General features: G+C 45.4%; 45 protein-coding genes. 8 read left to right on the top strand and 37 right to left on the bottom strand.

Translation table 11 applies throughout. The features are described 5' to 3' along the window. Positions 1–78 precede the first annotated feature (78 nt). From DXD06_RS15155 to DXD06_RS17610, 4 genes are read right to left on the bottom strand one after another with little or no spacing between them, the layout of a single operon-like run. A complete protein-coding gene (locus DXD06_RS15155) occupies positions 79–570 on the bottom strand; it encodes a DNA-deoxyinosine glycosylase (RefSeq protein WP_117832888.1) in 492 nt (163 codons plus the stop codon). Positions 571–611: 41 nt separating this feature from the next. After that, entirely contained in the window at positions 612–1505 is an 894-nt protein-coding gene (locus DXD06_RS15160) for a TlpA disulfide reductase family protein (RefSeq protein ID WP_055263270.1), read from the bottom strand. Between the two features lies 1 nt (position 1506). Continuing rightward, entirely contained in the window at positions 1507–2400 is an 894-nt protein-coding gene (locus DXD06_RS15165) for a 4Fe-4S binding protein (protein ID WP_243001134.1), read from the bottom strand. After that, positions 2393–2539: a CD1871A family CXXC motif-containing protein gene (locus tag DXD06_RS17610; RefSeq protein ID WP_022045913.1), complete on the bottom strand. Its 147-nt coding sequence runs from the start codon at positions 2537–2539 to the stop codon at positions 2393–2395. The genes DXD06_RS15165 and DXD06_RS17610 overlap by 8 nt, the downstream gene beginning before the upstream one ends. A gap of 115 nt (positions 2540–2654) precedes the next feature. On the opposite strand from DXD06_RS17610, the gene DXD06_RS15170 reads away from it, so the two are divergent. Continuing rightward, the gene (locus tag DXD06_RS15170; protein ID WP_158569554.1) at positions 2655–3092 is read left to right on the top strand and encodes a sensor histidine kinase; all 438 of its coding nucleotides are present in this window, start codon (positions 2655–2657) and stop codon (positions 3090–3092) included. Between the two features lies 1 nt (position 3093). On the opposite strand, the gene DXD06_RS15175 is transcribed toward DXD06_RS15170, so the two are convergent. Together DXD06_RS15175 and DXD06_RS15180 are read right to left on the bottom strand one after the other, a co-directional pair. Further along, positions 3094–3477, bottom strand: a complete 384-nt coding sequence (locus tag DXD06_RS15175; protein WP_117832896.1) for a hypothetical protein — start codon at positions 3475–3477, stop codon at positions 3094–3096. A 232-nt stretch (positions 3478–3709) separates the two neighbouring features. Then, positions 3710–4132 (bottom strand): SseB family protein, encoded by a 423-nt coding sequence (locus DXD06_RS15180; RefSeq protein ID WP_117832898.1) that lies wholly within the window; start codon positions 4130–4132, stop codon positions 3710–3712. 238 nt (positions 4133–4370) lie between these two features. Between DXD06_RS15180 and DXD06_RS15185 the strand changes: the two genes are divergently transcribed. Beyond that, positions 4371–5030, top strand: coding sequence for a helix-turn-helix domain-containing protein (locus DXD06_RS15185; RefSeq protein WP_117832900.1), 660 nt, complete (start codon positions 4371–4373; stop codon positions 5028–5030). 95 nt (positions 5031–5125) lie between these two features. Here DXD06_RS15185 and carB read toward each other — a convergent pair whose 3' ends face one another. The 10 genes from carB to uvrB all read right to left on the bottom strand — a co-directional run bounded on the left by carB (position 5126) and on the right by uvrB (position 20676). Then, entirely contained in the window at positions 5126–8332 is a 3207-nt protein-coding gene (gene carB / locus DXD06_RS15190; protein ID WP_117832902.1) for a carbamoyl-phosphate synthase large subunit, read from the bottom strand. Then, complete coding sequence (locus tag DXD06_RS15195; protein ID WP_022045907.1) at positions 8332–9402, bottom strand: carbamoyl phosphate synthase small subunit; 1071 nt, start codon at positions 9400–9402, stop codon at positions 8332–8334. Before DXD06_RS15195 ends, carB begins: the two co-directional genes overlap by 1 nt. Positions 9403–9569: 167 nt before the next feature. After that, entirely contained in the window at positions 9570–10154 is a 585-nt protein-coding gene (locus DXD06_RS15200; RefSeq protein ID WP_055067239.1) for a GNAT family N-acetyltransferase, read from the bottom strand. Beyond that, positions 10155–12380, bottom strand: coding sequence for an SF1B family DNA helicase RecD2 (gene recD2 / locus DXD06_RS15205; RefSeq protein WP_055067238.1), 2226 nt, complete (start codon positions 12378–12380; stop codon positions 10155–10157). 71 nt (positions 12381–12451) lie between these two features. After that, positions 12452–12799 carry a hypothetical protein gene (locus DXD06_RS15210; protein WP_117832904.1) on the bottom strand — a complete coding sequence of 116 codons (348 nt, stop codon included), beginning with the start codon at positions 12797–12799 and terminating at the stop codon, positions 12452–12454. 38 nt (positions 12800–12837) lie between these two features. After that, a complete protein-coding gene (locus DXD06_RS15215) occupies positions 12838–13656 on the bottom strand; it encodes a flagellar hook-basal body protein (RefSeq protein WP_055067236.1) in 819 nt (272 codons plus the stop codon). Between the two features lie 37 nt (positions 13657–13693). Further along, a complete protein-coding gene (locus DXD06_RS15220) occupies positions 13694–14494 on the bottom strand; it encodes a flagellar hook-basal body protein (RefSeq protein WP_055067235.1) in 801 nt (266 codons plus the stop codon). A 103-nt stretch (positions 14495–14597) separates the two neighbouring features. Next, positions 14598–15593, bottom strand: coding sequence for a rod shape-determining protein (locus DXD06_RS15225; protein ID WP_022045901.1), 996 nt, complete (start codon positions 15591–15593; stop codon positions 14598–14600). 218 nt (positions 15594–15811) lie between these two features. Continuing rightward, positions 15812–18658 (bottom strand): excinuclease ABC subunit UvrA, encoded by a 2847-nt coding sequence (gene uvrA / locus DXD06_RS15230; RefSeq protein ID WP_055067234.1) that lies wholly within the window; start codon positions 18656–18658, stop codon positions 15812–15814. Between the two features lie 32 nt (positions 18659–18690). Beyond that, a complete protein-coding gene (gene uvrB, locus DXD06_RS15235; protein WP_117832906.1) occupies positions 18691–20676 on the bottom strand; it encodes an excinuclease ABC subunit UvrB in 1986 nt (661 codons plus the stop codon). Positions 20677–20895: 219 nt separating this feature from the next. On the opposite strand from uvrB, the gene DXD06_RS15240 reads away from it, so the two are divergent. Next, positions 20896–21906 carry a polysaccharide deacetylase family protein gene (locus DXD06_RS15240; RefSeq protein ID WP_022045898.1) on the top strand — a complete coding sequence of 337 codons (1011 nt, stop codon included), beginning with the start codon at positions 20896–20898 and terminating at the stop codon, positions 21904–21906. Positions 21907–21982: 76 nt separating this feature from the next. On the opposite strand, the gene secA is transcribed toward DXD06_RS15240, so the two are convergent. Then, positions 21983–24556: a preprotein translocase subunit SecA gene (gene secA / locus DXD06_RS15245; RefSeq protein WP_117832910.1), complete on the bottom strand. Its 2574-nt coding sequence runs from the start codon at positions 24554–24556 to the stop codon at positions 21983–21985. A 207-nt stretch (positions 24557–24763) separates the two neighbouring features. Here secA and DXD06_RS15250 point away from each other — a divergent pair, with 207 nt between their 5' ends. After that, positions 24764–25024: a TIGR03905 family TSCPD domain-containing protein gene (locus tag DXD06_RS15250; protein WP_117832912.1), complete on the top strand. Its 261-nt coding sequence runs from the start codon at positions 24764–24766 to the stop codon at positions 25022–25024. A gap of 55 nt (positions 25025–25079) precedes the next feature. Here DXD06_RS15250 and DXD06_RS15255 read toward each other — a convergent pair whose 3' ends face one another. The 9 genes from DXD06_RS15255 to DXD06_RS15290 all read right to left on the bottom strand — a co-directional run bounded on the left by DXD06_RS15255 (position 25080) and on the right by DXD06_RS15290 (position 31422). Beyond that, the gene (locus tag DXD06_RS15255; RefSeq protein ID WP_022045895.1) at positions 25080–25661 is read right to left on the bottom strand and encodes a dipicolinate synthase subunit B; all 582 of its coding nucleotides are present in this window, start codon (positions 25659–25661) and stop codon (positions 25080–25082) included. After that, positions 25637–26506, bottom strand: a complete 870-nt coding sequence (locus tag DXD06_RS15260) for an NAD(P)-dependent oxidoreductase (RefSeq protein ID WP_158569555.1) — start codon at positions 26504–26506, stop codon at positions 25637–25639. Before DXD06_RS15260 ends, DXD06_RS15255 begins: the two co-directional genes overlap by 25 nt. 62 nt (positions 26507–26568) lie before the next feature. After that, complete coding sequence (locus DXD06_RS15265; RefSeq protein WP_117832916.1) at positions 26569–27888, bottom strand: aspartate kinase; 1320 nt, start codon at positions 27886–27888, stop codon at positions 26569–26571. A 63-nt stretch (positions 27889–27951) separates the two neighbouring features. Continuing rightward, positions 27952–28443, bottom strand: a complete 492-nt coding sequence (locus DXD06_RS15270; protein ID WP_117832918.1) for a metallophosphoesterase family protein — start codon at positions 28441–28443, stop codon at positions 27952–27954. A gap of 97 nt (positions 28444–28540) precedes the next feature. Next, positions 28541–28717 (bottom strand): hypothetical protein, encoded by a 177-nt coding sequence (locus DXD06_RS17315; RefSeq protein WP_022045891.1) that lies wholly within the window; start codon positions 28715–28717, stop codon positions 28541–28543. A gap of 148 nt (positions 28718–28865) precedes the next feature. After that, positions 28866–29636 (bottom strand): histidinol-phosphatase, encoded by a 771-nt coding sequence (locus DXD06_RS15275; RefSeq protein ID WP_117832948.1) that lies wholly within the window; start codon positions 29634–29636, stop codon positions 28866–28868. A gap of 156 nt (positions 29637–29792) precedes the next feature. Next, the gene (locus tag DXD06_RS15280) at positions 29793–30053 is read right to left on the bottom strand and encodes a hypothetical protein (RefSeq protein WP_022045889.1); all 261 of its coding nucleotides are present in this window, start codon (positions 30051–30053) and stop codon (positions 29793–29795) included. 20 nt (positions 30054–30073) lie between these two features. Beyond that, the gene (locus tag DXD06_RS17320) at positions 30074–30280 is read right to left on the bottom strand and encodes a hypothetical protein (protein ID WP_117832920.1); all 207 of its coding nucleotides are present in this window, start codon (positions 30278–30280) and stop codon (positions 30074–30076) included. 182 nt (positions 30281–30462) lie between these two features. Beyond that, positions 30463–31422 (bottom strand): MFS transporter, encoded by a 960-nt coding sequence (locus DXD06_RS15290; RefSeq protein WP_117832922.1) that lies wholly within the window; start codon positions 31420–31422, stop codon positions 30463–30465. Here DXD06_RS15290 and DXD06_RS15295 point away from each other — a divergent pair. Continuing rightward, positions 31421–32584: a cation diffusion facilitator family transporter gene (locus DXD06_RS15295; RefSeq protein ID WP_117832924.1), complete on the top strand. Its 1164-nt coding sequence runs from the start codon at positions 31421–31423 to the stop codon at positions 32582–32584. The two genes, DXD06_RS15290 and DXD06_RS15295, sit on opposite strands and share 2 nt — an antisense overlap. A 61-nt stretch (positions 32585–32645) precedes the next feature. Here the strand turns inward: DXD06_RS15295 and DXD06_RS15300 are convergent, their stop codons facing one another. Further along, entirely contained in the window at positions 32646–34340 is a 1695-nt protein-coding gene (locus tag DXD06_RS15300; RefSeq protein ID WP_117832927.1) for a Na/Pi cotransporter family protein, read from the bottom strand. Positions 34341–34627: 287 nt separating this feature from the next. Between DXD06_RS15300 and DXD06_RS15305 the strand changes: the two genes are divergently transcribed. Beyond that, the gene (locus tag DXD06_RS15305) at positions 34628–36049 is read left to right on the top strand and encodes a hypothetical protein (RefSeq protein WP_117832929.1); all 1422 of its coding nucleotides are present in this window, start codon (positions 34628–34630) and stop codon (positions 36047–36049) included. Then, positions 36042–36824, top strand: coding sequence for a TPM domain-containing protein (locus DXD06_RS15310; protein ID WP_158569556.1), 783 nt, complete (start codon positions 36042–36044; stop codon positions 36822–36824). The genes DXD06_RS15305 and DXD06_RS15310 overlap by 8 nt, the downstream gene beginning before the upstream one ends. Positions 36825–36993: 169 nt before the next feature. Here DXD06_RS15310 and DXD06_RS15315 read toward each other — a convergent pair whose 3' ends face one another. Together DXD06_RS15315 and DXD06_RS15320 are read right to left on the bottom strand one after the other, a co-directional pair. Continuing rightward, complete coding sequence (locus DXD06_RS15315) at positions 36994–37320, bottom strand: hypothetical protein (RefSeq protein ID WP_147343645.1); 327 nt, start codon at positions 37318–37320, stop codon at positions 36994–36996. A 343-nt stretch (positions 37321–37663) separates the two neighbouring features. Further along, positions 37664–39043, bottom strand: coding sequence for an RsmF rRNA methyltransferase first C-terminal domain-containing protein (locus tag DXD06_RS15320; protein ID WP_117832935.1), 1380 nt, complete (start codon positions 39041–39043; stop codon positions 37664–37666). Positions 39044–39137: 94 nt separating this feature from the next. On the opposite strand from DXD06_RS15320, the gene DXD06_RS15325 reads away from it, so the two are divergent. Further along, on the top strand, positions 39138–40217 hold the full coding sequence (locus DXD06_RS15325) for an HD-GYP domain-containing protein (RefSeq protein ID WP_243001137.1): 1080 nt from the start codon (positions 39138–39140) through the stop codon (positions 40215–40217). 31 nt (positions 40218–40248) lie between these two features. Here DXD06_RS15325 and DXD06_RS15330 read toward each other — a convergent pair whose 3' ends face one another. From DXD06_RS15330 to DXD06_RS15370, 8 genes are all read right to left on the bottom strand, one after another. After that, positions 40249–41280: a D-alanyl-D-alanine carboxypeptidase family protein gene (locus DXD06_RS15330; RefSeq protein ID WP_158569557.1), complete on the bottom strand. Its 1032-nt coding sequence runs from the start codon at positions 41278–41280 to the stop codon at positions 40249–40251. A gap of 54 nt (positions 41281–41334) precedes the next feature. Continuing rightward, the gene (locus DXD06_RS15335) at positions 41335–43689 is read right to left on the bottom strand and encodes an alpha-galactosidase (protein WP_117832942.1); all 2355 of its coding nucleotides are present in this window, start codon (positions 43687–43689) and stop codon (positions 41335–41337) included. Positions 43690–43706: 17 nt separating this feature from the next. Then, on the bottom strand, positions 43707–45083 hold the full coding sequence (locus tag DXD06_RS15340) for a glycoside-pentoside-hexuronide (GPH):cation symporter (protein ID WP_117832944.1): 1377 nt from the start codon (positions 45081–45083) through the stop codon (positions 43707–43709). A 12-nt stretch (positions 45084–45095) separates the two neighbouring features. Beyond that, entirely contained in the window at positions 45096–47483 is a 2388-nt protein-coding gene (locus DXD06_RS15345) for a glycoside hydrolase family 2 protein (RefSeq protein WP_117832946.1), read from the bottom strand. Between the two features lie 24 nt (positions 47484–47507). Then, positions 47508–48077 (bottom strand): TetR/AcrR family transcriptional regulator, encoded by a 570-nt coding sequence (locus DXD06_RS15350; RefSeq protein WP_055067697.1) that lies wholly within the window; start codon positions 48075–48077, stop codon positions 47508–47510. Positions 48078–48217: 140 nt separating this feature from the next. Then, the gene (locus DXD06_RS15355; RefSeq protein WP_117832950.1) at positions 48218–49549 is read right to left on the bottom strand and encodes an MATE family efflux transporter; all 1332 of its coding nucleotides are present in this window, start codon (positions 49547–49549) and stop codon (positions 48218–48220) included. An 82-nt stretch (positions 49550–49631) separates the two neighbouring features. Then, positions 49632–50762 carry a GGDEF domain-containing protein gene (locus tag DXD06_RS17615; RefSeq protein ID WP_243001139.1) on the bottom strand — a complete coding sequence of 377 codons (1131 nt, stop codon included), beginning with the start codon at positions 50760–50762 and terminating at the stop codon, positions 49632–49634. 108 nt (positions 50763–50870) lie between these two features. Beyond that, the coding region (locus DXD06_RS15370) for a helix-turn-helix domain-containing protein (RefSeq protein WP_070103629.1) at positions 50871–51104 on the bottom strand (234 nt) is incomplete at its 5' end.

Genomic DNA, 51104 nt, shown 5'->3' on the forward strand with positions numbered 1-51104 from the left:
CTCACGGTCTGGGCGATTTTTCTGTCAGGGGAGTTTTTTTACAGCCCCTTTTTAAATCTTTTATAAAAGGCTCTGTTATCATTGTTCCAGAATCACATGCCACGCCTCACACAGCCGTTCCAGCGACCACGCGGCATTTGCCGGACTTGTGGATGGAAGCACCATCGCTTCGATCCCCGTGACCGGAAACTGGTATCTTTTATAAAGCTGTCCTGCCTTGTTTCCGTTTGCATAAATACGTGTTATGTTCGTTTTTTCCAGAATCATGCCAATATCCGTCGGCTGTACATTTTTAATACTGCTGTCACTTGAGCCTTTGATGTCACAGCTTTGGATCACATCCCACAGGGCAATCCGGTGGGCAAGAAGCATTGCTTTTTTCTCCTCAATTGTATCCGGAACCGGCTCCTTTAAAAGTGTTGCAAGCACTTTCCAGAAACGGTTCTGTTTGTGCCCGTAATAAAAATTGTTTTCCCTTGATTTGACGGACGGCAGGGTTCCTAATATGAGAATTTCGGAAGCTTTGTCGTACACCGGCTCAAACGAATGGACAATGTGTTCATATTCCATGGGATTCTCCTTTTAAAGTTACCACACTATCCGTATCCATCTTACTGCTTATCCTTCTCTAAGATCTGGTCAATCGCAGCTGTCACCTTTTTGTAAACTTCATCACTCGTGATTCCTCCCATGATCGGATCTCCGACAATGTTGCCATTACGGTCAACGAGAACTGTCGTTGGAAATGCCATAATATTTGTTGCGTATTTACCGGCCTCACTGTCCGAATCAAGGGAAAGGTTGGTATAGTCTGCCCCCTGTTTTTTCAGGATGCTTTTTGCTTCCGCAATTCCCTCTTTGTTACCATCAAGTGAATCCGTGTTTACGCCAATGACCTGACCGCCCTTTGCCTTCAGTTCTTCATTTAATTTGTTGAGTGCCGGAAGTTCCTCCACACATGGCGTGCATCCATTAAACCAGAAATTAACAACCGTTACCGCATTCTGTGAAAAAATGCTGCTGTCCACCTTATTTCCATCCAGATCCTTCGCCTGAAAAGACGGAAAGACGGATGTTTCTGCATTCGCGCTTTGGGCGCCGGAATTTTCTGTTCCCATCTGCGCGGTAAGTTCCGTTACCTGATCCTCGATTTTCTTAATCTCTTCGATATCCTTATCCAGCTTTTTCAGGTCTGCCTCCGAAAACTGATCCTTCACATGATCCAGCTGTGTCTCCAGAAACGTTCCATAATTTTGTTCTCCTGCGTCTGCAGCTTTGTCTTTGTCAATGTTATTAAAAACCGTATTCCACAATTCCTGATGTTTCGCAATAATGGCATTTTCCTTTTCGTACAGTTTGTTGAGTTCTGCATTACCAGCCCCTGTATCTTCCGCAGACTGTGCCTGCGTTTCCGTCACATTACTGCCTTTTTCCGAGGCATTGCCACAGGCGGCAAGTCCAAATACCAGAGTCATAACCAGTAACATTACTGTAAGTTTTTTCATTTTAATTAGTCTCCTTCTTCTTTTTTGATTTTTCCGCAAATCCATACTTATAACTGATTGCTTCTACCGGACATTCCTTCACACATGCTCCGCAGCGTATACATTCCGTATGATTTGGATGCCGGACCACATCCACATCCATTTTACAGACCCCGGCACATTTGCCGCAAGATACACATTTACCGGTATCTATATGCATCTGTAAAAGAGATACTTTATTAAAAAGCGCATAGACTGCGCCAAGCGGACAGATCCATTTGCAGAATGGGCGATAAAACATAAGGCTTAACAACACGACCGCAACCAGTATTCCGGCCTTCCATGTAAACAGCTTTCCCAATGCCGCACGGATGCCTGCATTTGCAATCGAAAGTGGAAGTGCCCCCTCTAATACTCCCTGTGGACAGAGGTATTTACAAAAAAATGGATTCCCCATTCCCAGCTGGTTCGTCACCAATATAGGAAGCAGAATAACGAAAACCAAAAGAATTCCATATTTGATAAACCGAAGCGGCTTTAATTTCCGGGTAGATATTTTTTTAAATGGAATCTTATGCAAAAGTTCCTGGAACCATCCAAACGGACACAAAAAACCACACACAAACCGTCCCAGCAGAACCCCTGCCAGAATCAGGAAGCCGGTTATATAATATGAAAACTTAAATTTTGATGAACCAACCACTGCCTGAAAGGCCCCAATCGGACACGCTCCCGCTGCTGCCGGACAGGAATAGCAGTTTAGTCCCGGCACACAGACTGTCTTTGCATTACCACGGTAGATCTCTCCCTTAAAAAAATTCGGCAGATGAATATTCGTAAGAATCGTTGCCACAGCCTGAATCCACCCACGGACATGTGCAAGAACATGTGATGCCTTATGCTTTTTTTTATCCAATGCCAACACACTCCAGACATAATTTAATTGCTTTGGAGAGTACCGTGGCTGCCTCCCCACGCATCGCGCCATAACAAACCATAAGCATTGCTGCTGCAAGGAGCAGCAGCTGTACGGCTGCTTTCTTTTGTAGTTTCATTCCCTTTCATTCCTTTCTTTTTGCTTGTTACAGGTTATCAGCCAACTGTGACCGTCCTGTGTATGAAATTCTAAGATATCCTTAAGAAAATCTGAAGTATCCACGCATCTCCCTTTTGCCAGACAGCTGCGTACCTCTTCTATATCCGAAAGTCACCAGCATTTCCCACGATCTGCGCACGCCGCTGACTGCCATCTACGGCTACCTGGAACTTTTGGAAAAGGAACCGTTATCTGCTGTCTCCCGCCAGTATGTTGCCATCATCCGGGAACGCACAAAGGTGATGACACAACTGACGGAAGAACTGTTCCGGTATTCGGTTGTCCTGTCTGTGCCTTTGGCACAGCCCCTGCAGGAAGTGTCGGTAAATCGCATTTTACAGGGAAGCATTGCCGCAATGTATGCGGTGCTCAAAAGACACCGGATCACGCCAGACATTACCATGACCGACCGGACTTGGGCTTTCATTGCACGGACACTGGTGGAGCAGATGCACGGGCAGATGGATGCCGCTTATGAAGCGGGGAGGCTTGTCATCCGGATGCAGATTTAGTTTATTTTTTTATAAAACAGACCAAAAATAAAGCAACTACAACAACTCCTGTGCCTATGATGATACACCTCTTTGCTGTGGTGACTTCTTTTTGATATAAGCGAAATAATTCTCCGGAATGATTCTTTCTATTATGGAGACCAATCATTGCATAGATCAAAAAGAATGCAACACCGAATATTAAAATTACACTCAGTCGTCCCCAAGCAGAAGGAATGGTGTATTGACCGATTATGATACATAGCAGGATCATAAAATACACGATTTTATTTTGCCCATATCCTAAAGGAAGTTCTTTTTTATAATTTCTATACATCATTTTTCCATAATAAACGATCATGCATATTAAAAATAATAGATAGATTATCATAACCATCATCCTCATTGTATACCTCCTTAATTTTGTCTCATACGAGAAAATGTCACATCCGCCTCCGGATCGGTAAGCTCTATATTGATCCGACTGTTGCGCCGCTCATGAAGCAATAATTGTTATGCTGTCTCTGTGCTGATTCCCTTTTTCTTTCTTCTCATTGGTCTGAACATACTGTTTCCCCGATAGTATCACTGTTCTTTTCGAATCGTATCTCATATAGTTGCAAAAAATATAAAAATTTTCAGTCCGGCATAATAATCCGGATCAGATGTTTATCCAGCATGATTGTCCGGTTCCAGGGATTGATAATAATCCCTGCGATCTCCGGCACAGTAAGTGCTGCTTCAAACATCCTGCTGATCTCTGACAAAAATGTCGACTTCACCTGATCTGCACCTTTTAATTCTTCCTCAAAACTGGTAAACGCCGACCACCAGATTTTACCGTCCGGAGTTCTCACTGTCTGTAACTTCATTTGTGCCTGTGCCGGATCCGGTTCCACAGCAACGATCAGTTGTCCTCCCTCTTTCATCCGCCGCCGGATCACCGTCAACGTATGTGCAAGCTGCTCCTGTGTGGCTTCTTTCTGAAGCGCAAAAATTGCATCTTCTATTCTTTCATTGCCCTTTAATCCCTCATCCTGATATTCATTTTTCTTATTCATATTTCATATCCTCTCTTGTCTGTTCATTCTATTATAAAATGAGTGATTCCTTTTTGAAAGCCATTTCTTTCAGATTCTCCTTTTGGGAGAATTCTTTCGACAGAACCGTCCTTCTCTTTCTCTGAGACAACGAACCTCCAACTCTCCAACTCATAGATTGTATTCTCTGCACGTTTCTTCTATACTGAAAACAGACAGATGCTGCAGCAACTGTCTCTTACGAAATGGAGGTTCCACTATGTCACAAAATAAGATTGGCGAATTTATACAACAATCCAGAAAAGCCAAAGGATTTACACAGAAAGATCTCGGTGACCGGATCGGCGTCAGTGATAAAACCATATCCAAATGGGAAAACGGAAACAGCATTCCTGACACTTCGATTCTGAACGAACTTTGTGCTACTCTCGATATCAATGTCAATGAACTTCTCTCCGGTGAAAAATTAACACCGGAAATTTATTCTATGAAAGCGGAGGAAAATATGATGAACCTTTTAGAAGACAATCAAAAACAACAGCGCTTTACACTCCTTCCCTGTGCAGTGGGTATCGTTTTATTGATCCTTACCGGACTGTTTGCAATATTTACGCATGTGCTTTTACCGGATATGCTGGATCTTTGGGATTTTCCAACACTCCTCATTTACATCGGAATCTGTTGTTCCCTTGTTTTATTGAGCGGAAAGCGCCATAAACAGGAAATCATTCACTTTCTCCGGAAAATTGTGGTACCTGTCGGATGTATCTGTCCTCTGTTGGGGATAAACCAGTTTATTCATCAGTTCCGTGATCCGGCTGATATTGGTTCTTTTGTAGACCAATGTGTCTTATTTGTTCTCTATTCCCTAATTTCCTATGTGATTCTGGTTCTTATCGAACAGCATCTGGACAAATAATCTTTCACATGCAAAAATCCCGCCGTTTCCGGCGGGATAAAACTCCTGTAAAAACAGTCCCTCACCAATAGGCACAGGGGCTGCTTTTATTTATCTTACATATTCTTAACCGTTGCAATATCCACTGGAGTAAGCTCCCCATGAGCGGTCTCTAAAGAACGTGCCAGCGCATTTGCGGTATCCATAGCGGTAATACAGTACACACCGGTCTCAATCGCATTACGGCGGATTAAGAATCCGTCTCTTGTCTTATCACCGTTACCCTGTGTCGGTGTATCGATGACCAGATCAATCTTGTGACCAAGAATCAGATCCATGACATTTGGCGATTCCTGCGAAATCTTATTGACACGCAATGCATTCACACCATGCTCCTGCAAATACTTTGCGGTGCTTCTTGTCGCATAGATCTTGTAACCAAGTGCCTCAAAACGCTTTGCCACACCAACGGCTTCCGGCTTATCCGCATCCTTAACCGTCATGATCATCTGCTTATATTTCGGAAGCTGTACTCCTGCTCCGAGGAATGCCTTGTACAGTGCCTCATTGAATGTCTTTGCGATACCCAGACACTCACCGGTAGACTTCATCTCCGGTCCAAGGCTGATCTCTGCCCCACGCAGTTTCTCAAAGGAGAATACCGGCATCTTGATTGCGATATAATCGGCAACTGGTGCAAGTCCCGGCTCATAGCCCAGACCGCGGATCGTGTTACCGATGATCACTTTGGTTGCCAGATCTACGATCGGAATACCGGTAACCTTACTGATGTACGGCACGGTTCTTGAGGAACGCGGATTTACCTCGATGACATATACTTCCTCGTTCATGGCGATAAACTGGATATTAATCAGACCGACCACATGCAGTGCCTGTGCCAGACGCTTTGTATACTCTACGATGGTATCCTTTACCTTATCACTGATCGTTGGAGCCGGATATACGGAAATACTGTCTCCGGAATGGACTCCGGTACGCTCGATATGTTCCATAATACCAGGAATGAGAATGTCGGTTCCGTCACATACGGCATCGACCTCGATCTCCTTACCCTGTAAATACTTGTCTACGAGAATTGGATGATCCTGTGCAATACGGTTGATGATTCCGATGAACTCCTCGATTTCCTCATCGTTAAACGCAATCTTCATTCCCTGTCCGCCAAGTACATAGGAAGGACGGACAAGAACCGGATAACCAAGACGGTTTGCAACTTCTTTGGCTTCCTCTGCGGTGAATACGGTTCCACCGGCTGCTCTCGGAATATGAGTCTTCTCCAGAATCTCATCAAAAAGCTCACGATCCTCTGCGGCATCGACATCCTCTGCCTTGGTTCCAAGAATCGGAACGCCCATCTTCATAAGCGCCTCTGTCAGTTTGATCGCTGTCTGTCCACCGAACTGTACCACAGCTCCGTCCGGTTTCTCAATATTTACGATGGACTCGACATCCTCTGCGGTCAACGGCTCAAAATACAGCTTGTCTGCAATATCAAAGTCGGTGGAAACGGTCTCCGGGTTGTTGTTGATAATGACGGTCTCCCAGCCTTCCTTTGCAAATGCCCAGGTACAGTGTACGGAACAGAAATCAAACTCGATACCCTGACCGATACGGATCGGACCAGAACCAAGAACCAGAACCTTTTTCTGCGGTGTGGTCTCTGCAGCCTCGTTCTCACTTCCGTAAACACTGTAGTAATACGGTGTCTCTGCGGCGAACTCTGCGGCACAGGTATCCACCATCTTATATGCTGCAACGATACCGTTTGCATAACGCATCTGTTTAATCTCTTCCTCGGTCTTTCCGGTAAGCTCTGCGATAACGTTGTCCGGGAACTCGATTCTCTTTGCTTCTTTTAACAGATCTACCGTCAGTTCTTCGCTCTTTAAGCGCTGCTCCATCTCTACCAGGATTGCCAGCTTGTCGATAAACCAGCGGTCGATCTTGGTAATTTCATAAATATGATCATAGGAAACGCCGCGGCGCAGTGCCTCTGCGATCACCCAGATTCTGCGGTCATCGACCACATGAAGCTGTGCCTCCAACGCTTCATCGGACAGTCCGGTAAAATCATAGGACATAAGGCTGTCCACATGCTGCTCCAGGGAACGGATGGCTTTCATCAGTGCGCCCTCGAAGTTATCACAGATACTCATAACCTCTCCGGTTGCTTTCATCTGTGTACTTAACGTTCTCTTTGCAGTAAGGAATTTATCAAACGGAAGTCTCGGGATCTTCACTACACAGTAGTCAAGCATCGGCTCGAAACTTGCATAGGTCTTCTGTGTGATGGCGTTCTTGATCTCATCAAGTGTGTAGCCTAATGCAATCTTTGCGGTAACCTTTGCAATCGGGTATCCGGTTGCCTTAGAGGCAAGAGCGGAAGAACGGGATACACGAGGGTTTACCTCGATGACACAGTACTCAAAAGAATCCGGATTCAATGCATACTGCACGTTACATCCACCGGTGATCTTTAACTCATTGATAATATTTAATGCAGAACTACGAAGCATCTGGTACTCTTTATCCCCGAGTGTCTGGGAAGGTGCCACTACGATGGAATCTCCGGTATGCACACCAACCGGATCGATGTTTTCCATGTTACATACGGTGATGCAGTTTCCGTTCGCATCACGCATTACTTCGTACTCGACTTCCTTCCATCCTGCGATACAGCGCTCAACCAGTACCTCACCGACACGGCTTAAACGGAGTCCGTTGCTTAAGATATCGACCAGTTCCTGCTCGTTATGGGCGATACCGCCACCGCTTCCGCCGAGGGTAAATGCCGGGCGGAGCACAACCGGATATCCGATCGTATTAGTAAACTTGATACCGTCTTCTACGGTATTTACAACCTGAGAAGCTGCACAAGGCTCACCAATCTTTTCCATGGTATCCTTAAATGCCTGACGGTCCTCTGCCTTAAAGATGGTTTCTGCGGTCGTACCGATCAGTTTTACTCCGTGCTCTTCTAAGAATCCGGACTCTGCCAGTTCCATACCCAGATTTAATCCAGCCTGTCCACCGAGTGTCGGAAGGATGCTGTCCGGTTTTTCCTTTAAAATAATTTTTTCAAGAACCGGAAGTGTCAGAGGCTCAATGTATACCTGATCCGCAATCTGCTTGTCGGTCATGATGGTGGCAGGGTTGGAGTTTACCAGACACACCTCCACGCCTTCTTCCTTTAAGGAACGGCATGCCTGTGTTCCTGCGTAGTCAAACTCGGCTGCCTGTCCGATGACGATTGGTCCCGAACCGATTACTAATACTTTTTTGATATCTTTATTTCTTGGCATTACTGATTCCCTCCCATCATCTGAATAAAGCGGTCAAACAGGTACGAAGAGTCCTGTGGTCCCGGGCATGCTTCCGGATGGAACTGCACGGTGAAAATATTCTTTCCGACATACTCTAAGCCCTCGTTGGTTCCGTCATTGACATTGACGAATGCAGGCTTTGCAACCTTCGGATCAAGGGTATCGGTATCTACCACATAGCCATGGTTCTGGGAAGAAATGTAAACACGACCGGTTGACAAATCTTTCACTGGATGGTTTCCACCACGGTGTCCGTATTTCATCTTGTGTGTATCCGCTCCGTTGGCCAGTGCCATGAGCTGATGACCGAGACAGATGGCAAAGATCGGTACGTCACTTGCATACAGTTTCTTTAATTCCTCGATGATCGCTGTGCACTCTTTCGGATCTCCAGGTCCGTTGCTGAGCATAATGCCATCCGGATTGGCTCCAAGGATTTCTTCCGCCGATGTGTGTGCCGGGTAAACCGTCACCTCACAGCCACGAGCATTTAACGATTTTGCGATATTGTTCTTCGCACCGAAATCCATCAGTGCAACTTTCTTTCCGCTTCCCTTTAATACATTCTTCTCGCTGCAGGTAACTTTATCCACAACGTTTCCAGTTGTATATTCTTTCAATTTCGGAAGAATTTCATCCAGATTATAATTTTCATTTGTCGTGATCATTCCGTTCATGGTTCCCTTTTCGCGGAGAATCTTGGTAAGCGCACGGGTATCAATTCCTGCAATTCCCGGAATATCATGCTTTGTCAGGAAATCCTGAATGCTTCCCTGACAGCGGAAATTGCTCGGCATACGTGAAAGCTCTCTTACAATATATCCGTCCGGCCACGGTCTGGCGGATTCCATATCCGGTGTAATTCCGTAGTTTCCGATCAGCGGATACGTCATCACAACCGCCTGTCCTGCATAGGACGGATCTGTAAGTACCTCTAAATATCCGGTCATTGAGGTATTAAATACGATCTCACTGATGATTTCGCGTGTAGAACCAATGCTTGTACCTGTAAACACGGTTCCGTCTTCCAGTATCAAAAAAGCTTTCATTCTTTGCCCTGCCTTTCTTGCATCTTGGCAAAAAAAAAGAGAGAATCTCTTTTTTTTACCTTGAGTTAGCTTTACCTAAATTGTAAAAATTTTATCACAAATCGTCACTTTTTTCAACCTTTTTTGCAAGAGAAAAAAGTGACATATTTTATGAATAAATATACATATTATACAATTCCATGCATCCACAATACCATGAACCCGACAGCAACTGCCGCACAGACTGCCAGACCGCCAATGCTGGTTCCAAGGATCACGCCGGATGGAATTTCTTTCTTTTCATATATCGCGCGTGCCACGGTTTTTGCCTGCATCGGAACAAACGAACACGGCTGTGTTACCTCCATTGGATGAAACCGGCGTTTTGTGAAATAATCCGCTGTCCATGCCGGCATTGCCGATAACGTCACCCTCTGTAACTGATATTGATTTGCCGCATACGCCTTCATTTCTTCCAACAGACATCTGCCACATCCTCTGCGCTGGAATACCGGAAGCACATACAGCATGGTAATATGTCCCTCTTTCTGCATTCCTGACATGGCGATCATATGCCCCTGTTCAAAAATTCCCCACATGGTGAGAGTTCCTTCTGCAATCATGTTCCGGATGTTTGTGTTTTCCGTATATTGCAGAAATATATGAATCATTTCCAGATCCGTGATCCGCGCACGCAGACAGTAATCAAAGACACCCCTTGCAATACTGAGCGCTTCCGGAATCTGATCTTCCGTTAAAATCTGTGCTTTCATTTACGCTTCCTCCTTATTTTCCAACAGCCGGTCCTTCAGACCGCTGTAACGTCTCTGTTGGGAATTATTCTCAATCATTTGTTCAAATGTTGTATCATCTCCCACTATCGTAACACATTTCTTTGCTCTTGTAACCGCTGTGTACAATAAATTCCGGTTCATAAGCATGCGGGGGCCGGAAAGAAGCGGAATGACAACGGCCGGATACTCCGATCCCTGTGATTTATGGATCGTCACAGCATACGCAAGTTCCAGCTCATCCAGCAGTTTGTACGAATATTCCACCATACGCCCTTCATCGAAATTTACCGTGATGGTCTCTGCAAAATCATTGATCTCTTCAATAATTCCGGTATCTCCGTTAAACACCCCGGTTCCTTTGTCTATGCAGAGTCCATATTTGCTGCGGATCTCCCATTCCAGCTGATAATTATTTTTGATCTGCATGACTTTATCGCCTTCCCGGAAAACGATCGCCCCATGCTCTTTCTCCTTTTTTCTGTCCGATGGCGGGTTCAGATACATCTGCAGAATCGTATTGAGACGTTCTACTCCGAGCAGCCCTTTCCGCATAGGCGTAAGCACCTGAATATCGTATTCGCTTGCCCCCACAAATTTCGGAAGTTTCTGCTTGATCAGCTGCAGCGTAACGTTGATAATTTTATCTGCCTCATAACGCTTCAGGAAAAAGAAATCCATGCTCTTGTTATCCAGGCTGACTTTTTCTCCCCGGTTAATCTTATGCGCATTGACAATAATATCACTGGTGCTTGCCTGTCGGAAAATTTTTGTCAGCATTACCGTAGGAAACATCTTCGAATCAATAATGTCCTTCAGCACACTTCCCGCCCCTACACTCGGCAGCTGATTCACATCTCCCACCAGGATTAGACGCGTGCCCGGTAGAATTGCTTTCAGAAGGGAATTCATCAGGGAAATATCCACCATCGACATCTCATCAATAATGATGAGATTGGTCTCCAGCGGATTTTGTTCATTGCGCTCAAATCCGGCATTTCCTTCCATTCCGCCATTCAGTTCGAGCATCCGGTGAATCGTCCGTGCCTCATACCCGGTGGTTTCGCTCATGCGCTTTGCTGCCCGTCCGGTCGGTGCCGCCAGCATAATATCTTCTCCGGATAATTCAAAATACCGGATGATCGTATTGATCGTCGTTGTTTTTCCCGTTCCGGGACCTCCGGTAATCACGAGAACACCGTTTCTTACGGCTTCCTTTACCGCTTCTACCTGATGCTCATCAAGATCCATTCCCGTCTTCTTTTCAATCTTTCGGATTCTGTCCTCAATTTCGATATCCGGAACATCAAACACAGCATTCAGCTGTGTCAGACGGGTAGCGGTATTTGCCTCCATATAAAAATAGGTTGCCGCATAGATCTGCGTACTGTCTTCCACCTGGCGCATAATGATCTTGCGATCCATCGCCAGATTCATGTAATGCTGCTCGATGTGCTCCGGGTCTACCTCAAGAAGCCGGCTTGCCCGCTGCGTCAGTTCCTGCATCGGCAGATAGGTATGCCCCTCTCCAGCAGCCTGCAGCAGCACATACTGGATACCGCTTCGAATCCGGAAATCGGAATCGGTGCGGATTCCCACACGGGATGCGATCTCATCTGCCGTGCGGAATCCGACCCCTTCCACATCATCTGCCATACGATATGGATTTTCTTTCAGTATTCCGTATATTTCCTGCCCGTATGTTTTATATATTTTCACTGCAAGTGTGGTATTGATCCCGTATTGCTGCAAAAAAATCATTGCCTGCCGGAGATCTTTTTTCTGATTCACCTGATCCGCGATTTCCATAGCCTTTCTCTGGCTGATGCCTTTGATCTCCGCCAGCCGCTCCGGTTCTTCTTCAATGATACGGAAGGTATCTGCCTTGAATCTTCGAACAATCCTTGCCGCTAAGGCAATTCCGATCCCTTTGATCGCCCCTGATCCCAGATACCGCTCAATTGCTACCTCATCCTGTGGTGCCTTTTCTTCGAAACTCTTTACCTGAAACTGTCTGCCGTAAGTCGGATGTTCTGTATAACTTCCCTTTGCCTTAATGTTTTCTCCCTCGGCAATATCCGAAAATACCCCCACACAAGTCTCTTCTTCTTCGTTACACACCAGAACAAGTACGGTATATCCGTTGTCTGCATTTCGATAGATGATGTGATCTACATATCCTTCAATGCTCTCAAGATTCTCTTCCAAAATATGTTCCCCATTCTCTAAAAAAGAGACTGTTGTAAACAGTCTCTCCTCTTTTCTTTGTGCTGATGTTACTACTGGCCAATATTACGTTTCATCTGCTCATACAGTGTCTGTGTATAGCTTTCTCCGATCTGATCCACCATTTCATCTGCCACCGTCTCGATTGCCTGATCCATATACAGATCTTTGTACTGTGACATCGTAGAATCCTCGTCATCATCCGAGGTAAATGTATCTTTCATCTGTTTGATGACCTGCTCCACAAAATAAGATTCAAAATCTTTGATGACACCTTTTAATTGTTCCTCTGAAGAGTCCGATGAAATATTCTTTAATGAACTCTGAAGAGAATTGCTCTGCTCTGCACTTTTGTTTGCATTTGCAACCGTATAATTTGTACTGATTGATGAAATATCCATAGTATATCCCTCTTATGTAAGTAATTCCGAATCGCTGCCTATCGTTTCAGGTTATTTGCCGTCTCCAGCATGGAATCCGAGGTCGTGATTGCCTTGGAATTTAATTCATATGCGCGCTGTGCAATGATCATATTTACCATCTCATCAGCAACCTGTACATTTGAAGCTTCGATGTAGCCCTGATATACACCGGTCTTCGTCAATCCTGCATTTTGTCCCTCCAGCATCGGATTTCCCGAAGCTGCAGTCGCTGCAAGTTTGCTTCCTGACATTTTCTCCAGTCCTGCCGGATTGTTAAACTGATAGATTCCAAAAGACTGGTTTAATGACACTACATTACCGGTTGCATCTTTATAGCCAATCGTTCCATTGCTCGAAAATACCATGCTTTCCGAAGATACGCCTCTTGGCACACGAATGGTATTTCCTCTGGAATCCAATACCGGAAGCCCCTCTGAGGTTGCCAGAATTGTGTTTCCATTCGAATCCTGACTCCAGGAGAAGTTACCGTTTCTGGTGTAATATGTCTGTCCATCCACACCCCGCACGGCAAAGAATCCCTTTCCTTCCAGTGCAAAATCGGTCGGAATCTCTGTCTCTTCACGCGCCCCCTGCGTATAGTTGGACATGGTCGCTGCCACTCTGGTTCCGAGTCCTACCTGTGCACCTACCGGTTTATTGGCACCATTTGCCGTCGTTGTCTTTGTCTGCAGTGTCTGGTACAGTAAAGATTTAAACTCGGTACGTTCCGTCTTATAACCTGTCGTATTCACATTGGACAGGTTATTTGAAATTGTATCCAGATTTGTCTGCTGCGCAATCATTCCGGTTGCCGCAGTATAAAGTGATCTCATCATACGCTTCTATTTCCTCCTTGCGGTCTTTCAGCGGCTATTATACTTTACCGACATTGTTAACTGCCCGGTCAAGTGTTCCATCTATGGAAGTGATTACCTTCTGTCCTGCCTCATAGGCTCTCTGAATTGTAATCATATTTACCATCTCATTTACAACATTTACATTGGAAGTCTCCAGTGTGCCCTGCTCTATATTGGCATCTGTTGCAATCCGGTTCCCTCCCGGAAGAAGGTTATACAGATTCTCACCGTATTTTTCAAGATAGTCATAATTATCCACGTCCACCATGCCAATCGTTCCGACAATCTGGTTATTCTGCATGACATATCCCAGTTTATTCACGGTAATCGCAGCATTTGGATCCAGACGTATATAATTATTCTGACCCGGATCGCCATTCATTGCACCAGTGGCATTTAAAACATAATCGCCATCCTTCGTCACCAGATACCCCTCTTTATTTACGGTAAAGGCTCCATCCCGCGTATACTTCACGGAAGTATTTCCCTGCTTGTCCGTGAATGCCACGGCAAAAAAACCATTTCCTTCAATCGCAAAATCTGTGGTGTTATCTGTCACCTTGAAATTTCCCGTGGAATAATCCGTATATACCTGCCCAAGGTGAACCCCATATGTAATATCTCCAAGCTTTTTCGGAATCCCCATGTTAGAAGAATCCTTAATGCGCAAAGACATCTCATCGGCAAAAGTACGACTCGTCGTTCCTTCTTTTTTATATGCTGTTGTGTCTGCGTTTGCCAGATTATTTGCCAGAATATCCAGACGCTTCATTTCGTTTACCATTCCCGTATGGGCGGTATACAATCCTTTTACCATTTATGACACCTCAATTTTCACAGTTTTAATTTATATCGGCCAATGCCCTCACGAGCTTTATAGACATGCGATAAAAAGTGCGCATAAACGCGCACTTTATGCATTAATCCTCGTCTCTTTTTCCTGCAAGGAATTCTACATATTTTCCGGTTCCGATTGCTACACAGGTCATAGGATGCTCTGCGGTCATCGTGTTGATTCCGGTACGTTCTTCAATCAGTTCCTCCAGACCGCGAAGCAAGGAGCCGCCACCTGTCAGGACAATTCCCCTGTCTGCAACGTCTGCTGCCAGTTCCGGTGGAGTTTTCTCCAGTACGGAATGTACAGCTTCCACAATCTGTAATGTTGCCTCACGCAGAGCTTCCTCTGTCTCCTCAGAGCTTACCGTAATGGTTCTTGGCAGACCGGTTACCAGATTACGGCCACGGACATCCATCGTCTCATTCTGTGCCAGTGGGTAGCATGTACCAATTTTGATCTTGATATCTTCTGCGGTACGCTCACCGATCAAAAGATTATGTTTCTTTCTCATATAGCGGACCAGGGCTTCGTCAAAATCATCTCCTGCAATTTTCACGGAAGTGCTCACAACAGAACCACCCAGAGAAATGACTGCGATATCCGAAGTACCTCCTCCGATATCTACGATCATGTTTCCGCATGGTCTGGAAATATCAATACCGGCACCGATTGCTGCTGCAATTGGTTCCTCAATAATCTCTACTTCACGGGCTCCTGCCTGATAAGTTGCATCCTCTACGGCTTTCTTTTCAACCTCTGTAACACCACTCGGTACACAGACGCTGATGCGCGGCTTACGAAAGCTCTTCTTTCCAAGTGCTTTCTGGATGAAATACTTGATCATCTTCTCTGTGACGGTATAATCTGAAATCACACCCTGGCGAAGAGGACGGACTGCCACAATGTTTCCCGGTGTTCTTCCAAGCATCAGTCTTGCTTCCTCACCGATTGCTTTAATTTTATTGGTATCTCTGTCAAATGCAACAACGGAAGGCTCTTTTAATACAACACCTTTTCCTTTAATATATACTAAAATACTCGCAGTACCTAAATCAATTCCGATATCTGATCCGATCATCCCAAATGCCCCTTCCTATTTTCTTTTTATCTTTCTTTATCAAAATCTGATCTGCGTTTATGGCGCAAATCTGCAGTTAATCATATTTTTATGCATACAGTAACATTATATACAATTCATCCCATTTTTCAAACATTTTTTTATAGGTTAAAGCATTTTAATTAAATTTTAAGGAATCTCTCTGTTCCCGGGACAAAAATCTGTGCATTTTCGCTATTTTATACGTTCTTCGATTCCAGATACGGTTTTAAAAACTGACCGGTATACGATTCCGGAACTTTGCAGATTTCCTCCGGAGTCCCCTGTGCAATCACGGTTCCGCCACCGTCACCGCCTTCCGGTCCCATATCAATGATATAGTCAGCCGTCTTGATGACGTCCAGATTATGCTCGATGACGACAACTGTATTTCCGCCGTCCGAAAGCTTTCTAAGAATCTCCACCAGCTTGTGTACATCCGCAAAATGCAGTCCGGTGGTTGGCTCATCCAGTACATAAATGGTTTTTCCCGTTCCTCGTTTGCTCAGTTCTGTGGCAAGTTTGATACGCTGCGCTTCTCCTCCGGATAATTCTGTGGAAGGCTGTCCCAGTTTTACATAGGAAAGTCCGACATCGTACAGTGTCTGAATCTTTCGGTGGATCGTTGGTACATTTTTGAAAAATTCCAATGCCTCTTCCACCGTCATATCCAGCACGTCATAGATCGTCTTTCCTTTATAGCGCACTTCGAGTGTTTCGCGGTTATAGCGCCTGCCACCGCAGACTTCACACGGCACATACACATCCGGCAGGAAATGCATCTCGATCTTTATGATACCATCTCCGCTGCAGGCCTCACAGCGTCCTCCTTTGACGTTGAAACTGAAACGTCCCTTCTTATATCCACGTGCCTTTGCATCCGGAGTTGCCGCAAACAGATCACGGATCATGTCAAACACACCGGTATAGGTTGCCGGATTCGAACGCGGTGTGCGTCCGATCGGTGACTGATCAATATCGATAATCTTATCCAGTTGTTCCACACCCAGAATATCATCGTGATCTCCGGGGATGCAGCGTGCCCGGTTTAAAGTTCGCGCCAGATGCTTATACAGAATTTCATTGGTCAGGGAACTCTTTCCCGATCCCGATACTCCGGTGATACAGGTCATGATACCAAGCGGAACCTGCACATCAATATTTTTCAGATTATTTTCCCGCGCTCCTTTGATGGTAAGAAATCCGGTCGGTCTGCGCCGTTCCGATGGTACCGGAATCTTCATCCGGCCGCTCAGATAAGCGCCGGTAATGGATTTTTTGCATTTCATGATATCCGCCGCAGTACCGGCCGCAACGACTTCTCCACCATGTACGCCGGCTGCCGGACCAATATCCACAATGTAGTCGGCCGCACGCATGGTATCCTCATCATGTTCCACGACAATCAGCGTATTTCCCAGATTCTTAAGATTCATCAGTGCATGCAGCAGCTTGTCATTGTCCCGCTGATGCAGTCCGATACTCGGCTCATCCAGAATATATGCCACGCCGACCAGTCCGGAACCGATCTGGGTAGCCAGGCGGATGCGCTGCGCCTCTCCTCCGGACAAGGTTCCGGTCGCACGTGTCAATGTCAGATAATCCAGACCTACCTCCTGCAAAAAGCCCACACGGGCACGGATTTCCTTTAAAATCTGATTGCCGATGAACTGCTGCTGTTCCGTCAGCTGCATTTCCGCCAGATATTTCACGAGATCCTTTACCGACATATCGGTCATCTCATATATATTTTTGTCTGCAACCGTAACCGCAAGAGAACTCTGCTTCAGACGCTGTCCATGGCAGGCAGCACACGGTGTAATACGCATAAACTGCTCATATTCCTGCTTCATCGTGTCCGATCCCGTCTCCCGGTAACGGCGCTCGACATTTTTAATAAGGCCTTCCCAGTTCAGATCATAGACGCCTTCTCCACGCTGTCCTTTATAATGCACCTTTAATATCCGGCCATCTCCGCCATGAATGAGCATATGCCGGATTTCTTTTGGCAGATCTTTATATGGTGTATCGAGAGAAAATCCATATCCTTCCGACAACGCTTTTAGGGTAGCATAGGTATAGCTGGACGGATCGGTGCAGGACTGCCAGCCCATTACCTGAATTGCCCCCTCGGAAATAGACAGTGTCTTATCCGGAATCATGAGATTTTCATCAAACTCCATCTTGTAACCAAGTCCGTAGCAGACCGGACAGGCACCAAACGGATTATTAAACGAAAAACTTCGCGGTTCCACCTCATCCACACTGATTCCGCAATCCGGGCACGCAAAATTCTGGGAAAAATTCATTGGTTCCCCGTCCACCACATCTACAATCGCATTTCCCTCGGTCAGCTCAAAAACATTTTCCAGGGAATCGGTCAGACGCTTTTCAATTCCGGGTTTTACCACCAGACGGTCTACCACAATATCAATATTGTGTTTGATGTTTTTATCCATCGGAATTTCTTCCGAAAGTTCATACATATTTCCGTCCACGATCACACGCACATAACCGCTTTTTTTTGCTTTCTCGAATAATTTCTGATGTTCGCCCTTACGCCCGCGCACAACCGGCGCAAGGATCTGGATGCGTGTGCGTTCCGGCAGTTTCATCACGGCATCTACCATCTGATCGATCGTCTGTTTCTCGATGGCACGTCCACACTTCGGACAATGTGGAATTCCTATGCGGGCATACAGCAGTCGAAAATAATCATAAATTTCCGTCACGGTTCCGACGGTGGAACGCGGGTTTCGGTTCGTCGATTTCTGGTCAATGGAGATTGCCGGCGGAAGTCCCTCAATCGACTCTACATCCGGTTTTTCCATCTGTCCTAAGAACTGTCTTGCATAGGAAGACAAAGACTCCATATAGCGCCGCTGGCCTTCCGCATAAATTGTATCAAATGCAAGTGATGATTTTCCCGATCCGGACAATCCCGTTAAAACAACAAATTCATCTCTCGGAATATCTACGTCAATTGCTTTTAAATTGTGCTCATTAGCCCCACGTATTTTAATGTACTTTCTCTGTTTTCTCGGCATTTTATTTCCTCCTGTCGGTAACGTCCCTGTTTTTATTTTTCAATATCACGCAGCATATTTTTCAGTGACACCATCTTATCACGATACTCTGCCGCCGCCTCAAAATTGAGTTCTGCGGCAGCTTTCTTCATCTTCTTCTGGATATCCCCGATCAGTTTTTCTAATTCCCTGCGGCTCATGGATTCCGGATCTTTATCAAATTCCATCTCCTCTGCTGCCACTTTTTTGGAGATTGCAATCAGATCACGCACCGATTTCTGGATGGTCTTCGGTGTGATTCCATGTTCCTCATTGTATGCCTGCTGAAGCTTGCGGCGGCGCTCCGTCTCATCAATGGCCACACGCATGGAATCCGTGATCTTATCCGCATACATGATTACATGTCCCTCACTGTTTCTTGCCGCACGTCCGATGGTCTGGATCAGTGAAGTCTCGGAACGAAGGAATCCTTCCTTATCCGCATCCAGAATCGCCACAAGCGTAATCTCCGGAATATCCAGTCCCTCCCGCAGCAGGTTGATACCGACAAGTACATCAAACACGTCCAGACGCAGGTCACGGATAATCTCTGCACGCTCTAAGGTATCAATATCCGAGTGCAGATATTTTACACGGATGCCAAGTTCGCCCATATACTGTGTCAGATCCTCCGCCATACGCTTGGTCAGTGTCGTAATCAGCACTTTATGGTGATTTTTCGTCTCTTTGTTAACTTCCCCGATCAGATCATCGATCTGCCCCTCCACAGGACGAACGGAAATCTCCGGGTCCAGAAGTCCGGTCGGACGGATAATCTGCTCCACACGCAGCAATTCATGCTCGTTCTCATAGACATTCGGCGTAGCTGATACAAACAGCATCTGATCAATCTTGCTCTCAAACTCTTCAAAATTAAGCGGGCGGTTATCGAGTGCGGACGGCAGACGGAATCCATAGTCCACCAGTGTCTGCTTCCGTGAGCGATCCCCTGCATACATTCCACGCACCTGTGGAATCGTAATGTGGGACTCATCCACAATAATCAGAAAGTCGTCCGGAAAATAATCCATCAGTGTCTCCGGCATTTCTCCCTCGGCACGTCCTGCCAGATGGCGGGAATAGTTTTCGATGCCGCTACAAAATCCGGTTTCCTTCATCATTTCAATATCAAAATTCGTGCGCTCCGCGATACGCTGCGCTTCCAGCAGCTTATCTTCACCCTTAAAATACCTGACCCTCTCTTCCAGTTCTGCCTCGATACGGTCACACGCTGCGTTCATTTTTTCCTGTGGCACCACATAATGGGACGCCGGAAACACAGCCGCATGCTTTAATATACATTTGATCTCCCCGGTAAGCACATCCACCTCCGTAATCCGGTCGATCTCATCTCCGAAAAACTCCACACGGATCGCCGTGTCGGTATTATTCGCCGGAAAAATCTCCAGTACATCGCCATGCACCCGGAACGTACCACGCTTAAAATCCATCTCGTTGCGCGTGTACTGCATGTCAATGAGTCCCTTGATCACATCATCGCGGTCAATCTCCATTCCGGGACGCAGGGAAACCATCATGTTCATATAGTCATCCGGACTACCAATGCCATAGATACAGGATACGGATGCTACGATAATGACATCTTTTCGCTCCGCCAGCGCTGCCGTGGCAGAAAGGCGCAGCTTATCAATCTCATCATTTACCGCGGAATCCTTCGCTATATAAGTGTCCGACTGCGGCACATACGCTTCCGGCTGATAATAATCATAGTAGGAGACAAAATACTCAACGGCATTCTCCGGGAAAAATTCTTTCATTTCTCCGTACAGCTGCCCCGCCAGTGTCTTGTTGTGGGAAATAATCAGCGTCGGCTTATTCAGCGCCTGAATGACATTTGCCATCGTAAAGGTCTTTCCCGAACCGGTCACACCCAGCAGTGTTTCAAACTGGTTGCCTTCTTTGAATCCTTTGACTAATTTTTCAATTGCCTGCGGCTGGTCACCGGTTGGCTCATATGGGGCATGTAATTTGAACTCCATAATGCCCTCTCCCTTCTCAAATTTATCGTAAAATTAACTTTATTCCATGAAAAAAAAGATAAAATCCATATCTTTATAGTCTGCACATATATGCTAATTTTACTACAAAGATCTGACTTTGTCTATCTCAATCAGAACATTTGTTCTCATCTTTCTTTTTGCCTGTAAAGTGTGTATGATAACAGCAAATACATGTCACAAAAGATAAGGAGATTTTGTATGAAAAGAAGAAAAGAATTTCATTTATTTTCCCTTGGAATATTGTTATTTACCCTGACATTAACCATAGTTTCAGGCCGGATTGCTATCCATGCGGCAGATCTGAATACAGAACTGCCCGCAAATGACTCCACGGAAATTTCTTCCGAAATTCCAACGGAAACACCGGTGGTTCCTTCCACGGAAAATCCCAAACCGGTATTGCAGGGACTTATCCATGATAAAAACGGACATTTCTATTTTTATCAGAATGGAAAAAAGCTGAAAAACCGTTGGAAAAAGGTTGGCAAGAACAAATACTATTTCGGGAAAAACGGACAGGCAGTTACCGGGAAAAAGAATATTTCCCATTACTTATGTTACTTTAATAAAAAAGGGGTTCTGACACGCAAAATTGATAAAAACAAAAAGATGGTTGCCCTCACTTACGACGACGGACCATCGGTTTATACCCCAACTATTTTAAAAACCCTGAAGAAAAATGATTCCGTTGCCACATTTTTTGTGGTGGGCAGCCGCGTATCGACTTACTCCAAAACCGTACAGAAGGCTTATGACAACGGGTGTCAGATTGGCAATCACACTTATGATCACAAAATTCTGACCCGGGTTGGGAAAAAGGAAGTTCAAAAACAGGTTTCCAAAACCAATCGTGCCGTCAAAAAAGTAATCGGTATAAATCCGGTTGTGATGCGCCCTCCGGGAGGTGCCACCAGTTCCAACATCAAATCATGGGTGGGAATGCCTTCCATCATCTGGTCCATCGATACCTTAGACTGGAAAACGCGGGATTCCGCAAGTACCCAGAAAGCCGTACTGAACCATGTAAAGGATGGAGATATCGTACTGATGCACGATCTGTATAAAGCGACCGCCACTGCCTCCCAGACAATCATTCCGGAACTTACCAGACGCGGATATCAGCTCGTCACTGTCAGCGAACTTGCAGAGTGCCGGGGCGGCATGAAACAGAACAAATCTTATTCTAAATTTCCAAAGAAACAAAAATAGTGTCAGGCAGTGAACGATTTTACAAAAAAACGCGGAAACCATGATGGTTTCCACGTTTTTGTTATCTGCTTCGATTTTATACAACCTTACGTCCGCAGCACTGCTTATATTTCTTACCACTGCCGCATGGACACGGATCATTCGGATATACCTTGGCGTGTTCACGCTTCTTCGGTGCCTTTGCCGCACTCTCGTCCTTATTGGTTCCGGTTACTTTTGCGACCTGCTCACGCTCTACCTTCTGCTCTACCTGTACATGATAGAGAAGACGAATGGTATCCTCCTGAATACCCGCGATCATTTCATCGAACATATCAAATCCGGCCATCTTATACTCAACCAGCGGATCTCTCTGTCCGTATGCCTGTAATCCGATACCCTGACGGAGCTGATCCATATCGTCGATATGATCCATCCACTTGCGGTCGATCACCTTCAGCAATACGACACGCTCCAGCTCACGGAACTGCTCGATCTCCGGGAATTCGGTCTCTTTTGCTTCATATAAAAGCACTGCCTGTTCTTTCAGATGCTGCTTTAATTCTTTGACATCCTTGATATCTTCGATATTTTCCTCTGTAACAGGTTCAAGAGGAATCACCGGCAGAAGAATTTCATTTAATTCATTTAAATTCCACTCTTCGCGCGGAATCTCATTCGAAATACAGGTATCGACTGATTTCTCCACCTGTTCCTGAATCATCTTAAAGATCGCATCACGCATACTGTCTCCATTTAATACGGACATACGCTCTTTGTAAATGATCTCTCTCTGATCGTTGTTTACCTGATCATACTCTAACAGATTCTTACGAATACCATAGTTGTTGTACTCGATCTTTTCCTGTGCCTTCTCGATGGCAGAAGTAAGCATCTTGTGCTGAATCTGCTCACCTTCCGGAACACCAAGTGCGTTAAATACTGACATCAGACGCTCGGAACCGAACAGTCTCATCAGATCATCTTCCAGAGAAATAAAGAACTGGGATTCACCCGGATCTCCCTGACGTCCGGCACGACCACGCAGCTGATTATCGATACGGCGGGATTCATGACGCTCGGTACCGATGATCTTTAAACCTCCGGCTTCACGTGCATCCTCGTCCAGCTTGATATCGGTACCACGTCCAGCCATGTTGGTAGCGATGGTAACCGCTCCGTGCTGTCCTGCCTGTGCAACGATCTCGGCCTCCTGCTCATGGAATTTTGCATTCAATACGGTATGCGGAATTCCCTCACGCTTTAACATTCCGCTGATCAGCTCGGAAGTCTCAATCGTGATGGTACCAACCAGAACCGGCTGTCCCTTCTCATGTGCTTCCTTGACTTCCTCAACAACTGCTTTGAATTTTTCTTTCTTCGTCTTATATACCGCATCCTGATGATCGATACGTGCAATCGGACGGTTGGTAGGAATCTCAATAACGTCCATGCCGTAAATATCACGGAACTCTTTTTCCTCCGTCAGAGCCGTACCGGTCATACCGGCTTTCTTCTCAAATTTATTGAAGAAGTTCTGGAATGTAATGGTTGCAAGTGTCTTGCTCTCTCTCTTAACCTTTACATGCTCCTTTGCCTCGATTGCCTGATGCAGACCATCGGAATAACGGCGGCCCGGCATGATACGTCCGGTAAACTCGTCAACGATCATAACCTGATCCTCTTTTACCACGTAATCCTGATCGCGGAACATCAGATAATGTGCACGGAGCGCAAGGATCACATTATGCTGGATCTCCAGGTTCTCCGGATCTGCCAGGTTATCAATATGGAAAAATTTCTCAACCTTTTCCACACCCTGCTGTGTCAGATTCACCAGTTTGTCCTTTTCATTTACGATAAAGTCTCCGGTTTCTTCCTGCTCAATTCCCATGATGGCATCCATCTTGGAATACTCCGGTACATCCTCACCACGTGTCAGCTGCTGCGCTAAAATATCACATGCTTCATATAATTTGGTGGACTTTCCACTCTGACCGGAAATAATAAGAGGTGTACGCGCCTCATCGATCAATACGGAATCGACCTCATCGATGATCGCATAGTGCAGACCTCTTTGTACCAGCTGCTCCTTGTAGATCACCATGTTGTCACGCAGGTAATCAAATCCAAGTTCGTTATTTGTAATATATGTAATATCGCAATTGTAAGCGTCACGGCGCTCATCGTTGCTCATATCATTCAATACAACACCAACGGTCAGTCCGAGGAATTCATGCACTTTTCCCATCCACTCGGAATCTCGTTTTGCCAGATAATCATTGACGGTGACGATATATACCCCTTTGCCCTCCAGCGCATTCAGATAAGCCGGAAGTGTAGATACCAGTGTCTTACCTTCACCTGTCTTCATCTCTGCAATACGTCCCTGATGCAGGATAATACCACCGATAATCTGTACTCTGTAATGCTCCATGCCAAGCACACGGCTTGCTGCCTCACGTACGGTCGCATACGCTTCCGGAAGCAGATCGTCAAGTGTCTCTCCTTTTTCCAGACGCTCCTTATATTCTTTTGTCTTTCCCCGTAATTCTTCATCCGAAAGTGCCTTCATCTCGTCACGATAAGATTCCACTTTATCTACGAGGGGCGTAATTCGTTTCAACTCCCTGTCACTGTGTGTACCAAAAATTTTAGTCAATGCACTCATAATATATTTTGCTCCTAACTCGCATAGAATATAGGTATTGTACCACTTTCTCCACATTTACACAACTCAAAGGCCATGAATGTTTTATAAACTTTTTATGAACGAACAGGATTCTGCTATTGAAAATTTGTAAACAGCTTGCTATGATAAGAGGACGATTATTGTATTCCAAACACAAGGAAGAAACAGAAAGGAAGGTAACAACCCATGTCTTATATTTACAAAACAAAAGGCACCTGTTCCACACAGATCGAAGTGGAGCTGGACGGAAATATTGTTAAAAATGTGAAATTCACCGGCGGCTGTCAGGGAAATCTTCAGGCAATTCCCCGTCTGGTTGAGGGCATGACTGTTGAAGAAGTGGAACGCCGTATTTCCGGTATTCACTGTGGCATGAAAAACACCTCCTGTGGTGATCAGCTTGCCCGGGCATTGCGCGAAGCCTATGATGCACAAAAAAATGCATAATACCATTCCCGGATTATGTAAAAGCCTCCCCAGACAGATCTGTCTGGGGGCTTTTTTATCCCCGTACCACCGGCTGCAGCTGCTTTCCTTCCAAAGCTGCCGAAATCGTCTCCGGCAAAAGTTCCATTTTTGCCACCATCGAATTTGGCTTTTTTTCATAATTATCCTGTGCGAATGGCACAAAATAAATATGTTTCGTATTCATCAGCATCCCGATATTTTTAAAACTGGCTCCCAGTGCATCGTTGGTGGATATGGCAATTACCAGTGGTTTGCCATTGCGCATATGCGCTTTGGCAGCCATCAGAACCGGAGTATCGGTGATTGCATTCGCCAGCTTCGCCGCAGAATTTCCTGTACACGGTGCAATCACCATCACATCCAGATATCCCTTCGGTCCGATCGGTTCTGCCTCCTGAAGTGTGCGGATTCCAGGGTTCCCCGTTATGTCACAGACTTCTTCCATAAACTCTTTTGCCGTTCCAAACCGCGTATCGCAGTTCTGCGTCTGATAAGAAAAGATGGGAATCACATGTGCTCCCATCTCCGTCAGTCTCTGAATCTCTTTCCTGGTTTTTGCGAATGTACAGAAAGAACCGGTAATCCCATACCCTATATTGCGATTTGATAAATCCATGTCTTTGCCTCTTTCCCATCCTGCCTGATTTTACTGTGTTCAAGAATTGCATCTGCCAGCACTTTGGCACTGCTCTTTGTCGTATACAGCCCCGGAAGTCCCAATGCCGCCACAACTTTGATTCCATATGCCTCCGCTGCCATCAGATCCGTACCGCCGGGTCTTGATGCAATATCAATGATCACGGCATCCGAATGCATTTCACGGATCATCGGCTCGCGGATCACAAGTGCCGGAACCGTGTTTACAACCGTGCGTGCCCCATAGGCTTCCTCCGGACCGTACGAAAAGTCCACTGCCTCATGTCCTTCTGTCCGTGCCAGCCGGCGTGCCTCTACGCTCCTTGCCAGCACTGTCACTTTTGCTCCCATCGCAGACAAAACCCTGGCGATCTCCCTGCCGCATCTTCCATACCCGCTGACAATAATTTTCTGCCCCCGGATAGAATAATCACTGTATTTTAAAATTTCAGCAACCGTTGCTTCTGCTGTAATACATGCGTTGCGATGCACAACCACCGCATCTGTCATCATATCATAATATTCTGTTCCCGCATCCTCACAGCGCTGTCTCCACTCCGGTCCAAAAACCCCTCCAAACAATATCCAGTCCCGTTCTTTTTTTCCTGTCAGTTCCTCCTTTAATATAATATTTACATCATGGTTTCTCTCAATCTTCGTAACAGGAACCGGCAGCACAAGATACCTGCTGTTGTCCAGCACTTCCAGTGCCTCTTCCTTTTCCACTCCCCGTCTCCAGTCCAGTCGGTGTATCTTTCCCGGAAGACAGGCGGCAAGATTGCTTTGTCGCTGATCCGTAACAAAAATCACGATATTTCCGGTCATATAAAAACGCTCCCTTCCATATAACATATGAAAGGGAGCGTCATAAGGTGCATTCCTGATGTTTAAAGTCTGGTCTCTACAAAGATATCGTAAATCGCCTTGATGGCTGCCTCGAAATCATCGTTGCTGACACCAATGATAATATTCAATTCGGAAGATCCCTGGTCAATCATCTTTACATTGATGTTTGCATGTGCCAGTGCAGAAAAGATTCTGCCTGCAGTACCACGGGTAGACTTCATACCACGTCCTACAACAGCGATCAGACCCAGATCCGCTTCCAGATCAATCACATCCGGATGGGTCAGACGGCGGATGGAGCTGATCACCTGCTGCTCCTTGCCTTCAAACTCCTCCTGATGCACAAATACAGTCATAGTGTCAATGCCGGATGGCATATGCTCAATCGAAATTCCGTTTTCCTCAAATGCCTGTAATGCTTTACGGCAGAATCCAACTTCGGAGTTCATCATGTCTTTGTCAATACTTACTGCGACAAATCCCTTTTTCCCAGCGATACCAGTGATCGTATATTCCGGTTTCTGACAGGTACTCTCTACGATCAGGGTTCCTTCTGCCTCCGGATCATTGGTGTTACGGATATTGATCGGAATACCGGCTTTACGTACCGGGAACACCGCATCCTCATGAAGTACGGAAGCTCCCATATAAGAAAGCTCTCTTAATTCACGATATGTAATCACATGAATCGGCTGAGGATTATCAATAATACGTGGATCTGCCACAAGACATCCGGATACATCTGTCCAGTTCTCATATAAACTTGCATGACATGCTTTTGCAACAATTGATCCGGTAATATCGGAACCACCACGGGAGAATGTTTTCACCTTTCCATCCGCACCAATTCCGTAAAATCCAGGAATTACAGCTTTTTCACATTCTGCAAGTTTCTTTGACAGTACCTTATCCGTCTTGTCTGCATCCAGATTTCCTTCTTCATCAAAAAAGATTACGGTTGCAGAATCGATAAACTCATATCCAAGATAATCTGCCATAAGAATACCATTCAGATACTCTCCGCGGGAAGCCGCATAATCCACACCGGCTTTTTCCTTAAAGTTTTTGGAAATTGTCTTAAACTCCTCATCCAGTGTCACTTTCAGTCCGAGTCCGTTGATAATGGAATCATAACGCTCTTTGATCTTCATGAGAGGAACACGGAACTCCTCGCCTGCCTCTGCTTTCGCGTAGCATGCATATAACATATCCGTAACCTTGGTATCTCTGGAATTACGCTTTCCAGGAGCACTCGGCACTACATATTTTCTGGATTCATCCGCACGGATAATATCGCCAACCTTGGCAAACTGCTCGGCACTCGCCAGCGAGCTGCCACCAAATTTTACAACCTTAACCATTTTTAACTTTTCTCCTTCAAGAATAATAACTTCTGCTATTATACTTCTACCGTCTGGCTTTCGTCAATTATTTTCTTCCAGATAGATCACATCCGTTGCGATCGTATTACTCGATCCGTCCACCTGCAGAACTCCATAGGATGGCGGTATTCCGTAAGGCGGCTGTCCGATACTTCCCGGATTCATGTAGGTAATCCGGTTGTGTTTGTCATAAAAAACCCGGTGGGTATGTCCGAACAGCGCGGCATCGACCTTCCGCTCCTCTGCTGCATATTCCAGATTCAGATATCCAGCTTTTACATTAAATGTATGTCCATGACAGATCAGTATTTTTTTCCCTTCGATCAGAAGAATCCGTTCCTGAACTTCCTGACGGCAATCACAGTTTCCCGGCACCTGTTCCATCACAGTCATAGGAAATTTCCGGTGCAGCTGTTCTGCATCTGCCCAGCAGTCTCCCAGATGAATGATCATATCCGGATGTAATCGGCCGACTGCCGTAACCATATTATTTACATTTCCGTGCGAATCACTGAGCACCAGAATTCTCTTCATATAAAACATACTCCTTTTCGTTTAAAAAGCAAAAAGACCTTTGCTCCGGCATCCTCGCCAAGGCAAAAGTCTTTTCTCCTTCTCATTTCAGCGATGACTATCCCAGTCGTTTCCACTGCTTACTACATTTGTAGTAGGAATAAAACATGCAGTGTTCCGCCTGCTCACAGCGCTTTGGTGCAGTCTCAATGCTGCACTGGCAGTTTACAATTGCATCTGCCTTCCCCTTACAATTTCCCTTTAACATGACATCGTCTAAAACTTCATCTGACATACTTCTTTTTGCTCCTTATTACTACCAAGTTTTGTTCACGACGATCTTCATTATACAATATATGGTAGGTAAAGACCATAGGTCAAATCTCACAAATAGACCTGCCTGTTTTGTAAAAATTTTCACTTGACGAAACAGGAAAAATGCGCTAGAGCTCCAGCTTATTTATTAAGTTCAAATTATACTTTTCCGCCAATTCCATACATTTTCTGTAAGAATCCACATCCTGAATATGTCTCACACAATGGGCATCCAATCCGAGAATCGCTTTATTTCCGACTTCCCCGGCAATCTTCCAGAAACGCTCTGCCGGATAATGCCTTGCCCCTTCTCCCATGCCGAGCATGTTGATCTCCAACGGAATGTCCAGTTCCTTCATTTCTTTGCACAACCGGGTCATCTCCCAGTCGTATACCGAATCCATTCCCTGATAATTCATCAGATCCGGATGGGCAAGATATGCATAACTTCCGGTCTTCATCCCTTCGATTACGAGATCCACATATCTGCGGATACGGCTTTCATCCTCCGTCTCTGTCCCTGTATATGGTCCTTTTTCTTCTGATCCCAGAAAATGCTGCCCCATGATCATATAATCACATCCAAGGTTGCGGAACATCCGCATCTGTTCTTCGTAAAATTCCGGAACATACTCTGCCTCAAATCCTGCATATATTTTTATCTGATCCCGGTACTCCGCTTCGAGCCTTCGGATTGTCTCCACATATTCCGGCGCCTGTTTCATGGTCATCCGGATATTGGATACATATCCGTCCTGATAGGGGCACGGCACATGATCGGAAAATCCAAAAATTTCAATTCCCATGGAAATCGCTGCTTCAATATATTCTCTCTCCGTATCATAGGCATGCTGGCACCGCCATGTATGTGCATGATAATTTGCTTTTAAAAAATCCATTCTGTTGTCCTTCATCCGTTTATTCGCCTATCATTTTAACATGGAATACGTTTTATGACAACAAAAGACCGTGTGCATCCTCTCATGCCCACACGGTCTTTTATTATTTCAAATACTCAAATAAATTACTCCCTATTGTTTAAATGAACAATATTTCTATTTTTTTTTTCGACAAAGAACATATATAAGCGCAACGAAAGCAAAAAGAGCAGTTGCCATTATATGTCTGCTATTTGATTGTGGAATTTTTATGAACATACAAAAAAGTGTTACAATCAGTGTTGGGATTTCTATGATTGATAAAATAATAATAGATGGTAAAAAATCTTTTTCTCCTCCCTTTTTCATATCAATTCCTAACACAGCTACAATACAAAGAGGAATTATTTCTGACATTAATTCAAAACCATAATTCATATGCAATCTCCTTATTTTTCTTAATGTCCCCACCGCCTAGACCAAGAAACATTTTTTTTCAAAAGAACTTTTTCAGAAGAATCAGAATAAAAATCGCCTCTGTATCTATAATATATTTTTCCACTTGAATGACTAACACATCTTTCACCGTCAAAATAAATGCTATCCGGTATGTTTGAAATTTCTTTTTTATCCTTATCTTCTTCTACACTGATAGTATCTAACACAAAATTATTTTTTTCACATCATTTTAGTCTGCGCAATCTTTTGTAAGTTGCAACTAACATCAGTTTACTACTATTATCAAATATGTCAATGAATTCTTCAAATTTCATCAAATATTAATTAAATATTAAATAAAGTTTTATATTATTTTCTATTACAAATTCGCATCATATATTGTATTACTTTAATCATGGAACATCTGCTGTTCCATGATAACGTTCTCCTGATTTTTCGTACTTTCCGATCCACTGTGCTCTGTTTTCATAAAAAACAGTGCTCCTGCAAGGAAAAGAAATACGATAGCGGATACCCCGATGTTTATACTCCCAAAAGCCTGGGAAGCCAGTCCGACCACCGTCGTTCCCATAAAGGATGCTCCTTTTCCGCAGATATCCATCAGACCAAAATACTCTCCGGAACGCTCCGGCGGAACAATCTTTGCAAAATAAGACCGGGACAGTGCCTGAATGCCCCCCTGGAACATTCCCACAAAAATTGCCAGCACCCAGAACTGCCACTGTGCCTTCATAAACACGGCAAAAACGGTAATCCCCGTATACGCAGCAATACAGGTTAAAATCAGCTTTCCGGTATCGTATTGTTCCGCAAGCCTGCCAAACAGAATGGAAAACGGAAATGCAACAAACTGTGTCACAAGCAATGCAAGAAGCAGTCCTGTGGAATCCAGCCCCAGGGCAGAACCATACGCCGTTGCCATATCTATAATCGTATAAACTCCATCAATGAAAAAGAAGAATGCTATGAGAAACAGAAAGATTTTCTTTTGTTTCCGTACACTGCGCAGCGTTTCTATGATACGTCCAACGCTTTCCCTCATGGCATGCGGTTTCCGCTCTACATAATGAACCTGGCGATACTGCTTCATTAAAGGAAGCGACATCACAAGCCACCACACCGCAACCACGGCAAACGCAATCATCATTCCTGTTTCAAAAGAAAGTCCCATTTTCTGATACCCAAGTACAAAAACAAGACTTACGATGAAAGGAATACAGCTTCCTGCATTTGTGGGTGGTGCATGTATAAAATGCAGGTAAAATTTATATAATTTGACCTTTTCCCAAACGTAGCATATAATAGGAAAAACCAATGGAACATGTATGATTCTTGGGGGGATATCCATGATTACAATGTTAGCGAAAATCTTTATCAAAAACCGTCCGGCAAAAGAACAACGGCAGGCATATGGCACCCTGTGCAGTATCGTTGGAATCTGCTTAAATGTCTGCCTGTTTGCCGGAAAATATTTTGCCGGAATGTTAAGCGGTTCCGTTGCCATCACAGCGGATGCGTTCAACAACCTGTCCGATGCCGGTTCCTCTTTTATTACACTTGCCGGATTTCTTTATGCCGGGAAAACTCCGGATTCGGAGCACCCGTTCGGACATGGGAGGTTTGAATATGTGTCGGGATTTGTCGTAGCGATTGCTATCCTGATGATGGGATTTGAACTTTTAAAAACTTCCTTTTCCAAAATTCTGCATCCGGAAGCCGTAGACACAAGTCTGCTTGCCATGGGAATTCTGGTATGCTCCATTCTGGTAAAAATCTACATGTACTGTTACAACCATTATATTGGGAAAAAACTCGATTCGGATGCCATGCAGGCGACCGCCATGGATTCGCTTTCCGACACCATTGCCACCTCTGTGGTTCTGGCAGCCATGATTATTATGCGCCTGACATCCATCAATGTCGATGGATTTGGCGGTCTGCTGGTAGCCATTTTCATCCTCTATGCCGGAATAAAAGCGGTCAAAGACACCATGGATCCGCTTCTCGGAAAAGCTCCGGACCAGACATTTGTCCGGGAAATCCGTGCCATTGTCATGTCCCATCCCAAAGTACACGGTATCCATGATCTGATCGTACATGACTACGGTCCCGGCCGCCGCATGATCACCCTGCATCTGGAAGTTCCGGGGGACGAAGATGTCTTTCAGCTCCATGACATGATCGATCACATTGAACGGGAGCTGGATCAGAAACTCGGATGTGAAGCCGTCATCCACATGGATCCGATTGAAACCAATAATGCCGCAATTGCCCAGATGAAGCAGCAGGTAGAACAAAAGGTTCTTGAAATTGACCGCCGTATTACCATCCACGATTTCCGCCTGATCAACTGCGATACCCACACCGGCATTGCCTTTGACGCGGTCATCCCCTATGGTATGCGGATCCGTCCGGAAGACCTGAAGAAAAAAATTGAAAACAAGCTTCAGGAAATCGAAGGAAACTACCAGTTTATGATTCATGTGGATCAGAGTTATGTACCTGTATAAAAATAACGGTTCGCAGATTTCCGCGAACCGTTATTACTGACAGCTTTATTTATTGCATGCCCTAATCCTCTGCAAAAAATGCCTGCATAGTTACATTTTCCTTTGCTACCTCCACAAGGTTTACACAACTGTTTCCAATCCGGTCAATATTATGGAGCACATCATTAAACGGAATGGTAAGTTTGGAATCGCACTTTCCCTTTCCCACTCTGGCAATATGGTTTTTGCGCATTTTTTCACCCAGCTGCATGATGTCTTCTTTTTGCCGCATCAGTTCTTTGATATCCATATTCACATCCCCGGAAATCGCCTGAATGCAGCTTCCGAAAATCATCTGGATCTGTTCCATTGCCTTTTTCAGTTCTTTCAAAGCATCTTTGGAATACTTATGTTTTCCTTTATTCTGTTTTGCCACGGTTTCCATGATTTCCCTCGTCAGCTGCCCGATCCGGTCAATATCACAGAGAATGTACTGCATACCGGCACTTTGTGATGCCTGTTCCTCGGTCAGCACACCTCCGGAATACAGTGATGCAAAATAATCATTGACCGAAGCATACAGCTTCTGCAGTATTTTCGCCTTTTCTTCTACAAGTTCTGCATTTTCTTTATCAATCTTTCCGTTTCTGTACTGCAGTTTTCCGATCATTTCATCTACAAGTTTTGCACAGTACATTACTTCTTTTGCCACCAGCTGCAATGCTGCTGCCGGCTGTGCAATCAGCTTGTTGTCCAGATATTTCGGATTTTCATCTACTTCGACTTCCGTTTCCTTTCCCTTTCCATCCGGTACAAGTTTCATCACAATCTTTACCATCAGAGGAATGAGCGGAATCCAGATCAGCGTCATGACAAGGTTAAATCCGGTATGGGCATTTGCAATCTGCCGTGAAATCACATCAATTTCGTTTCCCTTCGGCGAAATGAACTGAATCAGGGCTGCATACGGTTTTACAAGAAACAGGAATAAAATTGCTCCCGAAATATTAAATACACAATGGGCAAACGCCGTCCTTCTGGCATCTTTTGGCTGTCCGATAGATGCCAGCACTGCGGTAATCGTTGTACCGATATTGTCTCCCAACAGAATCGGGATGGCACCTGCCAGTCCGATGATACTGGTCACACCGTCCGGTCCTGCCTGGGCTGCAAAATTCTGTAATACGGCAATCGTTGCACTGCTGCTCTGTACAACAAGTGTCATAACAGCACCCACGCATACCCCAAGAATCGGAATATGGGATACTTTTCCAATCATGTTGACAAAGAATGCACTGGATGCCAATGGTTTCATGACATCGCCCATCGTCTCAATTCCAAGGAATAACAAACCAAATGCGAAAATTGTCTGTCCGATATTTTTCACCTTTTCTTTCTTTGAAATAAAAGAAATAAGAAATCCCGCAAAAATGAACAGATAAATATAATCCGTTATTTTAAATGCAATAATCTGTGCCGTCATGGTCGTACCGATATTGGCACCGAGAATAATGGAGATCGCCTGTGGCAGCGACATCAATCCTGCGCTGACAAAGCCGATTGTCATAACCGTTGTTGCGCTGCTGCTCTGTAACACTGCGGTCGTCAAAGCTCCCGCAAGCACACCAAGAATCGGATTTTTTGTAAGCAGGGCAAGGATTTTCTTCATCTTTTCCCCTGCTGCTTTCTGCAGGCACTCGCTCATCATATTCATGCCGTAAATAAAGATTGCCAGACCTCCGACCAGTCCGAAAATAATTTTCATCGTCTCGTTCACTTATGGTTCCTCCCCATTTCTTTTCATAAACTTTACACTCCGTATACTTTTTTTCTGAGATTGTAATAAGTTTATCATCGGAGTGTAAAATCAAACCATCCCAGAATGTAAACTCTGTGTAAAATTTCCGTAATGTTGTAAAATTGCTGTAAATTTGCGTAAAGTCTGTAAAATCCATGTAAATCAGCATTTTCAGGCTCTATGACTTTAAACCCATTGTAAAAATATTTCCACAATGCTAGAATAAAATAGTTACAAAGGAAAATGTTTTGGAAAGGGAAAACACTATGCTATCATGTCCAAACTGCGGAGGAAATCTCAAATTTGACATTCCTTCCCAGCAACTCTCATGCGAGCATTGTCACACACTGTTTGATCCTTATGATTTTGACGGGAAAACAAGTGATGCCGAAGAATCAAAGACATTCGACGGCGATTACGAGGTCACGATCTTTACCTGTCCACAGTGTGGCGGTGAAATCTTAAGCACCGACAATGCTGCAGCCGGTTTCTGCAGTTTCTGCGGAGCCTCCACGATTCTTTACAGCAGAATCAGTCACGAAAAACGGCCCAATTATATTATTCCGTTCCAGAAGACAAAGGAACAGTGTAAGGAAGCGTACGCACGCCGTATGAAACATTCCATTTTTGCGCCAAAAGAACTCCGCGATCCTTCTTATATCGATAGTTTCCGCGGAATTTACATGCCTTACTGGGCGTTTTATATCTCCCAGAAAGGTTCTCTCTCGCTCGATGGAAAAAAGACTTCCCGCCGCGGTGATTATATTATTACCGATCACTACGCACTTACCGGGGATCTGGATGCCTACTACAAAGGTCTTTCCTATGATGCCTCATCCTCTTTTGATGACAATATCAGTGAAGAACTGGCTCCTTATAATTTAAAAGGCATGAAAGCCTTTACCCCCGCCTATTTAAGCGGATTTTACGCGGACACTTCCGATGTGGATGCAAAAGTATATCAGGGCGATGCCGAATACACTGCATCTGCGGAAACAACCGAGCGTATTGCTTCTGACGGGACATTTGCCGGTTTTACCATGGATACCATCCGTCCTGAACAGCTCCATACAAAAACAGAAACCATCGACAGTACCATGTTTCCGGTATGGTTTCTATCCTACCGCAAAAAAGACCGTGTCGCTTATGCAACGGTCAACGGACAGACCGGACTGGTCGTTGCGGATATTCCGATTGATCCGAAGCGTTATCTGCTCGGTTCGCTACTCTTAGCAATTCCGATCTTTGCGCTTCTGGCATGGTCGGCGATCCTGCAGCCTTCATCCCTGGTAATGACCACTCTGCTTTTGTCATTGCTCGCCGCCTGTGTCTATTTCTACGAATGTGTTTCTATCCGTCAGAAAGATACCGGTGCAAATGACCGTGGCAAAATGTTCATCCAATCGAAGAAAGCTTCTGCTGCAGACAAACCGAAAACCCCTGAAGCCCAGCCGGAGCCAGTCGCAAAAACGAATCCGCTTGGCTGGATTCTTCCGCTTTGTGCTGCGGTACTTTCGTTTGGGGTATGGTTCCTGCATCCGGTATCGGATCTCTACTATTACGGAGCCGCAATTCTTTCCATGGCTGCCATCCTCGTGTCGTTCATCAGTATTATCCATGCGTATAATCTGTTGTCCACCCGCCGGCTGCCACAATTTGACAAACAGGGAGGTGATGACCGTGCGTAAAATAAAACATATCCTTACGGCATTTGTATTTTGTCTGATACTCTCCGCCAGCACCATACCGGTTTGTGCATCCGCAGTTTCCGCTTCCAATGAGGAAACCGGCTACGTTTATGTGCTGGATGATTCTGCCGATTTTCTGACAGACTCCCAGGAAAACAGTCTGCAAAAGCAGCTGTATGATCTGACCGCATACTGTAATGTGGCTTTTGTAACCACAACCGGACACAGTAAATCTTCCACCGAAGATTTTGCTGCAGATTATTTTGATGATGTCTTTGGTCCACATGCCAACGGTACGATCTTCGTCATTGACCGCTGCCTGAATGAGATTTATCTCTACAGCGATGGACAGGCGCACAAAATCATCACCAATTCCCGCGCACGTTCAATTACCGATAACACTTATACCTATGCGCGCGATAAGGATTATTATACCTGTGCATACAAGGTCTTTGCCCAGATCGAAACGCTGATGCAGGGCAAACGAATTGCAGAACCGATGCGCTACCTCTGCAGTGCGCTGCTGGCCATTGTTGCTGCACTGTTTCTCAATCTCTTTTTCGCGCTGTGGAGTTCACGTTCCCACAAGGCAGACCGCAGACAGGTGATGACCGGATTGTATGCACAGATGCAGATCAATAACCCACGCACACAATTCATCCGCCAGTCGCGTACTTACAGTCCGGTATCTTCCGGCAGCAGCGGCGGTGGCCATTCCGGCGGCGGTGGTGGCGGCGGCGGTCACTCCGGTGGTGGCGGCGGTCACAGTATATAATCCTGTAGAAAATGCGCATTTGTGGTAAAACGATGCTTTAAAAAATGCGCATTTGCAGGAGTTTCTTATATTTTAAGCAAAACTATTAATAAGGGCAGTTTTTAAACTGCCCTTATTTGAATCATATGTCATTTTTAATATACCTTCCACTTGTCAGATAAACGCTTCATTATTTTTTTGTAAGAAAACTATCAAGTTCCCCATATACTGTATTATCTGAAGATATTAAAATTTTTCCATTATCTGTATATAAGTAGTTCAAATATTCATATGGCAAGTCTATCTTGTTAAGCTTATTATGGCGACTGTCAATATTCCAGATTTCTCCTGTATCCCTGGAATATACCAAAGCATAATCTGCTTTTTTATCTCTGCCAGGTATTGCAATATCCAAATCTATCTTATTTATTATTTTTGCAACGGTCTTCCCCGATGCTACACGAAAAAGTACTCCATTCCCACTAAATGTTCTTATAAAACCATATTTTCCAGACATCTCAAACGTCGAAATTGTAAAAAAACAAATTTGTAACCCCATTTTCATATTTAGAATAAACAATATTATCATCTACAAGACATTCTATGTTATCTATGTATTCGTTATCCATTCGAAGCGACTTCCACGTATATCCACTATCACTTTTCAAATCTGTTTCAAAAATATGATTATCTATTGTTGCAGTTTTATTACAGCCCAAACTAAAAAAACATATGGTAATGGCTATTAATAATAAGCCGACTCTTTTTTTCATTTTAATAATCCATACCCCCCAAATGCTTCTTTTATCGTATAAATAAAAATAAGCGAAAGTAGTGCAACCGTATCAGGTGGACTTCTTTTAGAGCAGCTTCCGCAGCCCCTTCGGGTAGTGATTCTTCATCACAGAACCCGCAAGTTTGCCCCAGCCGAGGCTGTATCCATCTACCGTGATCAGATACCAGCCCTTCTCCCCTTCTGCCGGAAACGTCTGCCCGGCCAGATACGCGCGTGCTTCATCCACAGACAGATTCCAGCTGTGACATGCTTCCTGCGGAGAAATTGCAAGCGCCAGTGCGTGTGCCGGTTCCAGCCGGTTCTTTTTAACTGTGCCAAGATGCAGGCCCGGACGCAGCACATGCAGCCGTCTGGTTGCCGGCATATGTTCCGGCATCAGATACAGCTGCTCTCCAAAAAGAAGCAGCCTCCCGGCATCATCTGCCGGTATCTTTCCAAGAAACTCCTGTAATCCTGCAAGATACGCTTTTGCTTCTCCCTTTGCCAGCGGTTTTTCTTCTCCATTCGCACAATATCCCCGGTAATTTTCCGAAACGGTTCCCTCGTTTTCCAGAACCGCAACGAAATGTCCCTCTCCGTGCAGATGATGCGGAAATAACCGGATCGTATCTCCTATCTCCGCTGCCGGATGTTTTGTCCATGCCGCTACACCGTCTGCCATTCCCGGATATTTTTTCACCGGCACAATATGAAACTGCGGATGCTGTTCCAGAAAACGGCTGATCGTTCCCTCGTTTTCCTCCGGTGCAAAGGTACAGGTAGAGTAAACCATACGTCCTCCCGGCCGGAGCATGGAGGCCGCACATGCAAGAATTTCCTGCTGCCGCGCCGCACAGACCTGAACATTTTCAGGACTCCACTCCTCACATGCCTGCTCATTTTTACGAAACATTCCCTCCCCGGAACACGGGGCATCTACCATGATCCGGTCAAAATATTCCGTAAACATTCCCGCAAGTGTCTGCGGACTCTCGTTTGTCACCATCACATTTTTTACACCCATCCGTTCCATATTCTCGGAAAGAATCTTTGCCCGCGCCGGATGAATCTCATTGCTGACAAGGAGCCCTTTTCCCTGCATCGCTGCCGCAATCTGTGTACTTTTGCCCCCCGGTGCCGCACATAAATCCAGAACTTTTTCGCCCGGCTGCACATCCAGATATGCAGCCGGTGCCATGGCACTCGGCTCCTGAATATAGTACACGCCCGCCTCGTGATACGGATGTTTTCCCGGCTGATCTTCCTTTTCGTAATAAAACCCGTTCGCTTCCCACGACACCGGCTGCAGGTGAAAGGAAGTCTCCTCTGTAAACCGGTCTGTGTCGGTTTTTGACGGATTGATCCGCAGTGCCTGATAACGCGCATCTTCGTAACTGTTTAGAAATGCCGGGTATTCTTCCTCCAGCATTTGTTTCATTCGATCTAAAAAAAGTTGTGGAAGCATATCATTTCTCCTAAATTTCTCCTAAAGTTTTCCAAAAAAACTTGGAAAAATATCCAACAAATAGTAAAATATAAATATGATAAAACGAAAGTACATGAGAACAAGACAATTAAAACCGGGCATGAAGCTCGATCATCCGGTCGTTGACCGTCTGGGACGTAATCTCGTTGCCAGAGGTGCCGAACTGGATGATTATATGATTGATTCCCTGTTGAAACTGGGTATTATGTCTGTTTACATCCAGGAGGGGGAAGAAGAGGAAAATCCAGAACAGGTTCCTGCTTCTCCAAAAGCAGAAAAAAATATCGAACGGCTCCGTACCGAAGACCGCGCAAAAGTTACTCTTTCTGCCAGTATCCGTGAACGTGTCTCTACCGGTATCCAGTTTATCTACAACAATACGACCTCCGAGGAAATGGTTGCCACCACAGAGAGCATTGCCGATGACCTGATGCGTTCCATTAAAAACAATGATGCCATCGCAATTGATATCTCCACGCTCAAAACCAGTGACGAATACACCTTCAAACACAGCGTGGATGTAGCAACCATTTCCATGATCGTTGCCAAGCAGCAGGGACTCTCTCCCGAAGAAGTACGGGAAATCGGTGTCTGTGGTTTGCTGCACGACATTGGAAAAACCAAAATTCCAAATGCTATCTTAAACAAACCGGGCAAACTCAATGATGACGAATTTGCCATTATGCGGCAGCACTCGACATACAGTTACAACATGATCAAGGATCGTGCGGAATTTTCTCCGGCTGTCTGCCTTGGTGTTTTGCAACACCATGAAAAGATCAATGGAAGCGGATACCCGATGGGTGTGTCTGCGGAGAAAATCTGCCCCTATGCCAAGATTCTGTCCGTAGCGGATATCTATGATGCCCTGGTTACCGAACGCCCCTATAAAAAAGCCTATTCCCAGAGAGATGCCGTGGAAATGATTATGTCCATGACCATGGAACTCGACATAACTGCCATGAAAAGCTTCCTTGAAAGCATGATTCTATATCCGGTAGACAGCATCGTGGAACTGAGTAACGGCGAACAGGCGCGTGTGGTCAAAAATATTCCGCACTATATTCTCCGTCCTGTGGTTGTCGGGCTTACCAGCGGTAATGTTTACAACCTTGGAGAAGATATCAATTGTGCCAATATCATCATTCTTTAAACAACAGGGAACAGCTTTCGCTGTTCCTTTTTTATTGTGTTACCTCTTCACTTTCAAAAGGCTGTGCCGTCTCTGGCAGAAACGCATCGTAAATATCCACATGATCATAGATACAGCGCCAGCTGCTGGTGGACCCTGCAGTCACACAGATATACTCTTTTCCATCCGGTGTCTGTGCCATACTTGCCGCACAGCTTCCGGACTGATTCACAAAGCCAGTCTTTGCCCCGATAATTTCACTGTGTGTATCCTTATCTTCAATTCTCCGCAAAAACCAGTTGGATATTGTAATCCCATCTGGATGTGGTTTGGATTTTGATGTCGTATAGGTTCGCGTTCCAAGAACTTCCCTGCACAGATCATTGTCCATTGCGGCTTTTAAAATCATTGCCATATCATACGGCGTACTGTAATGGTCATCATTGTATATGCCGACACAGTTGGTAAAATGTGTGGTCTCCGACAATCCCATTTTTTCCAGTTCCTGATTCATCATATCCACAAATGCTTCCTGTGAACCGGCCACATAAGTTGCCAGAGAAACCGCAGAATCTGCCCCTGACGGCAAAATGGTTCCATAAAACAGATCCCTTACCGTTACCTGCTCATCCACTTCGTATCCTGTATTGCTGCAGTCGTTACTATAACTGAAATCTGTGGCATCAATACTGATGGTAACCAGCTCGTCCAGCTGCTCTGGCTTAATATTTTCCGCTGCTACCAGCACGGTAAAGATTTTGGTCATAGATGCCGGAATCATACGTTTTAATGCATCTTTTCCAGCCAGAATCGTTCCGGCATCCACATCAATGAGAATTCCCTGCTTGCTGACAACGGACTTCGGAAGCGATTTTGTCTCTGCGGTCTCCGTAGCGGAATAATCAAATACTTCCTCTGTTTCCGTTGGTATTTCCGATGCCTGCTCCTGCTGCGTCGGCTCAATCATCTTTGGATCTTTTTTGTTCTTTCCCTTTTTCCCCAGCACAACTGCCAATACCAGAACAACTGCTAAAATTACAACTGCTGCAACGGCTATGTACCATCTGTTTTTTCGTTTCTGCATTTTCTTATCTCCTGTCCTGCCTGAATTGCTCTTTTGTATCATAGCACTTTTCGGCTATAAATTGCAATCCATCAGATACAAACGAGACGCAAAATCCGGAAAATACCGTACGTTCTCATCATATCCGGTGCCTCCGAATGCCGGGTGCAGATGTGCACCTCCATACATCAGGGCATCCCCGTATGCACAGAAATCCTCCTTTTCCCCATCCATCTTTACAAATTTTGCCAGCAGATGATGTGTCACAGAATCCGGGCGGATATGTACCGGAGCAACCGTGTTGACCAGATCCCCAAACTCCAGAATACTGTACGTTAACGCGCGGTTAGTAAAATGGTACCGTTTCTCTTTTGCAAGTCCTTTGGGATAATACGCATGAAACTGTGTATTCGGTTCCGCAAGTTTCTGCATCAGCATGCCGACTGCCTGTGTCTGATCTTCTGAAACACAGGTCCATTCTGTGAGATTTCCGTCAGCAAATGTCCGCCCACGATAAAATGTGCCCTGCTGCAATACACTACGCCACTTCCTGTACAGTGCAATCTGAGCCCTGATCTCCTCAAGTTCCTCTCTGGTACAGTCACAGAAATTACATTCATACCCCAGCACTGCGAATGCGGCAACTGCAAAGCGGGTCGTAAGCGGTGTCCGGCGCAGCGTCTGATGGTTCGGACACGCAGATACATGTGCACTCACCGTCGAGAGCGGATACCCGTAACTGTAATTTGTCTGTATGTCCGCCCTGCAACAGGCATCTGTGTCATCGCTTCCCCAGATCTGCGGAAAATAGCACAAAATGCCGGGATCAAAACGGTTTCCGCCTGCTGCACACCCTTCAAATAAAATTTCCGGAAAACGACGGGTCAGTTCCTCCATGCACCGGTACAGTCCCAGCACATAACGATGTGCCACCTCTCCCTGCTGTGCGGCCGGCAGGCTCTGTGAATAATAATCGGAAAACGTCCGGTTCATATCCCACTTCACATAAGAAACCGGTGCCGAAGAAAAGACCTTTGTCATACTGGCAATGATATACTCCTGCACTTCTCTCCTGCCAAGATCCAGAATTCTCTGGTTTCGTCCTTCTGCATGTGGTTTTCCGGGAATTTCAATGGTCCAGTCCGGATGCTTCCGGTAAAGGTCACTGTCCACACTGACCATCTCCGGCTCTACCCAGATCCCAAAAGCAAGCCCCAGATCTGTAATTTTTTTGGCAAGGCGCGATAAGCCGCCGGGCAGTTTTTTTGTATTCGGCACCCAGTCTCCCAATGAAGAAGTGTCATCGTTTCGTCTGCCAAACCAGCCGTCATCCACCACAAACAATTCGATTCCGGCATCTTTTCCCGCCTTTGCCAGCTTTAAGAGCCTGCTCTCACTGATATCAAAATAGCAGGCCTCCCAGCTGTTTAAAAGTACCGGGCGCGGCCTGTTTTTCCAATATCCGCGCACGATATGCTCCCGGATAAACGCATGCATCCGCCGGCTCATGCCTCCCCATCCATCCGGTGCATAGGTCATAAAGGCCTCCGGTGCCTGAAACTGTGCTCCCGGCTCCAGTTTCCACGAAAATTCCCGTGGATTGATCCCCGTAAGAAGCCGGAGTTTTCCAAAACTGCTGACCTCCGCAGTCTCACAGTGATTTCCACTGTAGATCAGATGAAATCCGTAACAGTCTCCCTGATCTTCTCCCGTTTTCGGACGGCTCAGCATCACAAACGAATTTGCCCGGCTCGACGTGGTTCCGGTAAAAGAATCATTGACAATTCTGCCACCGGTCAGCGTCTGGTCACAGCGGTGCATCTCCCGCGCCCATGCGCCGCGAAATGTCGTAAAAATATAATCACTGTCATCAAAATCCAGCTGCAGACTCATCAGACGGGTAAGCTGTACATCCTGACTGCTGGCATTGACGATCTTCGCACTCCGTCCGATCACATCTGCTGCCTCGTAGACATAGTAGTAGAGCAACAGCTTCAGATCATACTGCCGGTCCAACATTGTCACACACAGCTGCTGCACTTCTCCCGCACTTCCATAGGAACCCGGAAGTCCGTCCAGCGCATCTTTTTCCCCGGTAATAACGGCATCTTCATAGCGGAAATCCAGAGTCTTTGCCCCATCATAAAGAATAGCCTCAACAAACGGCTCACGGATATCGCCCTTTCCGTACGAAGACATTTCCAGCCGCACATCCTCCAGCGAAAAACCGGCATGCTCTTTTTCACAGATATTCACATTTCCCGGTGCAAACACATGCTTTTCCACAAGAATTTCAAGATCATCCGGATGCTCGATATGAATAGTTCTCCCGTAATACAGATGCTCCGGATGTCCCCCCGGCAGAATGGAAAATGCATATGTTGTATGTGCCGTATCCAGTACGAATGCCTGTCCAATTTTACGAATCATAGCTGTCATCCTTTCTTTTAGCAGTTCTCCTGATTTTTAATTGCTGCATTAATCTCCTGCAGCTTTTTCTCTGTCAAAATATATTTTTTCCGAAATACCAATACCGCGATGAAAAGACCGATCATCGGAATTCCCGCCATCGTCAGCCGCAGTCCCAGCACCGAAGAATCCGCTGCACGCGCAACAACCGCCGCACTTGTATCCTGCTTGAGGTTACAGAGAGACAGACAGATCGCTGCGATCAGCACGGCAACTCCCGAAGCCAGTTTCACAACAAACGTCTGCATGGAAAAAATCACACTTTCATCACGGCGGTGATTTTTCATTTCCCCATAATCTACCGTATTTGCCAGAAATACTGTGGTAAGCACGGTCAGCATGCCAAATGCCGCAAAGATCAAAAATCCCGGCACCACCAGGGCTCCAAGCGCAGTATGACCGCCAATCATCAGCACAAGCAGAATCGCATACCCTGCGATTGCCATTCCAAAACTCAGGTAGAACACACGGATACTGCTCATAAACTTCCGCAGCAGCGGAAACAATACCATCATGGACAAAATCTGTACCGCTCCGCCAAATGTACTAAAAAGTGTATAGCTGTTATACCAGCTCTCCCCACTCACATCATACTTGAAAAAATACAACAGCAGATTGGACGTAATATACAAAGAGCAGTTAATCAGTACAATGGTGATGACAACCGTCATTGCCTGATCGTTGTGAATCAGCGCCGAAAACATCTGCCGTACGGTCGGTGTTTCCATATGAACCGTGGATTTTTCCCGGATCGTCAGACAGGTGATCGTAATAAACAGCACAAACAATACCGCAACAATAAGTGCAAACCAGCGGAAACCCGTGCGCTCATTTCCCTGTCCCAGCATATACACACATTTCATCGTAATAATCGTAACGAGAGCGGAACCGACACCCGAACAGGAACGCGCCATAGTTGTTAAATTTTCGCGCTCTTTTCCGCCTTCTGTAAATGCCGGAATCATCGACCAGAAAGGAATGTCCATCATGGTATAGGTGACTCCCCACACAATATAGGTAATGGCTGCATATGCCACAATCCCACTTCCATTCCATGCCGGCGGTGCGGCAAACATCAGATACAGCACGATCGCATTGCACAGGGTTCCAACCAGAAGCCATGGACGGAATTTTCCCCAGCGTGTTCTGGTTTTTGCAACAATCACTCCCATAATCGGATCGTTAAATGCATCAAACACCCGCGCTGCCATGAGAATAATTCCCATTGCCATCGCACTTACTCCGAGAACATCCTGGTAATAATACAGAATATAGCTCGCCGAAAGCATATATACCATATCTTTTCCGACAGCCCCCAGGCCGAATGCCGTTTTTTCTTTTGCTGATAATTTCATTGTATTTCCCCCTTACTCTTCCCGTGCCACCTGAAAATGTTCACAGATTTTCCCCGTCTGCGCATTTTCAATTGTCAAAATTCCTTCTCCGGCCTGTCCGGTCGTCTTTACATAAGTACCGCCCATACCTCCCTGTAAACATATGGTCTTTGGACCGATCAGTTCCAGAACACCTTTCACTTCAAACTGCACCGGTTCATTGAAAAATCCCAGCACATTTCCATTTTCATCCAGTGCCCGGATACGAACCGCCGCCATATCATAGGTTCTGCCTTCGGTCAGGTTATGTGCACTTACCTTCACCTCCAGATGTGCCTGCTGCATCGGCTCCTTGATCACGGTCTTTACCACTTTTCCGTCCCTGACAGCCTCAAACTTATAGACCGTGGAAGTCGTCCCCCAGTCCCCGACATAACGTGTGTAAAGCGCAACCGCATCCTTTGGTTTCATGTGATAGCAGACCATCAGCCGCAATGCCAGAAGGTAGAACTTTGCCGGAAGATTGTTCAGCCCGTAATACGCCGTCATGTTAAGCAGCTGCCCTATCAGTCTGGCCTGTTTCGGTTTCATCGGCTCATTTTCGACAATCGCATTTCCGATAAAGTCATTCACAGGAATCGGTCCATGCGCCAGTGCACGATATGGGGAGTCCTCCCGATGATACTCTTTGATTAATTTAGAGTTTTTGTACATCCGCACGGCATCCGCATTTGTAATCATCCAGTTTCCGCTGCGGTTTCCGCCCGGATGCTCTCCGATATCCATCGAAGAACTCAGTTCTAAAACCGGTGTATCTTCCTGCTGACTGCTATACACCGCCGCCGCAAGTTTCGGGTTGCGGAACATATCCATCACGCCATGGTAACAGATCCGGTCACCACTGCCAAAATCCTTGTGCGTATTATAGTCAAACATACACCAGCCAAAACTTCCTGCAATATCCGGCTCCTGTGCCACCGCATTTAATACATTTGCATGACGGATTGCATGCTCCGTCCGGTGTTCCTCATCGTCAAACGGCTTGGTCGGAAACATATGCCCGTTATACTCACTGATCAGATACGGTTTTTTCATATCTGGTGTAACTTTTCGTTTCGGATTACACCCCGGATGTCTGCCATCGTGAAGAAAATCGTTGAATGTATAAACATCCTCCAGAAGATGGCTTTTCTTTAGCATCCGCACTCCGCCGGTTGCACGTGTATCGTCCAGTTCATGTGCCACCCGGTTTGTTTCCCTGTAAAAAACATCGTCATCCTGCGACTCATTAATCCGCACACCCCAGAGAATAATGGAAGGATGATTGCGGTACTGCACGATCATTTCCTTTAAATTCTGCACCGCCTGCCGCTTCCATTCTTCATCCCCGATGTGCTGCCACCCCGGAAACTCGGTAAACACAAGCAGGCCAATTTCATCACAACGACGGATAAAATCCTGCGACTGCGGATAATGGGAAGTGCGCACAGCATTCACGCCAAGTTCTTTTTTGAGAATATCGGCATCGAAAATCTGCATGGATGCCGGCGCTGCATATCCCACATACGGATAACTCTGATGACGGTTTAACCCTCGAAGCCGCAGTTTCTTTCCGTTCAGATAAAAACCATCTTTTCGGAATCCGGCCTCCCGAAACCCTGTGATATCCACACGCGCATCTATCATTTCCCCATTTTTCCACAAACTCGTACGAATTTCATACAAATATGGATTTTCCGGTTCCCACAAACGGATCTCCTGCACCGGAAAAACGGTTTGCACATTTGTCTGTTTTACCGGCTTCTGTCCCAGGGGACTATATGCACCCTCGCCTTTTTTGCGGATTTCCTGCTGCAACGTTATCCCATCCGAAATATTCTGTACCGTAATCTCTGTAGTCACCTGCAGAGGATGTATCTGTGGCTTGATAAATACATCTGCGAGATGTGTCTTATTTCTCACCTGCACATAAACCTCACGATACATCCCGCCAAAAGTCATGTAATCTATGGCATATCCGAACGGCGGAATATTCAAATTTTCCCGGCTGTCGACACGCACCGCAAGTACATTGTCCTCCCCATATTTCAGGTATTTTGCAATTTCCACAAAAAATGCCGTATAACCGCAATGGTGCGCTTTCACTTCTGTCCCATTGACATAAACAACCGCATCATGCGCCACTCCCTCAAAGGTCAGTTCCACACTTTTCCCCTGCCACGCTTCCGGCGCCATAAAATGTCTGCGATATCCACACAGCATCTGATACGCATGCTCATCAAAGTAATGATACGGAAGCTCTTTGCAGGTATGCGGCAGCCGCACATCCTCCATCTCATTTTCCGGATATACTGCCTCTTTCATGGCTTCTTCCCATGTTTCGGCAAATTTCCAGTCATTGTTCCAATACAACCTCTCCATGCTTCTTTATGCTCCCCTTTCGTTTTACCTCTCCGAAGCAATTCCATACATCAGAATCCCGACAACCTCCTGCAATGCCTGCGCATAAGTAATTTCATTCTGCAGCAGGATATCGCGCTGGAAAAACTGCTCTAACGATGCTTCCAGCATCATCTTTAAAATCGGAATCCGGACCGGACGGATCACACCTTCCTGCATGCCCTGTTCCAACAGGGCAATGGTCGTTTCCCAGCCTGTTTCGAGCCGTACTTCCACCTGATGATAAATCTCCGGATATTTTTCTTTTAACTGATATAACTGTCGAAAATCCACATCCTGATAACATTCCGGCATCACACCAAGGATTGTGTGAATCTTTTGCAGGGTGTCCATCTCCGGATTCTCTACGATCTTCTGCTCACTGTCCTTGATCCGGTCAAACAAATAGTCCACCGTTTCCAGAAACAAAGCCTCCTTATCACGAAACACCTGATAAATCGTTTTTTTACTGATCCCTAAAATCTTTGCAATATCATCCATCGTAAATTTCAAACCCTTTTGATTGAATGCCTGCAACGTTCCCTGCATAATGTTCTCTTTCAGTTCTTTATTCATTCTTTTCATCCTTTCTGCCGGAAGGAAACTATTTTCTTCATTTCAGTTTCCATTATAGTAGCATGTTCTCTCTCTTCCTTCAAGAAACTAAATGCCCAAAAATCGTTTCCGATTTTTGGGCACATTTTTTACGCTGCGTTTTATCCCCGCATCAATTCCCTGCGCACCGTTTTTCTCACAAAATAAAAACAGATGACCTGCATCACAATCGTGATGATCCAGGATGCCGGATAAGAAATAAACAGGAAGTACAACGATCTGTGATGTGGGAAAAATCCAAAAATCCAGAGAATTCTCGTTCCGACCGTACCGATCACCGACAGGATCATCGGCACTGCCGAATGTCCCATCCCCCGCAGTGCTCCGGGAAACAAATCCATAATGCCACACAGAAAATATGGCACTGTTGTAATGGCAAGAATCTCCATGCCGCTCTCGATCACATCCTTTTCTCTCGTATATATACTAAGTACCTGCGGTCCGAAAAACCATGCGCCACATCCCAGCAGCAGGGAAACACTGACCGTAAGAATCAGACAGTCGATCAGCACACGATCCATACGTTTATATTTTCCCACACCATAATTCTGACTCGTAAAACTCATACATGCCTGTGTAATGGAATTTACCGACATATACAAAAATCCCAAAATATTATTTGCCGCTGTATACCCCGCCATCGCCGTATCTCCGAAGGAATTCACGGAAGACTGCAGCAGCGCGTTTGAAAAGTTAATAACCGTACTTTGAATCCCGGCAGGAATTCCCACCTGAAAAATCTGCAGCAGATAAACCTTTTTTATTTTCAGCTTCGAAAAGCGCAGCTGATAGCAGCTGTCGGTGCGGTACAGGCATAACAAAACCAGAATGCAGGAGATCATCTGTGCCGTAATCGTCGCAGTAGCTACGCCTGCCACCCCCAGATGAAAACCGATCACAAGAATCAGATCCAGCAGTGCATTGGCACATCCGGAAATCACCAGAAACAACAACGGCCGCTTGGTATCTCCCACCGCACGCAGAATCGCTGCCCCATAATTATAGAGCATAAAAAACGGCATCCCCAGAAAATAAATCCGCATGTAAAGGGTTGACTGTGCAATGACATTGTCCGGCGTTCCCATAAGAAGCAGCGCACCTTTTGCACTGATTACCCCGATTCCTGCCATGAGAATTCCGCTGATCAGTGCCAGCAGAATGGCGGTATGTACCGTGTCTGACATTTCTTTTTCCCTGCCGGACGCAAAAAAACGTGCCGCAAGCACGTTAGCCCCCAGCGAAATTCCGATAAACAGATTGGTGAACACGTTGATGAGTGCCGTGGTCGATCCCACTGCCGCCAGTGCCTGTTTTCCCGTAAAATGCCCCACAACAATGATATCAACCGCATTGAACATCAGCTGTAAAATTCCAGACAGCATGAGTGGGAGTGCAAACGAGATCAGTTTATCCATGATCGAACCATTGCACATATCTATTTCATATTTGTTTGTTTTCAAATTTTCTCTACCCCCTTTTCGGTTCTGTTATCCCTCTGAGCCATAAAATACGCCGCTACTGGCGGCGTATTTGTTTGTCCTTATACATTCTCTGATCTGCGATCTCGATCAGTTCCATTATATTTTCATATTTTCCCACGGCATATCCCACGGAGGCAGATACCGGAATCTCACTGTTTTTCTGAATCGGCTTCATCACCTGCCTCCACTTTTCAATGACATCTTCTGCAATCTCCTGTGTCCCATCCGGAATAATCATAAGAAATTCATCCCCACCGTAACGGTAAGCATTGGTTTCCTCACTCGTCACTGCTGCCCGAATGGATCCCGCAATTTTGGCAATCAGCTGGTCTCCGTACAAATGGCCAAACGTATCGTTTACATATTTCAACTGGTTGACATCCCAATAAATAACCGCAACCGGGCGTTCTTTTGGCTCCATATGTTCCACTGTTTCAAGCAGTTTATTTTTGCTGTAAAGTCCCGTCATATCATCCATGGAAGCCGCCTGTACCATACGCATTGCATTTTCCATGGACTTGCGCACAATACTGTTTACACTGTTACTTACATAATAAAATGCAACCGCCATCAGCGATCGCGGCATCACATAATAAAGTGCCAGCGTAACCATAGGATTTTCGTTTACTTTGTTGAGCAAAAACACACCATCCTTCTGCAGATGATCCAGTGATGTCACCGTCAGCAGTGCCATGTTTGCATCACATACCCCAAAATAATAGCCCACATAAGTACTGATCGTAATCACAACCACTGTAAATATAAAGGCATAAACCGACAGTCTCTTTGAAGTATACATACTTGAAATGATAATCGGGATCATCATAATAATGATCATATGGTAGGTAAGGGATGCACTCGCGACCATGACAATCAGCCCGATGGCCGTAACGCTGAGATACTTGGTAAATGGGTGCTCAAGCCCCACCTTCACAAGCAGCAATCCATAAATCAACGCCAGCACACATGCCACCACATAGCCTCTGATAAAAATCGCCTGATCCACGATAAAAATATGCAGGCTGTTCAGAATCATCACAAACGAATAGAATAAAATGCAGATTCCCACCACACGGAACGCAAAAATATTCTGTGTCACATCCTTCTGCTCGTAAAAAGCATTTTTATTTGTAATTTTAGATAACAGTGCCTTGCAGGTGCTCATCCATATATCCTCCAGCTTTGTCTGCCTTTAGTATAACATATTCCTGCATGAGTTTCACTACTTTGATGAACTTATAAATTCATCAGGAAAATTTTCCATAACTTTTTGTCAGTGTTCTGCCATTTTTTCTATCGTGCCATGCATAACGGAATCAGTCCCTGCAAATGAAACTTCGTCTATGATTTTACATACCACATCAATAACCTTTGTAAGACTTACTTCTTCATCACGACGTAATTTTGTCATCGTGTTAGGAGCAATTTCTGCCTTTTTACGCAAATCAGATTTGCTCATTTTTTTATCCACTAATAATTTCCATAATTTGTTATATGATACAGCCAT

Source organism: Roseburia sp. TF10-5 (genome assembly GCF_003462365.1).
Taxonomy (GTDB): Bacteria; Bacillota; Clostridia; order Lachnospirales; family Lachnospiraceae; genus Roseburia; species Roseburia faecis.

Excerpts from the sequence above, each read along its gene's own strand:
- DXD06_RS15270 (WP_117832918.1), bottom strand. The coding sequence starts at position 28,443 with ATGAAGAGAATTCTGGTGCTCAGTGATTCGCACGGAAATGTAAATAAT.
- DXD06_RS15160 (WP_055263270.1), bottom strand. The coding sequence starts at position 1,505 with ATGAAAAAACTTACAGTAATGTTACTGGTTATGACTCTGGTATTTGGA.
- DXD06_RS15210 (WP_117832904.1), bottom strand. The coding sequence starts at position 12,799 with ATGGATATTTCATCAATCAGTACAAATTATACGGTTGCAAATGCAAAC.
- uvrA (WP_055067234.1), bottom strand. The coding sequence starts at position 18,658 with ATGCCGAGAAAACAGAGAAAGTACATTAAAATACGTGGGGCTAATGAG.
- DXD06_RS15225 (WP_022045901.1), bottom strand. The coding sequence starts at position 15,593 with ATGATCGGATCAGATATCGGAATTGATTTAGGTACTGCGAGTATTTTA.
- DXD06_RS15280 (WP_022045889.1), bottom strand. The coding sequence starts at position 30,053 with ATGAATTATGGTTTTGAATTAATGTCAGAAATAATTCCTCTTTGTATT.
- DXD06_RS15340 (WP_117832944.1), bottom strand. The coding sequence starts at position 45,083 with ATGAAATTATCAGCAAAAGAAAAAACGGCATTCGGCCTGGGGGCTGTC.
- DXD06_RS15350 (WP_055067697.1), bottom strand. The coding sequence starts at position 48,077 with ATGAATAAAGAACTGAAAGAGAACATTATGCAGGGAACGTTGCAGGCA.
- DXD06_RS15265 (WP_117832916.1), bottom strand. The coding sequence starts at position 27,888 with ATGGTTAAGGTTGTAAAATTTGGTGGCAGCTCGCTGGCGAGTGCCGAG.
- DXD06_RS15355 (WP_117832950.1), bottom strand. The coding sequence starts at position 49,549 with ATGTGCAATGGTTCGATCATGGATAAACTGATCTCGTTTGCACTCCCA.
- DXD06_RS15275 (WP_117832948.1), bottom strand. The coding sequence starts at position 29,636 with ATGGATTTTTTAAAAGCAAATTATCATGCACATACATGGCGGTGCCAG.
- DXD06_RS15215 (WP_055067236.1), bottom strand. The coding sequence starts at position 13,656 with ATGATGAGATCACTTTATACTGCGGCAACCGGAATGATTGCGCAGCAG.
- DXD06_RS17315 (WP_022045891.1), bottom strand. The coding sequence starts at position 28,717 with ATGTCAGATGAAGTTTTAGACGATGTCATGTTAAAGGGAAATTGTAAG.
- DXD06_RS15290 (WP_117832922.1), bottom strand. The coding sequence starts at position 31,422 with ATGGATATCCCCCCAAGAATCATACATGTTCCATTGGTTTTTCCTATT.
- DXD06_RS15320 (WP_117832935.1), bottom strand. The coding sequence starts at position 39,043 with ATGCTTCCACAACTTTTTTTAGATCGAATGAAACAAATGCTGGAGGAA.
- DXD06_RS15305 (WP_117832929.1), top strand. The coding sequence starts at position 34,628 with ATGCTATCATGTCCAAACTGCGGAGGAAATCTCAAATTTGACATTCCT.
- DXD06_RS15185 (WP_117832900.1), top strand. The coding sequence starts at position 4,371 with ATGTCACAAAATAAGATTGGCGAATTTATACAACAATCCAGAAAAGCC.
- DXD06_RS17610 (WP_022045913.1), bottom strand. The coding sequence starts at position 2,539 with ATGAAACTACAAAAGAAAGCAGCCGTACAGCTGCTGCTCCTTGCAGCA.
- DXD06_RS15250 (WP_117832912.1), top strand. The coding sequence starts at position 24,764 with ATGTCTTATATTTACAAAACAAAAGGCACCTGTTCCACACAGATCGAA.
- carB (WP_117832902.1), bottom strand. The coding sequence starts at position 8,332 with ATGCCAAGAAATAAAGATATCAAAAAAGTATTAGTAATCGGTTCGGGA.
- DXD06_RS15155 (WP_117832888.1), bottom strand. The coding sequence starts at position 570 with ATGGAATATGAACACATTGTCCATTCGTTTGAGCCGGTGTACGACAAA.
- DXD06_RS17615 (WP_243001139.1), bottom strand. The coding sequence starts at position 50,762 with ATGAGCACCTGCAAGGCACTGTTATCTAAAATTACAAATAAAAATGCT.
- DXD06_RS15295 (WP_117832924.1), top strand. The coding sequence starts at position 31,421 with ATGATTACAATGTTAGCGAAAATCTTTATCAAAAACCGTCCGGCAAAA.
- DXD06_RS15195 (WP_022045907.1), bottom strand. The coding sequence starts at position 9,402 with ATGAAAGCTTTTTTGATACTGGAAGACGGAACCGTGTTTACAGGTACA.
- DXD06_RS15315 (WP_147343645.1), bottom strand. The coding sequence starts at position 37,320 with ATGTCTGGAAAATATGGTTTTATAAGAACATTTAGTGGGAATGGAGTA.
- DXD06_RS15180 (WP_117832898.1), bottom strand. The coding sequence starts at position 4,132 with ATGAATAAGAAAAATGAATATCAGGATGAGGGATTAAAGGGCAATGAA.
- DXD06_RS15325 (WP_243001137.1), top strand. The coding sequence starts at position 39,138 with ATGAGAACAAGACAATTAAAACCGGGCATGAAGCTCGATCATCCGGTC.
- DXD06_RS15345 (WP_117832946.1), bottom strand. The coding sequence starts at position 47,483 with ATGGAGAGGTTGTATTGGAACAATGACTGGAAATTTGCCGAAACATGG.
- DXD06_RS15200 (WP_055067239.1), bottom strand. The coding sequence starts at position 10,154 with ATGAAAGCACAGATTTTAACGGAAGATCAGATTCCGGAAGCGCTCAGT.
- DXD06_RS15240 (WP_022045898.1), top strand. The coding sequence starts at position 20,896 with ATGAAAAGAAGAAAAGAATTTCATTTATTTTCCCTTGGAATATTGTTA.
- secA (WP_117832910.1), bottom strand. The coding sequence starts at position 24,556 with ATGAGTGCATTGACTAAAATTTTTGGTACACACAGTGACAGGGAGTTG.
- DXD06_RS15335 (WP_117832942.1), bottom strand. The coding sequence starts at position 43,689 with ATGATTCGTAAAATTGGACAGGCATTCGTACTGGATACGGCACATACA.
- DXD06_RS15220 (WP_055067235.1), bottom strand. The coding sequence starts at position 14,494 with ATGGTAAAAGGATTGTATACCGCCCATACGGGAATGGTAAACGAAATG.
- uvrB (WP_117832906.1), bottom strand. The coding sequence starts at position 20,676 with ATGGAGTTCAAATTACATGCCCCATATGAGCCAACCGGTGACCAGCCG.
- DXD06_RS15255 (WP_022045895.1), bottom strand. The coding sequence starts at position 25,661 with ATGGATTTATCAAATCGCAATATAGGGTATGGGATTACCGGTTCTTTC.
- DXD06_RS15175 (WP_117832896.1), bottom strand. The coding sequence starts at position 3,477 with ATGAGGATGATGGTTATGATAATCTATCTATTATTTTTAATATGCATG.
- DXD06_RS15330 (WP_158569557.1), bottom strand. The coding sequence starts at position 41,280 with ATGCAGAAACGAAAAAACAGATGGTACATAGCCGTTGCAGCAGTTGTA.
- DXD06_RS15260 (WP_158569555.1), bottom strand. The coding sequence starts at position 26,506 with ATGACCGGAAATATCGTGATTTTTGTTACGGATCAGCGACAAAGCAAT.